The 57671-nt window shown below is 71.0% G+C and carries 48 protein-coding genes and 4 pseudogenes (1 of these 52 running past the window's edge); 27 read left to right on the top strand and 25 right to left on the bottom strand.

Annotated elements, in window-relative coordinates; translation table 11 throughout:
* The 5 genes and pseudogenes from J8M51_RS41770 to serC all read left to right on the top strand — a co-directional run.
* Positions 1-150, top strand: the end of a protein-coding gene (locus J8M51_RS41770) for an ATP-binding protein (RefSeq protein ID WP_317853011.1). It extends 2430 nt beyond the left edge of the window; the window shows 150 of its 2580 coding nt (coding positions 2431-2580); its start codon lies off the left edge, out of view; its stop codon occupies positions 148-150.
* A pseudogene (locus J8M51_RS41765) lies at positions 147-554 on the top strand (roadblock/LC7 domain-containing protein); the annotation flags it as partial. The gene J8M51_RS41770 and the pseudogene J8M51_RS41765, both read left to right, overlap by 4 nt.
* A 125-nt stretch (positions 555-679) precedes the next feature.
* A complete protein-coding gene (locus J8M51_RS41760) occupies positions 680-1027 on the top strand; it encodes a DUF742 domain-containing protein (RefSeq protein ID WP_086754294.1) in 348 nt (115 codons plus the stop codon).
* Positions 1028-1067: 40 nt separating this feature from the next.
* Positions 1068-2303 (top strand): cytochrome P450, encoded by a 1236-nt coding sequence (locus tag J8M51_RS41755; protein ID WP_086754300.1) that lies wholly within the window; start codon positions 1068-1070, stop codon positions 2301-2303.
* A 234-nt stretch (positions 2304-2537) separates the two neighbouring features.
* Entirely contained in the window at positions 2538-3656 is a 1119-nt protein-coding gene (gene serC / locus J8M51_RS41750; protein WP_086754298.1) for a phosphoserine transaminase, read from the top strand.
* A 102-nt stretch (positions 3657-3758) separates the two neighbouring features.
* Here serC and J8M51_RS41745 read toward each other — a convergent pair whose 3' ends face one another.
* Complete coding sequence (locus J8M51_RS41745; RefSeq protein ID WP_086754291.1) at positions 3759-5381, bottom strand: alpha/beta hydrolase; 1623 nt, start codon at positions 5379-5381, stop codon at positions 3759-3761.
* A gap of 258 nt (positions 5382-5639) precedes the next feature.
* On the opposite strand from J8M51_RS41745, the gene J8M51_RS41740 reads away from it, so the two are divergent.
* Positions 5640-6623, top strand: coding sequence for a BtrH N-terminal domain-containing protein (locus tag J8M51_RS41740; protein WP_086754289.1), 984 nt, complete (start codon positions 5640-5642; stop codon positions 6621-6623).
* On the opposite strand, the gene J8M51_RS41735 is transcribed toward J8M51_RS41740, so the two are convergent.
* From J8M51_RS41735 to J8M51_RS41720, 4 genes are all read right to left on the bottom strand, one after another.
* The gene (locus tag J8M51_RS41735; protein WP_086754287.1) at positions 6620-7426 is read right to left on the bottom strand and encodes a DeoR/GlpR family DNA-binding transcription regulator; all 807 of its coding nucleotides are present in this window, start codon (positions 7424-7426) and stop codon (positions 6620-6622) included. The two genes, J8M51_RS41740 and J8M51_RS41735, sit on opposite strands and share 4 nt — an antisense overlap.
* Positions 7427-7546: 120 nt before the next feature.
* A complete protein-coding gene (locus tag J8M51_RS41730) occupies positions 7547-9106 on the bottom strand; it encodes a cellulase family glycosylhydrolase (protein WP_086754285.1) in 1560 nt (519 codons plus the stop codon).
* Positions 9107-9263: 157 nt separating this feature from the next.
* A complete protein-coding gene (locus J8M51_RS41725) occupies positions 9264-10091 on the bottom strand; it encodes an ABC transporter permease (protein ID WP_086754283.1) in 828 nt (275 codons plus the stop codon).
* A complete protein-coding gene (locus J8M51_RS41720) occupies positions 10088-11191 on the bottom strand; it encodes an ATP-binding cassette domain-containing protein (RefSeq protein ID WP_256964153.1) in 1104 nt (367 codons plus the stop codon). The genes J8M51_RS41725 and J8M51_RS41720 overlap by 4 nt, the downstream gene beginning before the upstream one ends.
* Before the next feature lie 90 nt (positions 11192-11281).
* On the opposite strand from J8M51_RS41720, the gene J8M51_RS41715 reads away from it, so the two are divergent.
* The gene (locus J8M51_RS41715) at positions 11282-12088 is read left to right on the top strand and encodes a TetR/AcrR family transcriptional regulator (RefSeq protein WP_086754281.1); all 807 of its coding nucleotides are present in this window, start codon (positions 11282-11284) and stop codon (positions 12086-12088) included.
* Between the two features lie 38 nt (positions 12089-12126).
* Here the strand turns inward: J8M51_RS41715 and J8M51_RS41710 are convergent, their stop codons facing one another.
* The gene (locus J8M51_RS41710; protein ID WP_267299988.1) at positions 12127-13167 is read right to left on the bottom strand and encodes a TolB-like translocation protein; all 1041 of its coding nucleotides are present in this window, start codon (positions 13165-13167) and stop codon (positions 12127-12129) included.
* A 294-nt stretch (positions 13168-13461) separates the two neighbouring features.
* Here J8M51_RS41710 and J8M51_RS41705 point away from each other — a divergent pair, with 294 nt between their 5' ends.
* From J8M51_RS41705 to J8M51_RS41695, 3 genes are all read left to right on the top strand, one after another.
* Positions 13462-14148: a GDSL-type esterase/lipase family protein gene (locus J8M51_RS41705; RefSeq protein ID WP_267299987.1), complete on the top strand. Its 687-nt coding sequence runs from the start codon at positions 13462-13464 to the stop codon at positions 14146-14148.
* Between the two features lie 112 nt (positions 14149-14260).
* Entirely contained in the window at positions 14261-15598 is a 1338-nt protein-coding gene (locus J8M51_RS41700) for an MFS transporter (RefSeq protein WP_267299986.1), read from the top strand.
* Between the two features lie 30 nt (positions 15599-15628).
* Complete coding sequence (locus tag J8M51_RS41695) at positions 15629-16621, top strand: aldo/keto reductase (protein ID WP_086764897.1); 993 nt, start codon at positions 15629-15631, stop codon at positions 16619-16621.
* Between the two features lie 280 nt (positions 16622-16901).
* Here J8M51_RS41695 and thpR read toward each other — a convergent pair whose 3' ends face one another.
* The 3 genes from thpR to J8M51_RS41680 form a co-directional block, all read right to left on the bottom strand.
* On the bottom strand, positions 16902-17468 hold the full coding sequence (thpR, locus tag J8M51_RS41690; protein WP_267300039.1) for an RNA 2',3'-cyclic phosphodiesterase: 567 nt from the start codon (positions 17466-17468) through the stop codon (positions 16902-16904).
* Between the two features lie 58 nt (positions 17469-17526).
* On the bottom strand, positions 17527-18837 hold the full coding sequence (locus tag J8M51_RS41685; protein ID WP_179203086.1) for an MFS transporter: 1311 nt from the start codon (positions 18835-18837) through the stop codon (positions 17527-17529).
* A 400-nt stretch (positions 18838-19237) separates the two neighbouring features.
* Positions 19238-19675: a MarR family winged helix-turn-helix transcriptional regulator gene (locus J8M51_RS41680; RefSeq protein ID WP_216591233.1), complete on the bottom strand. Its 438-nt coding sequence runs from the start codon at positions 19673-19675 to the stop codon at positions 19238-19240.
* 175 nt (positions 19676-19850) lie between these two features.
* Between J8M51_RS41680 and J8M51_RS41675 the strand changes: the two genes are divergently transcribed.
* Positions 19851-20033 carry a ribbon-helix-helix protein, CopG family gene (locus tag J8M51_RS41675; protein WP_086764347.1) on the top strand — a complete coding sequence of 61 codons (183 nt, stop codon included), beginning with the start codon at positions 19851-19853 and terminating at the stop codon, positions 20031-20033.
* Positions 20034-20067: 34 nt separating this feature from the next.
* Here J8M51_RS41675 and J8M51_RS41670 read toward each other — a convergent pair whose 3' ends face one another.
* Positions 20068-21501, bottom strand: a complete 1434-nt coding sequence (locus tag J8M51_RS41670) for an NCS2 family permease (RefSeq protein WP_086764350.1) — start codon at positions 21499-21501, stop codon at positions 20068-20070.
* 169 nt (positions 21502-21670) lie between these two features.
* Between J8M51_RS41670 and J8M51_RS41665 the strand changes: the two genes are divergently transcribed.
* Together J8M51_RS41665 and J8M51_RS41660 are read left to right on the top strand one after the other, a co-directional pair.
* Positions 21671-22057 (top strand): DUF2530 domain-containing protein, encoded by a 387-nt coding sequence (locus tag J8M51_RS41665; RefSeq protein WP_267299985.1) that lies wholly within the window; start codon positions 21671-21673, stop codon positions 22055-22057.
* Between the two features lie 140 nt (positions 22058-22197).
* Complete coding sequence (locus tag J8M51_RS41660; RefSeq protein ID WP_267299984.1) at positions 22198-24606, top strand: cation-translocating P-type ATPase; 2409 nt, start codon at positions 22198-22200, stop codon at positions 24604-24606.
* A gap of 19 nt (positions 24607-24625) precedes the next feature.
* Here J8M51_RS41660 and J8M51_RS41655 read toward each other — a convergent pair whose 3' ends face one another.
* The 5 genes from J8M51_RS41655 to J8M51_RS41635 all read right to left on the bottom strand — a co-directional run bounded on the left by J8M51_RS41655 (position 24626) and on the right by J8M51_RS41635 (position 32147).
* The gene (locus J8M51_RS41655) at positions 24626-25474 is read right to left on the bottom strand and encodes a hypothetical protein (RefSeq protein ID WP_086756949.1); all 849 of its coding nucleotides are present in this window, start codon (positions 25472-25474) and stop codon (positions 24626-24628) included.
* A 195-nt stretch (positions 25475-25669) separates the two neighbouring features.
* A complete protein-coding gene (locus J8M51_RS41650; RefSeq protein ID WP_086756951.1) occupies positions 25670-26509 on the bottom strand; it encodes a DUF5707 domain-containing protein in 840 nt (279 codons plus the stop codon).
* A gap of 135 nt (positions 26510-26644) precedes the next feature.
* Positions 26645-27433, bottom strand: coding sequence for a DUF5707 domain-containing protein (locus J8M51_RS41645; RefSeq protein WP_086756952.1), 789 nt, complete (start codon positions 27431-27433; stop codon positions 26645-26647).
* A 154-nt stretch (positions 27434-27587) separates the two neighbouring features.
* The gene (locus J8M51_RS41640) at positions 27588-30926 is read right to left on the bottom strand and encodes a sacsin N-terminal ATP-binding-like domain-containing protein (RefSeq protein WP_267300037.1); all 3339 of its coding nucleotides are present in this window, start codon (positions 30924-30926) and stop codon (positions 27588-27590) included.
* A 288-nt stretch (positions 30927-31214) separates the two neighbouring features.
* Complete coding sequence (locus J8M51_RS41635; protein ID WP_086758546.1) at positions 31215-32147, bottom strand: DUF3027 domain-containing protein; 933 nt, start codon at positions 32145-32147, stop codon at positions 31215-31217.
* Between the two features lie 546 nt (positions 32148-32693).
* Here J8M51_RS41635 and J8M51_RS41630 point away from each other — a divergent pair.
* The 4 genes from J8M51_RS41630 to J8M51_RS41615 all read left to right on the top strand — a co-directional run bounded on the left by J8M51_RS41630 (position 32694) and on the right by J8M51_RS41615 (position 36263).
* Positions 32694-34082 (top strand): MFS transporter, encoded by a 1389-nt coding sequence (locus J8M51_RS41630; RefSeq protein ID WP_216591024.1) that lies wholly within the window; start codon positions 32694-32696, stop codon positions 34080-34082.
* Positions 34083-34167: 85 nt separating this feature from the next.
* A complete protein-coding gene (locus tag J8M51_RS41625) occupies positions 34168-34638 on the top strand; it encodes a hypothetical protein (protein WP_086764155.1) in 471 nt (156 codons plus the stop codon).
* Between the two features lie 16 nt (positions 34639-34654).
* Positions 34655-35410 (top strand): futalosine hydrolase, encoded by a 756-nt coding sequence (locus J8M51_RS41620; RefSeq protein ID WP_086764153.1) that lies wholly within the window; start codon positions 34655-34657, stop codon positions 35408-35410.
* Positions 35391-36263 carry a 1,4-dihydroxy-6-naphthoate synthase gene (locus J8M51_RS41615; protein ID WP_086764157.1) on the top strand — a complete coding sequence of 291 codons (873 nt, stop codon included), beginning with the start codon at positions 35391-35393 and terminating at the stop codon, positions 36261-36263. Before J8M51_RS41620 ends, J8M51_RS41615 begins: the two co-directional genes overlap by 20 nt.
* A 50-nt stretch (positions 36264-36313) precedes the next feature.
* Here J8M51_RS41615 and J8M51_RS46200 read toward each other — a convergent pair whose 3' ends face one another.
* Entirely contained in the window at positions 36314-36697 is a 384-nt protein-coding gene (locus J8M51_RS46200) for a cold-shock protein (RefSeq protein WP_086764151.1), read from the bottom strand.
* Positions 36698-36901: 204 nt separating this feature from the next.
* Between J8M51_RS46200 and J8M51_RS41605 the strand changes: the two genes are divergently transcribed.
* Entirely contained in the window at positions 36902-37153 is a 252-nt protein-coding gene (locus tag J8M51_RS41605; protein ID WP_086764149.1) for a hypothetical protein, read from the top strand.
* Here the strand turns inward: J8M51_RS41605 and J8M51_RS41600 are convergent.
* Together J8M51_RS41600 and J8M51_RS41595 are read right to left on the bottom strand one after the other, a co-directional pair.
* Positions 37150-37779 (bottom strand): HAD family hydrolase, encoded by a 630-nt coding sequence (locus tag J8M51_RS41600; protein WP_216591023.1) that lies wholly within the window; start codon positions 37777-37779, stop codon positions 37150-37152. The genes J8M51_RS41605 and J8M51_RS41600 overlap by 4 nt on opposite strands.
* A 242-nt stretch (positions 37780-38021) precedes the next feature.
* Positions 38022-39068 carry a hypothetical protein gene (locus J8M51_RS41595; protein ID WP_267299983.1) on the bottom strand — a complete coding sequence of 349 codons (1047 nt, stop codon included), beginning with the start codon at positions 39066-39068 and terminating at the stop codon, positions 38022-38024.
* A gap of 216 nt (positions 39069-39284) precedes the next feature.
* Here J8M51_RS41595 and J8M51_RS41590 point away from each other — a divergent pair, with 216 nt between their 5' ends.
* Complete coding sequence (locus J8M51_RS41590) at positions 39285-41915, top strand: helicase C-terminal domain-containing protein (RefSeq protein WP_267299982.1); 2631 nt, start codon at positions 39285-39287, stop codon at positions 41913-41915.
* 188 nt (positions 41916-42103) lie between these two features.
* Positions 42104-42310 carry a hypothetical protein gene (locus J8M51_RS41585; RefSeq protein WP_086764003.1) on the top strand — a complete coding sequence of 69 codons (207 nt, stop codon included), beginning with the start codon at positions 42104-42106 and terminating at the stop codon, positions 42308-42310.
* Here J8M51_RS41585 and istB read toward each other — a convergent pair.
* On the bottom strand, positions 42294-43640 hold the full coding sequence (gene istB / locus J8M51_RS46195; protein ID WP_398857939.1) for an IS21-like element helper ATPase IstB: 1347 nt from the start codon (positions 43638-43640) through the stop codon (positions 42294-42296). The two genes, J8M51_RS41585 and istB, sit on opposite strands and share 17 nt — an antisense overlap.
* A 167-nt stretch (positions 43641-43807) precedes the next feature.
* On the opposite strand from istB, the pseudogene J8M51_RS41570 reads away from it, so the two are divergent.
* The 3 genes and pseudogenes from J8M51_RS41570 to J8M51_RS41560 all read left to right on the top strand — a co-directional run bounded on the left by J8M51_RS41570 (position 43808) and on the right by J8M51_RS41560 (position 46095).
* A pseudogene (locus J8M51_RS41570) lies at positions 43808-44444 on the top strand (DUF2637 domain-containing protein).
* 165 nt (positions 44445-44609) lie between these two features.
* Positions 44610-45192: pseudogene (locus J8M51_RS41565) on the top strand (replication initiator); the annotation flags it as partial.
* Positions 45193-45660: 468 nt separating this feature from the next.
* Positions 45661-46095, top strand: a complete 435-nt coding sequence (locus J8M51_RS41560; protein ID WP_143673364.1) for a hypothetical protein — start codon at positions 45661-45663, stop codon at positions 46093-46095.
* Positions 46096-46152: 57 nt separating this feature from the next.
* On the opposite strand, the gene J8M51_RS41555 is transcribed toward J8M51_RS41560, so the two are convergent.
* Positions 46153-47148: a transposase gene (locus J8M51_RS41555; protein WP_256965965.1), complete on the bottom strand. Its 996-nt coding sequence runs from the start codon at positions 47146-47148 to the stop codon at positions 46153-46155.
* Between the two features lie 651 nt (positions 47149-47799).
* Between J8M51_RS41555 and J8M51_RS46400 the strand changes: the two are divergent.
* Positions 47800-48060: pseudogene (locus tag J8M51_RS46400) on the top strand (transposase family protein); the annotation flags it as partial.
* 144 nt (positions 48061-48204) lie between these two features.
* Here J8M51_RS46400 and J8M51_RS41545 read toward each other — a convergent pair.
* A complete protein-coding gene (locus J8M51_RS41545; RefSeq protein WP_256965967.1) occupies positions 48205-49755 on the bottom strand; it encodes a recombinase family protein in 1551 nt (516 codons plus the stop codon).
* Between the two features lie 108 nt (positions 49756-49863).
* Here J8M51_RS41545 and J8M51_RS41540 point away from each other — a divergent pair, with 108 nt between their 5' ends.
* Entirely contained in the window at positions 49864-51513 is a 1650-nt protein-coding gene (locus J8M51_RS41540) for a DNA repair helicase XPB (RefSeq protein WP_086760981.1), read from the top strand.
* 190 nt (positions 51514-51703) lie between these two features.
* Here the strand turns inward: J8M51_RS41540 and J8M51_RS41535 are convergent, their stop codons facing one another.
* Positions 51704-51901, bottom strand: coding sequence for a hypothetical protein (locus J8M51_RS41535; RefSeq protein ID WP_086765221.1), 198 nt, complete (start codon positions 51899-51901; stop codon positions 51704-51706).
* A 424-nt stretch (positions 51902-52325) separates the two neighbouring features.
* Here J8M51_RS41535 and J8M51_RS41530 point away from each other — a divergent pair, with 424 nt between their 5' ends.
* Complete coding sequence (locus tag J8M51_RS41530) at positions 52326-54290, top strand: HelD family protein (RefSeq protein WP_086759572.1); 1965 nt, start codon at positions 52326-52328, stop codon at positions 54288-54290.
* Here the strand turns inward: J8M51_RS41530 and J8M51_RS41525 are convergent.
* The 3 genes from J8M51_RS41525 to J8M51_RS41515 all read right to left on the bottom strand — a co-directional run bounded on the left by J8M51_RS41525 (position 54287) and on the right by J8M51_RS41515 (position 56498).
* Positions 54287-54610, bottom strand: coding sequence for a CPCC family cysteine-rich protein (locus J8M51_RS41525; protein WP_086759569.1), 324 nt, complete (start codon positions 54608-54610; stop codon positions 54287-54289). The genes J8M51_RS41530 and J8M51_RS41525 overlap by 4 nt on opposite strands.
* Positions 54607-55146, bottom strand: a complete 540-nt coding sequence (locus J8M51_RS41520; protein ID WP_086759574.1) for a hypothetical protein — start codon at positions 55144-55146, stop codon at positions 54607-54609. The genes J8M51_RS41525 and J8M51_RS41520 overlap by 4 nt, the downstream gene beginning before the upstream one ends.
* A 95-nt stretch (positions 55147-55241) precedes the next feature.
* Positions 55242-56498, bottom strand: a complete 1257-nt coding sequence (locus tag J8M51_RS41515; RefSeq protein WP_086759571.1) for a trypsin-like serine peptidase — start codon at positions 56496-56498, stop codon at positions 55242-55244.
* A gap of 395 nt (positions 56499-56893) precedes the next feature.
* Between J8M51_RS41515 and J8M51_RS41510 the strand changes: the two genes are divergently transcribed.
* Positions 56894-57664: an NPP1 family protein gene (locus tag J8M51_RS41510; protein ID WP_216591696.1), complete on the top strand. Its 771-nt coding sequence runs from the start codon at positions 56894-56896 to the stop codon at positions 57662-57664.
* The last annotated feature ends 7 nt before the right edge of the window (positions 57665-57671 follow it).

Below are 57671 nucleotides of genomic sequence, written 5' to 3'. Positions count from 1 at the left end.
CCCGCCCCGGACGACGCCACCGCTTCCTCCGCCCCCTCCCACCCGGCGCCGGGCCAGGACCCGGTCCCGGACCCCGACCCGGCCGGCGGGCGGCCCCCCGCACCGCACCCGCGCACGCACCCCCACCTGGAAGGCGACCCCACCCCATGACCGGCACCGGCTTCGGCACCAGCGCCGACGACAGGCTCACCTGGCTCATGGAAGGCCTGCTGGAACGCACTCCGGGCGCCCGGCACGCGCTCGTGCTCTCCCGGGACGGCCTGCGGCTGTGCCGTACGCCCGAGCTGCCCGTAGACCGGGCCGACCAGCTCGCCGCGATCGCCGCCGGCATCCAGTCGCTGTCCCACGGGGCGTCCCTGGAGTTCGGCGACGGCAGCGGAGGGGTGCGCTCGGCGATGGCGGAGTTCCACGGCGGGGTCCTGCTCATCGTGGAGGCGGGCGAGGGCGCGCATCTGGCCGTCGTGACGGACGAGGAGGCGGACGCCGGGCTCGTCGGCCACAACATGAGCGAGCTGGTCGAACAGCTGGGCGAGCACCTGAGCGCGAGGCCGCGCCGCCCGACGGACCTTACGGACCTGACGGACCCGGCGGCCGATACAACCACGGCCATGGCCACCGGTGCGAACACGGCCACGACCACGACCACCACCGCCGTTACGGCTCTGGCGCCCCGTACGTCATGAGCCGGCCCGGCAGGGACGACCTGCCCGACCGGCTGTACACGCTCACCGGGGGGCGCAGCCGTTCCGCGCCCGGAACACCGTTCGACCTGGTGACCCTGGTGGTCGCGGAGAGCCAGCCGGCACCGGGCATGCAGTCGGAGCATGTGGCGATCCTGCGGCTGACGGAGCGGCCCACGGCGGTGGTGGAGATCGCCGCCCAGCTGCGGCTGCCGGTGAGCATCACGAAGGTGCTGCTCTCCGACCTCCTCACGGCGGGCCGGGTCAGCGCCCGGCATCCGAACCAGGCCACGCTGGTCGATCTGGACATTCTGGAGCAGGTGCTCGTTGGACTACGCAATCTCTGAGACCGGCGACGGCGGCCACGCGGCCCCCGCGCACTTCGCCATGCCCGAATCCGCCCCCGAACCGGCCCCCGTGCCCCTCTTCGGCGCCCGCTTCCAGGGCGAACCCGCCTCCCTGTACCGGGGGTTGCGGCGGGAGCACGGCGAGGTGGTGCCCGTGCTGCTCGACGGGGACGTACCGGCGTGGCTGGTGCTCGGCTACCGGGAGCTGCACCAGGTGACGAGCGATCCGGAGCTGTTCAGCCGGGACTCCGCGCTGTGGAACCAGTGGCAGCGTGTTCCGGCCGACTGGCCGCTGCTTCCCGTGATCAGCCCGGAGCAGCCGTCGGTCCTCGGCACGGTCGGCGAGCGGCACCGGCAGCGGGCCGCGCTGATCGAGGAGGCGCTGGAGGCGGTCGAGCCGCTCGAACTGCGCGGTCATGTCGAGCGGTTCGCCGACGAGTTGATCGACGGCGTGTGCGGGATGGGCGCGGCCGATCTGGTGGGGCAGTTCGCGGCGCCGCTGCCCGCACGCGTCCTGGCCCATCTCTTCGGCTTCCGGGAGGAGCACGGGCCCGGGCTGGTGGCGGCGCTGAACGACATCCTCGACGGCCAGGACCGGGCGATGGCGGCCGAGGGGTATCTGCGGACGGCGATGGCCCGACTGGTGGCGGAGCGCCGGGAGCGGCCCGGGGACGACGTGGTGTCGCGGCTGCTGGCGGGGGCGCGGGCGTACGAGGTGACGGTCGAGGAGGTCACCCATGACGTGATGGTGATGCTGGCGGTGGGGCATCAGCCGACGGCGGACTGGATCGGCAACTCGCTGCGGCTGATGCTGACGGACGAGCGGTTCGCGGCGTCGCTGTTCGGGGGGCGCAGCAGTGTCGCGGAGGCCATGAACGAGGTGCTGTGGGAGGACGCCCCGATCCAGAACGTGGCGGGCCGCTGGGCGGCGCGGGACACACGGCTGGGTGGGCGGGTCCTTCGTGCGGGTGATCTGGTCCTGCTCGGGCTGCAGGGGGCGAACTCCGATCCCCGGGTACGGGCGCGGGGGGCCGCGCTGACCGGGGGGAACAACGCGCACTTCTCCTTCGGGCACGGGGAGCACCGGTGTCCCTTCCCCGCGCAGGAGACGGCCGAGGTCATCGCCCGAACGGGTATCGAGGTCGTCCTCGACCGCCTCCCGGACCTGGACCTCGCGGTCCCGGCCGGCTCCCTGGTCCGGCGCGCCTCCCCCTGGCTCCGGGGCCTGGTGGCACTGCCGGTCCGATTCACCCCGGGCCCGGTACGAGGGATCTGATTCCGGACCATTTCGCGCTCCGCGCGGGGCTGGAGGCGGGCCTGCGGCCCTTTCGGTGAAAAGCACGGGGCGCAGCCCCTGCTTTTCAGGGGCGCGGGGAACTGCGCGAGAAGCCCCACGCACCCGCACCCGCACCCGCCAAAGAACCCGCACCCCCGAGTCACAAGGCGCCCCCGTCTCATCCGACGGACGACGTTTCACCCACGTTTCGCGGAGCCGCTAGGCTCCATGCCCGTGGCTGATATCCAGATCCCCGCTGACATCAAGCCCGCCGACGGACGTTTCGGCGCGGGCCCCTCCAAGGTGCGGACGGAGGCGCTGGACGCGCTGGCCGCCACCGGTACCTCTCTGCTCGGCACGTCCCACCGCCAGGCCCCGGTGAAGAACCTGGTCGGCCAGGTCCGCGAGGGCGTCAGCGAGCTGTTCTCGCTGCCCGAGGGCTACGAGGTCGTCCTCGGCAACGGCGGCTCCACGGCGTTCTGGGACGTCGCGACGCACGGCCTGATCGAGAACAAGAGCCAGCACCTGACCTTCGGCGAGTTCAGCTCGAAGTTCGCCAAGGCCGCGAAGCTCGCCCCCTGGCTCGCCGAGCCCACGGTCGTCTCCTCCGACCCCGGCACGCACCCGGAGGCACAGGCCGAGGCGGGTGTCGACGTCTACGCGTTCACCCACAACGAGACCTCCACCGGTGTCGCGGCCCCGATCAGGCGCGTGGCCGGCGCCGACGAGGGCGCCCTCGTCCTGGTCGACGCCACCTCCGGCGCCGGCGGCCTGCCCGTCGACATCGCCGAGACCGACGTCTACTACTTCGCCCCGCAGAAGTCCTTCGCCTCCGACGGCGGCCTGTGGATCGGTGTCTTCTCCCCGGCCGCCATCGAGCGCGCCGAGCGGATCCACGCCTCCGGCCGCCACGTCCCGGAGTTCTTCAGCCTGCCCACGGCGATCGACAACTCCCGCAAGAACCAGACGTACAACACCCCGGCCCTCGCCACCCTCTTCCTGCTCGACCAGCAGCTGAAGTGGATCAACGGCCAGGGCGGTCTGAGCTGGTCCACGGCCCGTACGAAGGACTCCTCGACCCGGCTGTACACCTGGGCGGAGGAGAGCAAGTACGCGAGCCCGTTCGTCACGGACGCGGCCAAGCGCTCCCAGGTCATCGGCACGATCGACTTCTCGGACGAGATCGACGCCGCCGCCGTCGCCAAGGTCCTGCGCGCCAACGGCATCGTCGACACCGAGCCCTACCGCAAGCTCGGCCGCAACCAGCTGCGCGTCGCCATGTTCCCGGCGATCGACCCGGCGGACGTCGAGGCCCTCACCAAGTGCGTCGACTACGTGATCGAGAAGCTGTAACAGCTGTAACACGGGCCGCGTCCCGTCCCGTACGACACCGAAGGGCGCCCGGCGGCATGTGCTGCCGGGCGCCCTTCGCGTTCTTCACCGTGCGGGTGATGCTCAGCCGCGGAAGCCGAGTATCCCGTGCAGGGTGGCGCCGTCAGTCGCGGCCGGCCCCTGCGTGGCGCCCAGCGTCGACCGGGCCGAAGCGTCCTGCGGGGCCGCCGGCTTCGGGTCGGCCAGCTTCTTGCAGGTGGCGTCGGCCGTGCCCTTGCCCCGCGGCACCTTGCCGTTGGTCAGGTAGGTGGCCAGGTACTTGTCGAGGCAGCTGTTGCCGCTCAGCGAGATGCCGTGGTTGCCGCCGCCCTGCTCGACGACCAGGCTGGAGTTCTTGAGCAGCTTGTGGACGGTGACACCGCCCTGGTACGGGGTGGCCGCGTCGTCCGTCGCCTGGAACAGCAGCGCCGGCGGGAGCTTGGAGTTGGCGATGTTCACCGGCTTCAGGGACTTGGTCGGCCAGAACGCGCACGGCGCGTTGTACCAGGCGTTGTTCCAGGCCATGAACGGCGCCTTCTTGTAGACCGCCCAGTTGTCCTTGGTCCACGTCTTCCAGTCGCGCGGCCAGGACGCGTCACGGCACTGCACCGAGGCGTAGACGCTGTAGCCGTTGTCACCGGAGGAGTCGATGGCGGCGAAGTTCTGGTACGCCTCGACCAGCGGGTCGGAGTTCTTGTCCCCCACATAGGCGGCGAACGCCTCGGCGAGGAACGGCCAGTAGCCGTTGTAGTAGCCGCCGGGGATGAAGGTGTCCTCCAGCTCCGAGGCGCCCACCTTCACCTTGCCGCCCACCGGCTTCTTGGCGAGGGCGGCACGCATGGCGTACCACTTCGCCTCGATCTTCTTCGGGTCGGTGCCGAGCTTGTAGGTGCCGTTGTTCTTGGCGACCCACTTCATGAACGCCTTGTGGCGCTTGTCGAACGCGTAGTCCTGGTCGAGGTTGTCCCGGTACCAGACACCCGTCGGGTCGACGATCGAGTCGAGCACCAGACGCCGCACCCGCGAGGGGTAGAGCTTGGCGTAGACCGCGCCGAGGTAGGTGCCGTACGAGTAACCGAAGTAGTTGATCTTCTTGGCGCCGAGGGCCTTGCGGATCGACTCCAGGTCCTTCGCCGCGCTGATCGTGTTGATGTACGGCAGGACGTCCTTGTACTTCGTGCCGCAGGCCTTGGCGAAGGACTGGGCGCGCTTGACGTTGGCCTTCTCGATCGCGGCGGTGCTGGGCACCGAGTCCGGGCGCACCGGGTCGAAGTAGCCCGGCTTGCAGTTCAGGGCGGGCTTGCTCTCGCCCACGCCGCGCGGGTCGAAGCCGATGACGTCGTACTGCGCCGCCACCTTCTTCGGCAGCGAGGACGCGACGAACGAGGCCAGACCCGTACCGCTGCCGCCGGGGCCGCCCGGGTTGACCAGCAGCGGGCCCTGGAACGTCTTCGAGGTGTGCGGCACGCGGGTCAGCGCGAGCGTGATCTTCTTCCCGCTCGGCTTGGCGTAGTCGAGCGGCACCTTCACCGACGCGCACTGCAGCGTCGGGGAGTTGTCCGTGGCGCACTTCTTCCAGGCGACCTTCGCGGCGGCGGCCTGGACGGCGTTCGCGGCGGACGGGGCGCTGGCGTTGGCGGGCACGGCGGTGAGCGTCCCGGCCAGGACCACGACGGCACCGCTCAACACGGCTGCGCTTCTTCTCATATAGGTCTCTCGCAACGATGAGGGGGGTTCACGGGCCACGAGGTACGCGGCCCGTGCCGCATGGTTCCGGAAGAGCGCGCCACACACGCACTCATTAGACGAAGACTTGACCGAATTGAGTCATTGGATCCGCTCAAGAACCTCACAGAACGGGGCACTTGAATCCATCCGGGACACCGGATGCAGAAGCCGGGGGAAAGCCCGGGAAAAGCCGGAGAAAGGCAGGAGGAACAGGCCGGGCGAAGGAGAATGAGCCGCATGGTCATGGTGAGGGGCGTCGACGCCCGCGGCATGCGGCACTGCGAGACGACGGCGCTGGGTGTACTCCTGCGCCACGAGGGAGCGGACCTCTCCGAGCCCATGCTGTTCGGCCTCGGCTCCGGGCTGTCCTTCGTCCACTGGGACAGCAAGGCCATGGACTTCCCCTTCCTCGGCGGCCGGGTCAGGCCCTTCGAGCTGACCCGGAACCTGGCCGCCGCCCTCGGGCTCGAACTCGCGGTCGAGGAGACCACCTCCCCGCGCAAGGCCTGGCGGAACATCACGGCACCCCTCGACGCGGGCCGCCCCGTCGGTCTCCAGCTCGACAGCCACCACCTGGACTACTTCGGCACCAAGGTGCACTTCGGCGGGCACGTGGTGGCGATGTACGGCTACGACGACCAGGTCGCCCACCTGGTGGACACCGCCCAGCAGGGCGGAGCCGTCACCACGAGCCTCGCCTCCCTGGCCGCCGCCAGAGCCGCGCGCGGCCCCATGACCGCCCGGCACCGCTCCTTCACCGTCACGGCACCCGGCGGCCCGCCGTCAACCCAGGACCGGATCGTCCCCGCGATCAGGACGTGCGCCGCCGCCTTCCTGAACCCACCCATCGCGAACCTGGGCCACCGGGGCATCGAGAAGACCGCCCGGCAGCTCCCGAAGTGGCTGCGGCGCGACGGCGATCCACGGGCGGGCCTGCGCCGCACCGCCGTCCTCATGGAACAGGCCGGCACCGGCGGCGCCCTGTTCCGCAACCTCTACCGGGACTTCCTCGCCGAGTCCGCCGGGCTGATCGACAGCCCTCACCTGCGCACCGGCCACACCCTGTACGCCGAGGCCGCCGCCCTCTGGACCCAGGTGGCCGCCCTCATCGCCACGGCCGGCGACTCCGGCGACCCCCGCCCCCTCGACGAGGCCGCCACCGCCCTCCACGACCTGGCCCGTATCGAGCACGACGCGATGCGGGCCCTCAGCCGGCTCTAGACCGTGTCCGCGACCCTGTCCGCGGCCGTGTCCGCGGCCCTGTCGGGCTCCGTCCCCACCCCGATCACGTCCACGCCGGCCTCCCGCAGGGCCGCGCAGGTCGGGTCCCCCTCCGGGGCGGTGGTGACGAGCGCGTCCAGGTCCTCGGGGCCGCAGATCTTCACCATGCCGTCGCCGGGGAACTTGCTCCTGTCGGCCAGCAGGACGACCCGGTCACCGGCCGCGATCATGGCACGCCGGGCGGGCACCTCGGCCACGGTGGTGTCCATGACCTGGCCCCCGGGGCGGATGCCGCAGGCGCCCATGAACAGCCAGTCGGCATGGACCTGACGGAGGTTGTCCTCCGCCATGAACCCGTCCAGCATGCGTGACTCACGGATGACCATGCCCCCGAGCAGCATCAGGTCGACGGCCTCGTCGTCGACGAGTTCGTCGTACACGGCGAGGTTGTTGGTGATCACGGTGATCCGGCGGCCACGCAGCCGGAGGGCGAGCCGGTGGACCGTCGTGCCGCTGTCCAGGATGACCGACTGACCGTCCTCGATCAGGGCGGCGGCCCGGGCGGCGATGGCGTCCTTCTCCGTCACCAGCACCTCGGCGGCCTCGTCGAAGGGCGCCCGCCGGTCGTCGACGACCGCCCCGCCGTGGACCCGGGTGAGCAGCCCGTCCGCCTCCAGCTTGAGCAGATCCCGGCGGATCGTCGCCGCGCTGGACCCGAGCTGCTCGGCGAGACCGGTCACGGACGCCGTGCCGCCGGAACGCAGGGCCCGCAGAATGAGTCGGTGTCGTCGTTCAGCCAGCACGCGACAGGACACTACAGGCTGCCACCGGACCCAACCCGCCGCCTTCCGGCCGTAGTTGATGTACGGAGCCAGGGGCACCCGGCTGACCACCAGGCACCCCCTGCCCCACCGCCGCACCCCTCACGCGGCCGTGCAGCTCACACTCGGCACACCCCCGCCCCCGGGCGCGCCCCCGAAGCCGAGGGTTGCCGAACCGCCCGCCGCGAGCGCCCCGTTGTGGGCGGCGTTGACGGCGGTGACCGTGGCGCCGCTCTGGGTGTACGAGGCGTTCCACATGTTCGTGACCCGCTGGGAGCCCGGCCAGGTCCAGCTGACCTTCCACGAACTGATCGCGGTCGTACCGGAGTTGGTGACCTTCACATCGGCGTTGAAGCCGCCGCCCCAGTCGCTGGTGACGGTGTAGGCGGCGGTGCAGGAGGGCGTCCCGCCGCCGGGGTCACCGGGATCGCCCGGGTCGCCCGGATCACCGGGGCCGCCCCCGCCCGGCGGGAAGCCGGGCGCCTTGATGCTCGCCAGATAGCCGTCCTTGACCGTGTCGACCGTCTGCCAGTCGTCCTTCAGGATGCCGCCGGTGTCACCGGAGTTGGGGTTCCAGGACCAGAAGGTCCAGTGGAAGGAGTCGTTGCCGTACGCCGACGTGGAGCGCAGATACGTCACCAGGGCCGCCAGCCATCGCTGGTCCACCGTCGACTGGAGCGTCGTACCGAATTCGCCCACCCACACCGGCGCGATGTTCTGCTTGAAGATGTAACCCCAGTAACGGTCCCAGATCCCGGGCATGTTGGCCGGGAAGGACGGGTCGCTGAACCAGCTCTGCTGGGCGACGCTCGTGGCGTAGTCGTGGGCGGAGTACACCACCCGGTTCGCCACGTCCAGCTGTACGGGGTACTGGGCCACGCCCATCAGGTTGCCGCCCCACCAGCCCGAGACACCGTTGAACGTCTGGACGCCCTCGACCAGGATCAGCAGCTCGGGGTTGACGGACAGCACCGCGTTGCCGGCGCGCTGGGCGGCCAGCCGCCAGTCGCGGGCCGTGTCGCCGCAGCCCCAGCAGGCGGGATCGTGGGGCTCGTTGTGCAGGTCGATGCCGACGACCGTCGAGTTGCCCTTGTAACGGCTCGCCAGCGCCTTGAGGTTGGTGATCCACGTCGTCTCGGGGACGGCCGAGGTGTACCAGAGGGCCGACTGCCCCGCCGCGTCCGGACGGTGCCGGTCGAGGATGACCTTCAGACCGGTCTGACCGGCGTACGCGACGATCTTGTCCAGGACCTGGAGCGAGGTGAGGCCCTGGAGGTCGGCGTTCTTGCCGTCGGAGTGGTTGAGGCTGTCGGGCATGGTGCCGGGCTTGAGGATGTCGTCGCTGTAGGGCATCCGGATGGTGTTGTAGCCCAGTGACCTCATCTGGTCGATCATGCTCTTGTAGTCGCGGGACCAGAGGCCGTGGGTGACGTGGTTGGCGGTCTCGAAGCCGAACCAGTTGATCCCGGCGATCCGGACCGACTGGCCGTTCGCGTCCAGGATCTGCCGGCCGCTGGTGTGCCAGTAGCCGGCACCGGCCTCGGCCGCGCCGACCTCGTCGGCCGCGCCGACCGCCGCGTGCGCGCCGCCGGTCAGAGGCAGCGCGAGCACGGCGGCGGCCGCGCACAGGGTGCCCAGGGTTCTCCGTAAGCTGCGGAACATTTCGCTGCTTCCTCCTCGGGAGGCGCGGGCCCGGAACAGGATGGGAGCGCTCCCACCACCCGCACCTCCCATGGAAGACAGATCGCATGAACACGTCAAGGCGTCCGGCGGCACCTGATACACCGGACGCCCCGACGTGCGGCCGTGACGACCCGCGTCACCGGCTCAGCTTCTGGAACCTCCGCACCGCCAGCGGCAGGAACACCAGCGTGAGCACCACCGGCCACACCCCGGCCATCAGCAGCGCGTGCTGCTCGACCCAGGAGTCCCCGGCACCGGCCGACGTCCCGAACAGTTCACGGGTCGCGGCGGCCGTGGAGGAGATCGGGTTCCACGCGGCGATCCAGCCCAGCCAGTCGGGCATGAGCTGCGGGGCGACATAGATGCTGGAGATCATGGTCAGCGGGAAGGCGACCGCGAAGAGACCGCCCGCCGCCTCCGGGTTGGGGACCATGAGGCCCAGCCAGACCCCGATCCAGATCAGCGCGAAGCGGAGCCAGAGCAGCAGCCCGAAGGCGCCCAGGAAGCCGAGCCCCGCGTCCGGGCGCCAGCCCATCGCGAAGGCCGTCAGCATCATGATGGCCAACTCCGCGCAGGCCGCGAGGAGATCGGTCACGCCGCGCCCCGCGACCACCGCCGACGGCGCCATCGGCATGGAACGGAACCGGTCGATGACCCCCTTGGTGGAGTCGTAGACCACCAGCGTCGCCGTGTTGATGAACCCGAAGGCCATCGTCATCACGAACATGCCCGGCATCAGGAAGTCCCGGTAGTCCCCGCCGCCGGGCACCTTCATGGCACTGCCGAAGACATAGCCGTACAGCAGCACGGACAGGATGGGAAAGCCCAACTGCCAGGCGATGTTGATCGGTTGGCGCTGGTAGTGGGTGAGACCGCGGCGGACGACGTTCCAGACGTCGGCCAGCAGCCAGTACGTACGGCCGCGCGTGTCCAAGGCGTTCGGCTCGACGGTGCCGGTGCTCATACGGCGGCCCCCTTCGTGTTCGTCTTCACGTCCGTCTTCGCGTCCGTCTGGGTGCCCTTCCTCGCGCCCGACCTCGCGTCCTTCTGCGCGTCCTTGTCGGCCGTCTTCTCCGTGCGGTGGCCCGTCAGGCGCAGGAACACGTCGTCGAGGCTGGGCCGGCGCAGGCCGATGTCCTCGACCCGTACGCCCTCGTCCTGGAGGGTGCGGGCCACCTCGGTCAGGGCCGAGACACGGTCGGTCACGGACGCGTGGACACGCAACTCCGTGTCGTCCGACTCCGGTTCGCCGTCCGCGACCCGGGCGACGACCTTCACCGCGCGCGGGATGTCGGCGCGCTCGGCGACCACGACCTCGATACGGTCGCCGCCGACCGTGCTCTTCAGCCCGTCCGGGGTGTCGTCCGCGATGGCCCGGCCCTGGTCGATCACGGTGATGCGCGAGGCGAGCCGGTCGGCCTCCTCCAGATACTGCGTGGTGAGCAGCACGGTCGTGCCGTCCGCCACCAACGCCCGTACGGATTCCCAGACTTCGCCCCGGCTGCGCGGGTCGAGGCCGGTCGTCGGCTCGTCGAGGAAGAGGACGGCCGGGGCGAGGATCATCGACGCGGCGAGGTCGAGCCGGCGCCGCATGCCACCGCTGTACTTGCCGACGCCCTTGTCGGCGGCGTCGGTGAGATCGAACTGGTCGAGCAGCTCGACGGCCCGCAGCTTCGCCCGCTTCCCGCCCAGATGGAACAGCCGACCGAACATCTCCAGGTTCTGACGCCCCGTCAACACCTCGTCCACGGCCGCGTACTGTCCGGTGAGGCCGATCCTGGCCCGCACCTCGCGCGGCCGCGCGGCCACATCGAGACCGGCCACCCGCGCCCGGCCGCCGTCCAGGCGCAGCAGCGTGGAGAGGATGCGGACGGCGGTGGTCTTGCCCGCGCCGTTCGGGCCGAGCAGTCCGTGCACCGTGCCCTCGCGGACGGCGAGGTCGAAGCCGTCGAGCGCCCGCTTCTCCCCGTACCGCTTCTCCAGCCCCTCCGCCCGCACCGCGTAGCCGTCGCCGCCCCCGGCTCCGCCGCCGTGGCCCTGGCTTCCGCCGTTGCCGTTGCTCATGGGTCCCCCTTCCGTCGAGAACTGAGTACACCGTACCCGATTGCGCGTACGACGTACCCAGTTTTTCCGCGAGGACTTAAACTCGGGGCCATGACAAGGGGCAAGGGCGGCACCGGCGACGGTACGGACACCAGCGGCAGCGGCGACATCGTCCGCACGCTCCAACTGCTCTGGGACACCGGCCCGCGCCCCAGCCGCGGCCCCAAGCCGGGGCTCACACTGGACCGGATCGTGGAGGCGGCCGTGCGGATCGCCGACGCGGAGGGCCTGGACGCCGTCTCCATGCGCCGGGTCGCCACGGAACTCGGCACCGGCACCATGTCCCTGTACCGCTATGTGCCCGGCAAGGGCGAGCTGCTGGACCTGATGCTCGACCGCGTCCAGCGGCCCTCCGAGAACCCCGCCGACCTCGGCGACGGCGGCTGGCGCGCCGCCCTGGAGGCCATGGGCCGCGCGACCCTCGCCCTCTACCGCCGCCACCCCTGGCTGCTCCAGGTCAACCAGTCGCGCCCGGTCCTCGGCCCGAGCGCCCTGGACGGCACGGAGAAGATGCTCTCCCGCATCAAGTCGATGGGGCTGACCGACCCCGAGCTGATCTCCGTGATCGTCGCCGTGGACGGCTATGTCGTCGGCGCCGCCCGTACCCAGCTCTACCAGCGGGAGGCGGAGCACCGGTCGGGCCTGACCGACGCGGAGTTCTGGCAGGCCCAGGCCCCCATCCTCACCGAGCTGATGGCCTCCGGCCGTTACCCGCTGCTCGCCGGCCTCTCGGACGACGCGTTCGGCGCGGAGTTCGACCACTTCGAGTTCGGCCTGCAGCGCATCCTGGACGGGCTGGAGGTGTTCGTCGGAGGGCGGCGGCGGGACGAGGGCCCGGAGACGGGCACGGGGGCCTGACGCCCCTCGCCGGCCGGCTCAGGACGCCGGCTGTCGGCTCAGGACGCCGGCCGGCGCAGCAGCCGCTTGAACCCCCATACGACGACGACCGCGCCGGCCACGGCGAGCGCGCCGATCTTGAAGGTCGAGCCGGTGCCCTCGCCGTCGGCCTGGGCCGCGCCGGAGCCGTCCCCGCCCGAGGAGCCGGAGGACGAGCCGGAGCCGCCGCTCCCGGAACCGCCGCCGGGCACGTCCCGGGCGACGACCGAGCTGCCGGACCCCTCGCTGCCGTACATGATCTTCGAACCGTCGGTGCTGAAGGTGACCGACTCCCCCTGCCGCTGCAGGGGCACGCTCAGCCGCTCGACCTTCTTGATCCTGCCGCCGTTCCAGTCGTAGAGGATGCCGCCGAAGTAGGCGCGCAGGGCGAGCTGCTTGCCGTCCGGCGAGAACGCGCCGTCGGTGACCTCCAGATCGGGCACGGCGGCGACCTTCTTGAACACGTTCGTGCCGGAGGCGGACAGCTCGGCCGGTCCCTCGTACAGGGACCCGCCCGCCTCGTCCTTGTCGGCGATGTAGACCCGCCCGGTCTTCGGGTGCACCATCAGCGCCTCCGCGTCCCGCGCCCCGTCCTCGTACTTCACGACGTACTGGGTGGCCTTGACCGTCTGGTCCGTCAGCTCCTTGGGCTCGGGCAGTTCGTAGATCCACACATACGCCCAGGTGCCGCCGAGGTTGTCGCCGATGTCGCCCACGTAGAGCTTGTCGTCCGGGCCCATGGAGATCGCCTCGACGTCGCGCGGGGTGCCGACGCCCGACATGGTGACCGTGGCGACCGTCTCGCCCGTCTTGCTGTCGACGGCGTAGAGGAACGCGCCGTCGTCGCTGTCGTTGTGGGTCCAGTAGACCCCCGGGTGCTGACGCGACGCGGCGAGACCGCTCGACTCGGTGATCCGTGAGTCCTTCATCGTGAACCCGTCGTCATCGGCGGACGCGGGCGCGGCCGGGAGGGCGGCGAGCAGGACCGCGGCGAGACCGGCGAAGCCGGCGCGGAGCCGGCGGACGGGGCGGCGAAGGGGGTGGAGGGGGCGACGGCGCATGGGCCCAAGCCTGCCATCTCGCTCCGCTGGGTGGGGGTGGGGAGCGCCGTGGGAGTGGGGGTGAGTGGGTGGGTGCGGGTCCGGTGGGGCTTCTCGCGCAGTTCCCCGCGCCCCTGAAAGAGGCCTGCGGCCCTTTCATGGCGAAAAGCACGGGGCGCAGCCCCTGCTTTTCAGGGGCGCGGGGAACTGCGCGACCAGCCCCCACGCACCCGCACACGACAACGTGGCCAGGCTCACAGCACCCCGTGGGCGGGCGCCGCCTACCAGTCGGTAGCGATCGTTCATGATGAGCGGATGCTCAGGTTCATGCCCGTAGGCGACTCCATGACGATCGGGAGCGCGGGCGAACACACATGGCGCTTCCGGCTCTGGGAGCACCTGCGCACCACGTACGACGGCCCGTTCAGGATCGTCGGTCCGCGCGAGACGCTCTACGACAAGGCGACGGACACGCCGACGTCGTACGAGTACGCCGACACGGACCCGCGTTTCCCCCGCGCCCATCTCGCGGGCTGGGGCGAGGGCTGGCTGCACATGGCGCCGCTGATCGCCGACGCGGTCCGCCGCCACCGCGCCGACGTGCTCCTCGTCTCCCTCGGCCTCATCGACCTCGGCTTCTACACCGACGCCGAGCAGACCGCCGAGAACACCCGCCGCTTCGTCGAGTCCGCCCGCGAGGCGAACCAGCACATCCGCGTGGTGCTCCTCCCGGTCACCCCGAACGTCCGCGCCGAGACCGACGCCCCCTTCGCCGCCCAGGTCGCCCGCTTCAACGAACTCCTCGCCAAGACGGCCGCCGACCTCGACGAACCCCGCTCGCCGCTCCTCCTGGCGTCCCCTCCCCCGGCGTACGACATCCACTGGGACACCTACGACGGCACCCACCCCAACACCTCCGGCGAACACAAGATCGCGGCGACCTTCGCCAACGCGATGCACGAGGCGTGGGGGCTCGGCGGTCCGTACGAGCCCCGAGGCTGACGCCGCCGCCCGCGAACCCCGGCCCGGGCCCTACTCACTTGATCAGCCGCCTCCCACCCACTTGGATGTCCCGGTCGGACGGGGCCGGTGACGAACGCGGGGTGGGGCGGGGATGGCGCGAGCCGGGCGGGACCGTGGGCTGGGCCGGGAATTCCGGTGGCTGTGGGCGGCGTACGCGGTCAGCGCGTTCGGGACCCGGCTGTCGTTCGACGCGCTCCCCCTGATTGCCGTGCTGGTCCTGCACGTCGGCCCCGCGGAGGTCTCGGTGCTGGCGGCGACCGGTCTGGCGGTGGGCGCGGCGGTGGCCGTGCCGCTCGGCCCCTGGGTGGAGTTCCACCGCAAGCGCCCGGTGATGATCACCACGGACCTGGTCCGCTGCGCGGCCCTGCTGACCGTCCCCGTGGCCTACGTCCTCGACCTGCTCACCTTCCCCCAGCTCCTCCTGGTCTCCATGGCCGTCGCCGTGGCCGACATCACCTTCACCGCGGCGAGCGGTGCCTTCCTGAAGTCCCTGGTCCCCGCGGAGCACCTGGTGGCCGCCAACGGCCGTTTCGAGGCCACGACCTGGACCACGACCATGCTCGGCCCACCCCTCGGCGGCGCGGCGATGGGTCTCTTCGGCCCGGTCGTCACCGTGCTGATCGACGCCGGCAGCTACCTCCTCTCGGCGGCGGGCATCCGGGCGATCGGCGGAGAGGCCCCCCGCCCGGCCCGCCCCGGCCGACCCACCACCCGGCCGGCCACCCGGCCCGCCCCACCCGCCCCGCGCACGGAACCGGCTGCCGAGGACGCCCCGCGCCTGCGCGCCCGCGACCTCCTCGACGGCTGGCGGTACATCCTCCGCGATCCGGCCCTGCGCCCGCTCTTCCTCAACACCGTCCTGGTCAACGCCCTGATCATGGCGCCCGCGCCACTGCTGGTCATCCTGATGGTCGGCGAACTCGGCTTCGCCCCCTGGCAGTACGGCCTGGCCTTCGCCGTCCCCTGTGTCGGCGGCCTGATCGGCTCCCGGCTCTCCCCCCGTCTGGTCGCCCGGCACGGTCACCGCAGGGTCATCCGGACCGCGGGCACCCTGCGGGCGTGCTGGGGACTGGGGCTGGCGTTCATCGGGCCCGGCGTCGCCGGTCTCGTCCTCGTGATGGTCGTCGAACTGGGCCTGATCCTCTGCATCAGCGTCTTCAACCCCGTGATGGTCACCCAGCGCCTCACCCGGACCCCGTCGGACCGCGTCGCCCGTGTCCTGACCGCCTGGTCCGTCACCGGCAAGCTCTCCACCGCCGCCCTGACGGCCCTCTGGGGCCTCCTCGCCGCCCTCACCACCCCCCGCGCCGCCATCGCCGTCGGCGGGCTCCTGCTCCTCGCCACCCCCCTGCTCCTCCTCCCCTTCCGCCGCCCGCCCGGCCCGCCCCGCACACCGGACCCGGAGGACACCCGGCCCGCGCTTGCCTAGAGCGCACTCCACCGCCTTGGCTGGGGCGTCATGAAGTACACACAGCTCGGACGCACAGGACTCAAGGTCAGCCGACTGGTCCTCGGCACGATGAACTTCGGTCCGCAGACGGACGAAGCGGACAGCCACGCGATCATGGACGCGGCGCTGGACGCGGGCATCAACTTCTTCGACACGGCGAACGTGTACGGCTGGGGCGAGAACAAGGGCCGTACGGAATCGATCATCGGCAACTGGTTCGCCAAGGGCGGCGAGCGCCGCGACAAGGTCGTCCTCGCGACCAAGGTGTACGGGAACATGGCCGCCGACCGCGACGCCTGGCCCAACCACGACAAGCTCTCCGCCCTGAACATCCGGCGGGCCGTGGACGCGTCGCTCAAGCGGCTGCGGACCGACCACATCGACGTCTACCAGTTCCACCACATCGACCGGGCCACCCCGTTCGACGAGATCTGGCAGGCCGTCGACGTCCTGGTCCGGCAGGGCAAGATCCTGTACGCCGGCTCGTCGAACTTCCCCGGCTACAAGATCGCCCAGGCCAACGAGACCGCCGCGCGCCGGGGCGGCACCATCGGCCTCGTCAGCGAGCAGTGCCTCTACAACCTGGCCGAGCGCCGCGCCGAGATGGAGGTCGTCCCGGCCGCGCGGGAGTACGGCCTCGGGGTCATCCCCTGGTCACCGCTGCACGGCGGACTGCTCGGCGGGGTCATCGGGAAGGAGGTCAAGGAGGGCCGCCGTGCCTCGGGCCGGGCCGCCGACGCCCTCGCCGACAGCGCCGTACGCGCCCGGGTCCAGGCGTACGAGGACCTGGTCGACAAGCACGGCCTCGAACCCGGCGAGACCGCCCTCGCCTGGCTGCTGACCCGCCCCGGCGTCACCGGCCCGATCGTCGGCCCCCGCACGGGCGGGCAGCTCGACTCCGCGATCCGGGCGTCGGAGCTGGACCTGAGCGAGGAACTGCTGACGTCCCTGGACGAGATCTTCCCGGGGCCTGGCCCGTCCCCGGAGGCCTTCGCCTGGTAGCAGCGGATCCGGGGCGCCATCCGCTCCGAGGGGCACGGGGAACTGCGCGAGAAGCCCCACCGGGCCGCGGCCGGCCACGGCCCGCGGTTCCCCGGCCCACTCACCCAGTGATCACGCGGCGGTCACCTGCCAAGCGCCGCCGCGAGGGCAACGACCGCGAACATCAGCACAAGCACACCGGCCATGATCCGGTTACGGGTCTTCGGGTCCACACCACCGAGCCTAACCGGCCACCCCCGGCCCCCTTCGGACGGCCCCGGCGGTGGCAGCGGCCCGGCGGTCAGCGTCCCAGCGCCCAGCGGCCGACCGCCTCGTACCGCGGCTGCTCCCCCGCCACCCCCGACGTCGGCAGATCGCTGCGGACCAACGCCAGGTCGGACACCGTCCACGTCCGCCCGGCGAAGGTGTCGAGCACGGCGACGTACGGCCGTACGTCGAGGTCCGCCCGGCCGCGGGCCACGGTCAGATGGGGGGTGTACCGGCGGTGCTCCCCCATCGGCACCCCGGCCTTCCGGGCCGCCGCCTCCGCCCGGTCGGCCAGCAGCCGCAGCGCCCCGAGGTCCCCCTCGGCCCCCGCCCACAGCGCCCGCCCGCGCCCGAACTGCCCGCCGCCGCGCACCGCCAGCGAGAACGGCTCGCTCCGCCCCGCCGCCCGCTCCAGCCGCCGCGTCAGCTCCGGTACGGCGTCCCGCTCGACCTCTCCGTAGAAGGCGAGCGTGAAGTGCCAGCCGGGCGGCGCGGTCCACCGCAACCGGTCCGCCCCGGCCAGAGCCCTCAACCCACCGACCACCAGGCCGAGTTCCTCGACGACCTCATCGGGCGGCAGCACCGCCGCGAACAGCCGCACGGCACGCGTCTCACTCGTCGCACTCGTCGCACTCATGAGGCCACCCTCGCAGCCCTGGCTAGGCCGCGGTCGTCACCGGAACCGCCTGCCCGTCGGTCCGCCCGTCGGACTGCCCCTCGGCCGGGTCCTTGGGCACGAACCGCACCTTCGGATGGCCGTGGTTCCAGCCCACCGAGAGCCGCAGCCCGCCGGCCCGGACGAGGACCAGGCCCACGACGACCGCGGCGGCCGTGGCGACGACACCGCCCGCGACGAAGCCGATCCGGGCGCCGTACGCGTCGGTGGCCCAGCCGGCGATCGGCGCGCCCAGCGGCGTACCGCCGAGGAAGACCATCATGTAGAGGGCCATGACACGGCCGCGCATCACGGGATCGGTGTTCATCTGGATCGCCGTGTTGGTGGTGACGTTCACCGTCAGCCCGAACATCCCGATGGGGACCATGAGCAGGGCGAACATCCAGTACGACGGCGCCAGCGCGGCCACGATCTCCAGCAGGCCGAAGGCGAGCGCGCCCCCGATCAGCACCCGCAGCCGGGCCGTGCCGCGGCGGGCCGCGAGCAGCGCGCCGGCGACGGAGCCGACCGCCATGAGCGTGTTGAAGAAGCTGTACGAGCCGGCGCCCGAGTGGAACACGTCGTCCGCGTACGCCGACAGCCAGACGGGGAAGTTGAAGCCGAAGGTGCCGATGAAGCCGACGAGCACGATGGGCCACAGCAGTTCGGGGCGGCGGGCGACATAGCGCAGGCCCTCCCGGAGCTGGCCCTTGGCGCGGGGGGCGCGGCGGACGGGGTTCAGCTCACGGGTCCGCATCAGCAGCAGACCGGTGATGGGGGCGATGAAGGAGAGGCCGTTGTAGAGGAAGGCCCAGCCCGTGCCGACGGTGGTGATCAGCACACCGGCGACGGCGGGGCCGACGAGACGGGCCGACTGGAAGTTCGCCGAGTTCAGGCTGACCGCGTTCTGCAGCTGGTCCGGTCCGACCATCTCCGACACGAAGGACTGCCGGGCCGGGTTGTCGACCACGGTGGCCATGCCCACGGCGAAGGCGGCCACATACACGTGCCACACCTGGACATGACCGGAGATGGTGAGCGCGGCGAGGGCGAGCCCCGTCACGGCCATCGAGGTCTGTGTCACGAACAGCAGCCGCCGCTTGGGGAACCGGTCGACCAGGACTCCGCCGTACAGCCCGAACAGCAGCATCGGCAGGAACTGCAGCGCCATGGTCACCCCGACGGCCGTCGACGAGCCCGCCAGGCTCAGCACCAGCCAGTCCTGCGCGATCCGCTGCATCCAGGTGCCGATGTTCGACACGACCTGTCCGAGGAAGAACAGCCGGTAGTTCCGCACCCGCAGGGACCGGAACATGGAGACCCGCTCACGGGGGGCGGGGGCCTGGGCGGCGACCGCGGGGGCGCCGGGCGCCGGCACCGCGGGGGCGGTGGTGGCGCGGGGCGGCAGAACGCCGGTATCCGGGGGTGCCTCCGGCACCTCGGGCGTCGGCGGGGGCTCGTGGGTGGGCGGGGGAGCGGGGACGGAAGGTGTTCCGGGGCCCGAACTCAAAGGGGTTCGCCTCCTTGCGTGAAACGCGTGTACGTCATGCGGTTGCGTAAGCCTCACCGCTCCTGTTCTGCTCTGTTCTGTCTGCTGGTTTTCGGGCCGGGCCATGCCCACCCCCGGGCGGCGCACGGGCTGTCGGCAGGGGCGTACCGGCGGTTGGTCCGGCGTGCCCGGCCGGCTGCGGCGCACCCGGCGGCCGGGCACGGGATCACAGATGCGCGAGCTTCTCCAGGACCGGCGCGGCGGTCCGGAGCGCTGCCCACTCCTCCTCGTCGAGGCCTTCGACCAGGGTGGCGAGGAAGGCGTTGCGCTTGCGCCGGCTCTCCTCCAGCATCGCCTCGGCCCGCTCGGTCTGGGTGACCACCTTCTGCCGCCGGTCCTCGGGGTGCGGCTCCAGCTTCACCAGTCCCTTGCTCTCCAGCAGGGCGACGATCCGGGTCATCGACGGCGGCTGCACATGCTCCTTGCGGGCCAGCTCACCGGGGGTGGCGGTGCCGCAGCGGGCGAGCGTGCCGAGCACCGACATCTCGGTCGGGCTCAGCGACTCGTCGACCCGCTGGTGCTTGAGCCGGCGGGACAGGCGCATCACGGCGGAACGGAGGGCGTTCACAGCGGCCTCGTCGTCGCCATGGTTCAGGTCAGGCATGTTCTTTAGCTTAACTCATTACTCTCGCTAAAGACCACCGGAACTCCACACTCGCGCCCGTGAGGCCCGCCACTCACGCCCGGACACACCGTTTCAGGCCCTCTCGTCACTCATATGAGTGACTAGTACGCAGAACGTGACACGACAGAGCGGAGCACACCTGACCCTCGTACACATGGGGACCACTGTGCTCAGCCTGCGGATAGACGAGGAGCTGCTCGAACGGCTCCGGACCCATGCCGCGAAACGGGGAATGAGCGTCCAGGACTATGTCATCGGGACGCTCATTCGGGACGACTTCGACGAGCGGTTCCAGACCGCCGTCGAGGAGACGGAGAAGTTCTACGGGGTGACGTGAGGGGGCAGGGGGACCCCGGGGGCCCGGCGACCGCTCACGTCAGACCGAGCGCCGGCATCAGGTAGTAGAACCCGAAGACCGCCGACACCACGTACATCGCGACCGGGACCTCGCGTCCACGGCCCGCCGCCAGGCGCAGCACGACGAAGGTGATGAAGCCCATGCCGATGCCGTTGGTGATCGAGTAGGTGAACGGCATCATCACCATCGTCACGAACGCCGGAATCGCGATCGTATAGTCGGCCCAATCGATCTCACGGACGGAGTTCGCGAGGATCAGGAACCCGACCGCGAGCAGCGCCGGGGTCGCCGCCTGGGAGGGCACCATCGTGGCGACCGGCGTCAGGAACAGCGCGACCGCGAACAGCGCACCCGTCACCACGTTCGCGAAGCCGGTGCGTGCCCCCTCGCCCACTCCCGCCGTCGACTCCACGAAGCAGGTCGTCGCGGACGAGGAGCTGGCACCACCGGCCGCGACGGCGATGCCGTCGACGAACAGCACCTTGTTGATCCCCGGCAGCTGACCTTCCGCGTCCGTCAGCTTCGCCTCGTCGCCGACGCCCATGATCGTGCCCATCGCGTCGAAGAAGCACGACAGCAGGACCGTGAAGACGAAGAGGACACCGGTCAGCACACCCACCTTCGCGAAGCCGCCGAAGAGACTGACCTCACCGATCAGCCCGAAGTCGGGCGTCGCGACCGGGTTGCCGGGCCACTTGGGCGTCGTCAGCCCCCAGGAACCGGCCGGCAGCTTGGCGACGGCCTCGACGATCACCGCGAGCAGCGTCATCGCGACGATCGAGATCAGGATCGCCCCCGGCACCTTGCGCACGATCAGCGCGAGCGTCAGCAGCGCGCCGAGCACGAAGACCAGCACCGGCCAGCCGTTCAGATGCCCGGTCGCGCCCAGTTGCAGCGGCACGGTGGTGTGCGCGGCGTCCGGGATACGGGTGACGAAACCGGAGTCCACCAGCCCGATCAGCATGATGAACAGACCGATACCGATGGAGATGCCCTTGCGCAGCCCCAGCGGCACGGCGTTCATGACCCGCTCCCGCAGCCCCGTCGCCACCAGCAGCATCACGATGAACCCGGCCAGTACGACCATACCCATCGCGTCCGGCCACGACATCCGCGGCGCGAGCTGCAACGCGACGACCGTGTTCACCCCGAGCCCCGCCGCCAGCGCGATCGGCACATTGCCGATGACACCCATGAGGAGCGTGGTGAAGGCGGCGGTGATCGCGGTCGCGGTGACCAGCTGGCCGTAGTCCAGCTGATGCCCGTACATGTCCTTCGCGCTGCTCAGGATGATCGGGTTCAGCACGATGATGTACGCCATCGCGAAGAAGGTGGCGAGACCGCCCCGGATCTCACGCGAGAGCGTGCTGCCGCGCTCGGTGATCCGGAAGTAGCGGTCGAGGGAGCCGACGGCGCCAGGGGTGCCCTGCGGGGACTGCGGGGACATACGAGACCTCAATCCCCAACGGAAAGGGCGGACACCCACCGGTCACCCGCACGCCATTGGAGTTTTCTACGAACAGAAGTAGCCAATCAGAAACCGTTTCAGTATGAACATACATTGCGGGGAACACCATCTCCGCGCGTAGACCCGCGCGCCTCGTAAGCTGTGCCCCATGGCGAAGTGGACCCCCAAGCACGAGGCACCGGAGCCCCTTGAGGGCCCCGTGGTGCCGGTCATCATCGGCGGCACGATCCTGTGGCTCCTCCTCTTCGTCGTCCAGCTGCCCTTCTACGGCTGGTTCGAGGACCACGGACACACCTGGTGGGTGTGGACCTGCCTCGCGGGCGGCGGCCTCGGCTTCATCGGCATCTACTACGTCCGCCGCCGCGACACGGCGATCAAGCGGGACGCGGCGATCAGGGCCGCGGCCGGGACGGAGGCCGCCGAGGCCGTCGAGGCGGAGGCGAGGACGAAGGCCGCCGAAGCCGACCGCATCGCGACCGAGGCCACCGAGTCCACCGACCCCGACGACGTGACAGCGCGGCCCGCCACCAACTGAGCCCGTCCGACCGACGGCACCCGCCCCACCCCGGACCCGTACGACCCCGGCATCACGCGGCAGCGCCTCCCTCCTCCCCAGGTCGGATCTTTCGCCCACTCGGCGGGTGAACCCCTAAATCCGCACGTACCGTCGAATCCATGACGCACATCGACGCGGGTACCGAGCTCGATCCTGTGCACCCCACCCCCGCCCCGACCCCCGGACCACCGGGGCGCGCCCGTGGTCTGACGGCCGCCGAGGTGGCCGAACGCACGGCCCGCGGCGAGGTGAACGACGTACCCGTGCGGAGCAGCCGCTCCATGGTGGACATCGTCCGGGCGAACGTCTTCACCCGGTTCAACGCGATCATCGGCGTCCTCTGGGTGATCATGCTGGGCGTCGCCCCGATCCAGGACAGCCTGTTCGGCTTCGTGATCCTGGCCAACACGGGCATCGGCATCATCCAGGAGTGGCGGGCCAAGAAGACCCTCGACTCCCTCGCGGTGATCGGCGAGGCGAAACCCACGGTCCGCCGCGACGGCGTCGCCGCACCCGTCGCCACCTCCGCCATCGTCCTCGGCGACCTGATCGAGATCGGCCCCGGCGACAAGATCGTCGTCGATGGCGAGTGCGTCGAGACCGACGGCCTGGAGATCGACGAGTCGCTGCTCACCGGCGAGGCCGACCCGGTCGTCAAGCAGCCCGGCGACCAGGTGATGTCGGGCAGTTTCGTGGTCGCGGGCGGCGGCGCGTTCACCGCCACCAAGGTCGGCCGGGAGGCCTACGCCGCCCAGCTGGCGGAGGAGGCCAGCCGCTTCACCCTGGTCCACTCGGAGCTGCGCTCCGGCATCTCCACCATCCTCAAGTACGTCACCTGGATGATGGTCCCGACCGCGATCGGCCTGATCATCAGCCAGCTGATCGTGAAGGAGCACGACTTCAAGGACTCCGTCGCCCGCACGGTCGGCGGCATCGTCCCGATGGTCCCCGAGGGCCTCGTCCTGCTCACCTCCGTCGCCTTCGCGATCGGCGTGATCCGCCTCGGCCGCAAACAGTGCCTGGTGCAGGAACTCCCGGCCATCGAGGGCCTCGCCCGCGTCGACACCGTCTGCCTCGACAAGACGGGCACCCTCACCGAGGGCGGCATGGACGTCACCGAGCTGCGTCCTCTCAACGGGACGGACGAGGCGTACGTACGCAAGGTCCTCGGCGCACTCGGCGAATCGGACCCGCGCCCCAACGCCTCCCTCCAGGCCGTCATCGACGCCTACCCGGACAGCGAGGACTGGCGGTGCACCGAGTCGCTGCCGTTCTCCTCCGCCCGCAAGTACAGCGGCGCGACCTTCGGCGAGGGCGGCGGCGAGTCCAGCACCTGGCTGCTCGGCGCCCCCGACGTCCTGCTCGCCGAGGACGACCCGGCCCTCACCGAGACCGAACGCCTGAACGAAGAGGGACTACGGGTGCTGCTGCTGGCCCGGGTCACCCGCGAGCTGGACGACCCCGAGCTCGCCACCGGCGCCCGACCCACCGCCCTCGTCGTCCTCGAACAGCGGCTGCGCCCCGACGCCGCCGACACCCTGCGCTACTTCGAGGAGCAGAACGTCCGCGCGAAGGTCATCTCCGGCGACAACGCGGTGTCGGTGGGCGCGGTGGCCGGAAAGCTCGGCCTCAGCGGCGAGGTCGTCGACGCCCGCCGACTGCCCGCCGAGCGGGAGGAGATGGCGACGGCCCTCGACTCCGGCACGGTCTTCGGCCGGGTCACCCCCCAGCAGAAGCGGGACATGGTCGGCGCGCTGCAGTCCCACGGCCACACGGTCGCGATGACCGGCGACGGCGTGAACGACGTGCTCGCCCTCAAGGACGCCGACATCGGGGTCTCGATGGGCTCGGGCTCGGAGGCGACCAGGGCGGTGGCCCAGATCGTGCTCCTCAACAACAGCTTCGCGACGCTGCCCTCGGTGGTCGCGGAGGGCCGCCGGGTCATCGGCAACATCACGCGGGTGGCGACCCTCTTCCTGGTGAAGACGGTCTACTCGGTGCTGCTGGCCGTCCTGGTGGTCTGCTGGCAGGTGGAGTACCCCTTCCTCCCCCGCCACCTCACCCTGCTCTCCACCCTCACGATCGGCGTCCCGGCCTTCTTCCTCGCCCTGGCCCCCAACAAGGAACGGGCGAAACCGCACTTCGTCCGGCGGGTGATGCGCTACTCGATCCCGGGCGGCGTCCTCGCGGCCGTGGCCACCTTCGCCACCTATCTGATCGCCCGCCACTACTACACGGGCGCGGGCGCGCTGGAGGCGGAGACCAGCGCCGCCACGCTCACCCTGTTCCTGATCTCCATGTGGGTGCTGGCCATCATCGCCCGCCCCTACACCTGGTGGCGCCTCGGCCTGGTCGCCGCGATGGCCGGCTGCTTCGTCGTGGTCCTCGTCGTCCCCTGGCTCCAGGACTTCTTCGCCCTGCGCCTGGTCGGTACGACGATGCCGTGGATCGCGGTCGCCGTCGCGGCCGGGGCCGCGGCGGCCCTGGAGTTCCTGTGGAGGTGGGTGGACCGCCGCTTCCCCGCGTGACCGGGCCGCTCCTCGCGCCCTACTTCACGTCGACGTAGTCGGCCGTGGCAGTGACCGGGGCCGTCGTGGTGACACCGGCGTAGCTGAAGCGCCAGTAGCCGTCGTACGTGGCGGTGCCGGTGGCCTTCACCTTGCCGGAGGCGTCCGAGTAGACCGTCTTCACCGTGGTGTACGTGCTGGTGCCCGCCTTGCGGAACTGCAGCTTCACCGGCTGCTTGGCGAAGGGCTTGTAGGCGTGGCTCTGCCAGTCGGCGCGGGTGAGCCTGCCCGTCGCGGTGACGGTCCTGCCCTTGGTGACCGGCTCCGGCCCGGCGTCGACGGTCAGCTTCGACAGGCGCTGGACGAGGGTGGAGCCGAGGCCGCCCTGCTCCTTGTAACCGAGTTTGCTGTAGTCGATCTTGTCGCCCGTGGGGTCCTGGCCGTTGAAGGCGATGGCGTCGGCGCCCGCCTTCCACGCCCCGGCCTGCGAGTTGAGCAGATCGCCCGCACCCGGCCGGATGTCGATGGTGCCCTTGCAGCTCTCCGTGGTCGAGTTGACGACCGTGCAGGTGGCGAAGTCGTCGCCGAAGAGCTGCGGGGTGTCGTCGTCCCCGAAGGTGCCGCGGTAGAGGAAGGGTTCGACGAAGAAGTCCTTCGCGGTCACCTTGACCGTGCTGCCGTGGGTCAGCGTGAACGAGACGGCCGTCGTGACCTTCCCGCCGATGCCGACCTTGACGGACTTGGCGACCTTGAAGTTCGAGAAGCCGACGTTCAGCGTGTACGGCTTACCGCTCGCCGGGGCCGAACCGGCGGCCTGCGCGGACGGCACGGCGAGGGCGGAGAGGGCCAGGGCGCCGAGGACGGCGGCCGCGGTGGCTCTTGTGCGCATGCGTTCCCCAAGTGGAGAAAGAGTGATCGTGGGACCTTTTGGCCCGGATGATCAGAACACGCGTTCTTCATACTCTTCGATCCCTTGAGTCACCTCTTACGAAAGTCCGACTTCCGCCTTACGCATGACGAAAAGGGCGCCGCCCCCGGGAACCCCCGGAGCCGACGCCCTGTCTCACCTACCGCTGCCCGCGATCTACTTCACGTCGATGGCGTCGCCCGCGGAGGTCACGGCCGGCGTGGTGGAGGTGCCCGCGAACACGTAGCGGAACGTACCGTCGGCGGCGGCCTTGACGGTGGTCTTCAGCGCCCCGCCGGAGCCGGACTTGACCGTCTTGACGTCCTTGTAGACGGACGTGCCCTTCTTCTTGAACTGCAGCTTCACCGACTGGCTGGTGTAGCCCGCGTACTTGAGGGTGTCCCAGTTGGCGCGCGTCAGCTTGCCGGTGACCGTGATGGTCTTGCCCTTCTTGACCGGCTCCGGAGAGGCGTTGACGGTCAGCGCGGAGGCACGCTTGACGCCGGCCGTGGAGTGCTTCTCCTTGATGATGTAGTCGCCGTCGTTGGCCTGGGCACCGGCGAAGACGTGCCACTTGCCGGCCAGGATGTTGCTGTAGATGTTGTCCTTCGGGTCGGCGACGACGGTCACCTTGCAGGTCGAGGTGGTCGCGTCGACGGCGGTGCAGGTGCCGAACTCGGCGTCCGGGACCATCGCGCCGACGACGTCGCCGGAGTCGATGTCGTTGCCCTTCCACAGGAACGCGTAGCCGTCCGCGATGCCCGACGGGTCGGTCGCGGTGACCGAGAGGGTGACGCTCTTCTTCTTGGAGGTGCCGACGACGATGTCCTTGCCACCGTTGACGGTGACCTTCTTGATGACGGTGTCGCCGACGACCTCGTCCGCGAGGGCCCCGAACGGGGTGGCCGCCGCGAGGCTGCCGGGCACCGGCGCCCCATCGGCCTGCGCGGCCGGAACGGCGAAGGCGGACAGGGCGAGGGCGCCGGAGACGGCGATGACAGTGGCACGCATACGCATGTATTCCCCCGGTGGAGAAGTGGGCCCGACGGTCGTCCTCACGTGGGCCGGGTGATCGCGGGTCGGTCGACCCGCGGGCTCTGCGGGTGGGGGCACCCCGGTGCGCCCGGCGCGCCCCCCAGCGGCTGGGCCGCCTTACTTCACGTCGATGGCGTCGGCCGCGGAGGTCGCGGCCGCCGTGCCCGAGCTGCCGGCGAAGACGTAGCGGTACGCACCGTCGGCGGACGCCTTGACCGTGGTCTTCAGGGCGCCCGTGGAGGACGACTTGACCGACTTGACGTCCTTGTAGACGGACGTGCCCGCCTTCTTGAACTGCAGCTTCACCGACTGGCCGCCGTACGCCGGGAACTTCTCGGTGTCCCAGTTGGCGCGGGTCAGCTTGCTGGTGACCGTGATGGTCTTGCCCTTCTTGACCGGCTCCGGAGAGGCGTTGGCGCCGGTGAGCTTCGTCTGGCGCTGGATCTTGAAGGTCTTGGCCGGGTCCTTCTTGACGAAGTCGGCGTCCTTGGCCACGGCGAGCGCCCAGACCTTCCAGGTGCCGGCGACCGAGTTGATCAGGTTCTTCTGCGTCTCGACAGTGAAGCTCGCCTTGCAGGACGCCGTCGTCGCGTTCACCTTCTTGCAGGTGGCGAGGGAGTCGTCGTTGCCATTGGCGACGGCGCCGCTGTCGGAGGTCTCCAGAGTCGCGCCGTGGTACAGGACCACGGTGACGTGCTTGAGGTCGATGCCCGAATCGTCCGAGGCGTTGAAGGAGACCGTGAAGGTCTTCTTGCCGGAGCCCACGACGACCGACTTCCCGCCGTTGACCACGACGTCGGAGATCTTCGTGTCCCCTGCGGTCGGAGCGGCCTGTGCGGCCGGCGCGACGAAAGCGGTCAGGGCCAGGGCACCGGTGAGGGCGCCCACGATGGCACGCTTGCGCAATGTTTTCCCCGTTTTTCCCACGTTGGTAACTGGTGAGCCGGACGGCTCACCAGACCAGACATGGGGCGCGTGGGAATGGTTGTACGAGTTGTGAAAAAGCTTTGCGAATGTTGCGCAGATCACATCTCGGAGGTTTGCCGAAGGTCCGGCCGGGTCAGTCGAACCAGCGGTCCCGGGCCAACTCCGGTGTCCTGGAGGGGTCTTCGAGCAGAGCGGCGACCTCGAAGCGGCGGGGCCACTGGCCCGCGGCCCAGGCGAGGCCGGCCGCGACGCCCTCCAGGGTGGCGGCGTGCACCACACCGTCCCGGGTACGGCGCCAGTCCAGCTCGACGCCGTCGACGACCAGTTCCTCGTGCTCGACGTACGACGCGGGGGTCGCCGGGCCCAGCAGGACGCGCACCGGCTCCGGTACGGCGTGCTCCGTGCCCTCGGAGTCCACCTCGCCCGTCACCGACTCGCTCAGCCGCCGCACCTGGAACAGTTCGGCCAACTCCGCGGCCCGGGACGGCCGTACGGGGAGCAGCGGCACCCCCGAGGTGAACGGCAGCAGGTCGGGCGAGTCGACGACCACGGCGTCGGCCGCGTCCACGACGGTGACCTCACCGTCGACCACCGCCCGCAACTCATCCGGAAGAGTGACCTGTTCGGGGTCGAGGTCGGCCAACGCCCCGTACAGCCCGTGCAGTTGCGCGGTGCCCACCGGCAGGTCCGGGTCGGCCAGCCGGTCCAGCAGTTCGGCGGCACCGCCCGGCTCGTCGAGCAGCGCGGCCACCGAGGTACGGACGCCGAGGGCCCGCAGGACCTGCTCGTCGTCGAAGCCGGTGGCGTCGGCCTCGTCGTACAGGCCGCGCAGCAGCGGGTCGCCGCCGGCCGCGAGGAGGCCCGCCGGGCGGCGGCCGTCGAGGACGGGGTGCCCGCGCAGCCACCAGGCGGTGTAGGGGCGGACGACCTCGTGCGTGCCGTCCGGGAGCAGGACACGCACCGGCTGTACGAGGGCGTCGCGCAGCGGCGGCTTCGCGAGCAGCGCGAGCGCCTCCGGCCAGCGGTCCTCGTCGACGAGGTCCAGGTCGCGCACGGCCACGATCTCGGTCGCGACGGGCGGCACCGGGCTGTCCGGGAACCGGTCGAGGATGTCCTCGGACCACACGTCCACCGCGTCCAGCAGCCCGGCGTCGTCGGGTTCGGCGAAGTCCCCGTCGCGCGGCTCCAGTTCGTCGGGGTCGAGGACCACGTCGGTGGCGCGGACGAGGGCGAAGTTCGCCAGGACACCGCAGGCGGCCAGCGGCTGTTCGCCCCAGCGGTCGGCCAGTTCGGCGTCCACGAAGGCGAGTTCGTCCTCGCGCATGACACGGGCGAAGGGGCTGCCGGGGAGGACGAGTTCACCGGCGGGCGCCAGTTCGCCGTCCTCGTCGGCCAGGGCGAGGGCGCCGAGCCAGGGCTCGTCACCGGGGTCGAGGGCCGCGTCGCGGACCAGCGCGAGGACCAGATCGGCCAGTTCGTCGGCGTCCGGGCGCCCGTCCTCCTCGTCCCACACCCCGCCGTCGTCGTCCAGGGAGGCGGCCACCGCGGCCCGCACCTGCGGGGTGGTGAGCACGGCGCGCGGGGTCGCGGGCAGGGCGCCCAGCTTCTCCAGGAGCGGGTGCGCGGCGTCCGGGTGCGCGACCTTCAGCCCCAGCCGGGCGAGGGTCCGTGCCGGAAGTGGCGTCGTCTGCCCGTAGGGCAGGCCGGGCGGCGTCTGGTGCGTGCTCTCGGCGTGCCGGGCGGAAACCCTCGTACTGGATGTACTTGGGCTTTCGCCCGGTGCGTCGAGAGTGCGTGCCAGGCGTCGCCCGGCAGGCGCCACTTCCGGCACGGACCCTCGGGTCTCGGGGGCCGTCCGCGGGCCGTCGGGGGTGGGGAGCAGCACCTGCCGGGGGCCGATGGTCGTGCGCCCGTCCGCGAGCGGGACGGGAAGGCCGGAGAGCCGGTCCGGGTCGACGCCGGCGAGGCTGTCGTAGAGCCGCCGCCACCAGTCGGGAGCCTTCTCCAGGCCCGCGAGCCGGTCGATCGCGTCGCCCAGCGGCAGGCGCGCGACACCCAGCGTGCGCAGTTCCGCGCGCCGTTCGAGCCCGGCGGGCAGCAGGCTGGGGAGCACATCGGCGAGGACCCGTACGGTCTCCGCTCCGGCGCCCTCGACGACCTCGGCGTCCCGGGGCCGGAGGGCCTCGGACATCTCGGACAGCTCGTCCGGCTCGTCGTCGGGTTCGGGGGTCACCGCGCGCGGCAGGAAGGCGGTACGCGGCAGCCGCTCCAGGATCGCCTGGCGCAGCGCACCGTCCAGCTCCCCCTTGCCCAGCGGACCGGGCACGAGGTCGATGATCCCCTCGCCCACCGGCTCCCAGGCGGCGAGCAGCCCGGCGTACGCGTCCGCCGCGCGCTGCACCAGGAAGTCGGTGAGCGGGCCGGGGGCGGCGTGCCGCCGGGTGGTGTCCAGCGGGAACGAGGCGATGAGCAGCGCGGGCACACCGAGCGCCTCGTCGCTGGGTGTGGGCGCGTGCACCACGGGGCTGGTGCGCGGCCGGACCGGCGCGCCGTCGGGCCCGGTCGGTACGGCCCAGGTGACGGACCAGTACGGGCGCAGCCGCTCCTCGACGGGCCGGTCGGCGAGCAGCGCGGCCTCGATCGGCCCGTGCTCGGCGGCGGTGCGCCAGCGTGTGACCCCGTCCCGCGAGTCCTCGACGACGACGTGCGCGCCCTCCACACTGCGGCGCACGGTCCGGACGTCATCGGTGCCGATCTCGATGACGACCTCGTCGAGGCCGGGCAGGGCGAGCAGCAGCGCGTCGTCGACCGCGTGCAGCAGCCGCTCGGCGAGATCGGCGGCGGCCGCGTCGCGCAGCGGCAGGATGACGACGGTGTCGTACGACTCCGGAGCGGACCCCTCGGCGGCGAACGGCAGCCGCAGCAGCGGCACATGGCCGTCCCGGCGGCGGATCTCGTCCCCCAGGCCGGGGCTGTGCCGGGCGGTGTCGGCGGCGAGCAGCCGGGCCTCGGCGAGCGACCAGCGGATACCGCCGTGCCGCCCGACCACGGCGGGCTCGTCGGTGACGGCGAGCACGGCGGCGAAGCCGACACCGAACCGGCCCACGGCGCCGACGGCACCGTCGGCGCCGCTGACGGGTTCCCGCTTCGCGGACGCGCGGAGCGTGGACAGCGACTCGACACCGCCCGCGTCCAGCGGGGCGCCGGTGTTGGCGGCGACGAGGACGCCGTCGCGCAGGGTCAGCCGCAGCCGCCCCGGAACCTTGGCACGGGCCGCCGCGTCGGCGGCGTTCTGCGCCAGCTCCACGACGAGCCGGTCGCGGTAGCCGCCGAGGACGAGGTCCTCCTCGGCGTTGGCGTCCTCACGGAACCGGGCCGGGCTGGTGGCCCAGGCGTCGAGCACGCCCCGCCGCAGCCGAGCCGTCCCGAACGGGTCCGCGCCCTCGGCCGCCGGCCGCACGAACTTGCTCACGCTCACGGTTCACTCTTCCCTGTCGCCTGGTGGCCACGAAGGTACCGCGTCGCTGCGCTGGCTAAGCCGTCCGCCCAAGGGGGTGGGGGGTAGCCGGTATGTCGGCGGGTGCGGGTGGGTGGGGGCTGGTCGCGCAGTTCCCCGCGCCCCTGAAAGAGGCCTGCGGCCCTTTCGGGGGAAAAGCACGGGGCGCAGCCCCTGCTTCTCAGGGGCGCGGGGAACTGCGCGAGAAGCCCCCACGCACCCGCACCCGCCGACGAAACCCACACCCCCGAGCTATGAGGCGCCCTACGAATGCCCCAGATCCGCCTCGGACTCGGTCTCCTCCGACCCCACCGACACCGACCCGGAATCGGGCGACGGCCGCAGCGGGAAGGGGTCCACCCGGGTCTCGTCGAGCCGGGGCGGGGCCGGCCGCGGCGGGGCGGGCATGACCGCCGCCTCGGAGTGCCCACCGCACCCGTACGTCAGGGCCACCATCCGCCCGTCCGCCGGGGCGAACTCGTTCGCGCACACCCCGAAGGCCTGCCCCAGAGACCCACCGATCGGCACCAGGAATCCACAGCTCACACACGCCGCCGGCGCGGCCTGCGCCATCGCGGTCTTCGCCCCGAACCCCTCCTCCCACCGGTCCGCGGCCGTGTGCAGCCCGTACCGGGACAGGACGCGGGCCCGCCGCATGCCCAGTTCCTCGGCGACCGAGGCGATCGAGCCACGGGTCGGCGCGAACGGCAGGTTCGCCGGCGCCCCACCGGTGACCTCGGCGTCCTCCGCCTCCACTAGCTCGGCCATGTCGTGCGAGACCGGGGAGTTCGGCAGCGGCTCGTCCTCGCCGGAGTACCCGGGCTCCAGCCGCAGGTCCTCGGCGTCCGTGGGCAGCAGGTCACCGGGGCCCATGTCACCGGGCCGGAGCCGCTCGCTCCACGGCACCCACTCCGGCGCGAGCAGCGCGTCGGGGCCGGGCAGCAGCACGACCTCGTCCAGCGTCACGAACTTCGCGCGGGAGGCACGGGCGACGGTGACGGCCCAGCGCCAGCCCCGGTAGCCCATCTCCTTGCATTCGAAGAAGTGCGTCACGACCCGGTCGCCCTCGGAGACGAGCCCCGCGTGCTCGCCGACCACGCCTGGCGCGGCGGCCTCCTCTGCGGCGGAGCGGGCGAGGTCGACGGCCTCGGCGCACAGACGGTCGGGGGTGCGGCTTCGCGTTGTCGCTGCGCTCACAGGTATCGCTTCTCTCCTACGCCGTCTCACGAGTGCGCCTCCCTCGGCGGGGGGTGCGGACGGAGCGGACCAGGGGGCCGCGTCGACGTCCGCGCCCGATCGCACTCGGGCGCACCTATGTCATCCATTCTGCGGGATGAACGAGAGGCGCGCGGCCGAGAACAACCGCCGCAGGCGCGCTATGCACGCTACCTTCTCCCGGGCTCCACGCCCACACCGACGTACGGTTCCGCTCCGCTGGGGTTGAGCGGGGGTTGGCTTGAACGGGGCTCCTGTCAGCTCGGGGGTGCGGTTTCGTCGGCGGGTGCGGGTCCGGTGGGGCTTCTCGCGCAGTTCCCCGCGCCCCTGAAAAGCAGGGCTGCGCCCCGTGCTTTTCAGGCCCGCAGGGCCTGTGTCTTTTAGGGGCGCGGGGAACTGCGCGACCAGCCCCCACCGGACCCGCACCCGCCGACGAAACCGCACCCCCCACCCCCCTAGGCACCCTCCCCCACAGCCATCCGCGCGGCAAACGCACTACGCCCGCCGTTCTCGGGGCACTATGACGGAGTGACCGGCGCCGAGCGGAGCGGAGCGCGCGGAGCGGGCCGGGTGACCGGCGCGGTCCGCTCGATGGGCCGCGCCCTGCACCTCCCGGTCACCGGCCCCGCCCGCGGCATCCGCAGGGCCACACACGCCCACGGCGCCGGCGAGTCCGGCCTCGGCAAACTCATCGAACTGCACGGAGTGAACGGCGCCGGCGACGTGATGATCACCGTCTCCCTCGCCTCCACCGTCTTCTTCTCCGTCCCCACCGACGAGGCCCGCGGCCGCGTCGCCCTCTACCTCGCGATCACCCTCGCCCCCTTCGCCCTCCTCGCCCCCGTCGTCGGCCCCCTCCTGGACCGGCTCCCGCACGGCCGCCGCGCCGCGATGGCCGGCGCGATGCTGGCCAGGGCGTTCCTCGCGCTGATCCTCGTCGGCGCCGTGGAGAGCGGCGGCATCGAGCTGTACCCGGCCGCCCTGGGCGTCCTGGTCGCGTCGAAGGCGTACGGGGTGGTCCGCAGCGCGGTCGTCCCCCGGCTGCTGCCGCCCCGGTTCTCCCTGGTGAAGGCCAACTCCCGGGTCACCCTCTGCGGACTGCTCGCCACCGGCGTCGCCGCGCCCATCGGCGCCGGACTCCAGGCGCTCGGCCCGCGCTGGCCGCTCTACGGCGCCTTCGTGATCTTCGTCGCGGGTACCGTCCTGTCCTTCACGCTCCCCGCGAAGGTGGACTCGGCGAAGGGCGAGGACCGGGCGCTGCTCGCGGCGGACCCCGAGCATCTGCACGGCCCGCACCGCAGCAGCACCCTCAAGCGGCCGGGTCTGCGGACGGTCGGCCCGGCGGTCACGCACGCGCTCGCCGCGAACGCCGCCCTGCGCGGGCTCTCCGGCTTCCTGATCTTCTATCTGGCGTTCCTGCTGCGTATCCATCCGCTGCAGGGGCAGAGCGCGGCCGTCTCCCTGGGCATGGTGGCCGTCGCCGCCGGGGTGGGGAACGCGCTGGGCACGGCCGTGGGGGCGTGGGCCAAACAGCGCTCGCCGGAGCTGATCATCGTGACCGTCGTCGGCGTCGAACTCGGGGTGGCGATCACGGCGGCCCTGTTCTTCGGCTGGTTCTTCGTCGCCTTCCTCGCCGCGGTCGCCGGCTTCTCGCAGGCCCTGTCGAAGCTGTCCCTGGACGCCCTGATCCAGCGGGACGTCCCCGAACTCGTCCGGACCTCCGCGTTCGCCCGCTCCGAGACCCTGCTCCAGATGTCCTGGGTCGTCGGCGGCGCCGTCGGTATCGCCCTCCCCCTCAACGGCACCCTCGGCATGGCCGTGGCCGCCGCGATCGTCGCCGCCGGCTGGCTCACCACGGTCCGCGGCCTCCTCTCCTCCGCCCGCCACGGCGGCGCCCCCCGCGCCCGCGTGGCCTGACCGAGCCCCCCGCGTGGCCCCGGCCGACCCGGCACGCCGTACCCCACGTAGGGGCACCCCTCGACATGCCAGATAGCCTTCGCCCATGACCTTCCCGCGTTCCCGTCGCGCCGCAGCCACTCTCGGCGCCGTTTCCGCCGGACTTCTCGTCCTGTCGGCCTGCGATGAGCCGACGCCGATGGCCACCGTCACGATCGGCACCGACTCGATCAGCGCCGAGGCCGCGTGCTACCGGACCCTCGACGCCGCCGAGGCCGGGGAGTGCGCGCAGAAGAAGCCCTCCAAGTCGATCGAGCTGCCGGAGGGCAAGGCCCTGCGCATCGGCGTCGACCCGGAGGTGGCGGACACGGGCTGGGCCCTGTGGATCAACGGGCAGCAGGCCACCAGCGAGATCTTCGACAAGACCTACTGGTCGTTCGACAACCCCGGTCTCTTCGCCGCGCAGCCCGGCCAGACCGCCCAGAAGTCGCTGACGATCAGCATCGTCGAGCAGAACGAGGCGGGTTCGGAGATCAAGGGCGTGTGGAACTTCGAGCTGAAGAACCCGGACGCCTGATCCGCTGCCCCCGCCCATGCGCATCCTCGTGGCCACCGCCGTCCCCGCCGAACGGGACGCGGTGGCACGAGCGTTTCCGGGTCCCGCCACCGAGATCCACCTCCCGGCGGCGACCCTCCACCGCTTCGGCACACCCCCGCACGACCACACCTACGACCTCCTCGCCGCCGGGGTCGGCCCCGCCCTCGCCGCCGCCTCCACCGCCGGGGCGCTGACCGCCGCGGTCCTCGCGGGGCGGCCGTACGGGCTGGTCGTGTCCGCCGGGATCGCGGGCGGCTTCGCACCCGGGGCGCCCCTCGGCTCCCTCGTCCTCGCCGACGAGATCACCGCCGCCGATCTGGGCGCGGAGACGCCGGACGGCTTCCTCCCGGTCACCGACCTGGGCTTCGGCACCGTCACCCACCGCCCGCCGCCCGCCCTCGTACGCGCCGCCGCGACCGCCACCGGGGCCCGTACCGGGACCGTGCTCACGGTCTCCACGGTCACCGGCGGCGCGGAGCGCGCGTCGGCCCTGCGCACCCGCCACCCGCGCGCGCTGGCCGAGGCGATGGAGGGCTTCGGCGTCGCCGAGGCCGCCGCCGCGCACACCACGCCCGTCCTCGAACTGCGCGCCGTCTCCAACCCCGTGGGCCCGCGCGACCGCGCCGCCTGGCGCATCGGCGACGCGCTGACCGCACTCACCGACGCCTTCGGGAAGCTCACGCCCGTACTGGAGAGTTGGAACCCACATGACGCCCCACATGACCCCCGACATGACCCCCGAGAGCCCTGAGCCGGCCGGGGCCGGCACGCTGCGGACGGCGTACTCCCCCTGCCCCAACGACACCTTCGTCTTCGACGCCTGGGCCCACGGCCGTATCCCGGGCGCGCCCGCGCCGGACGTGACGTTCGCGGACATCGACATCACCAACGGCATGGCCGAACGCGGTGACCTCGACGTACTGAAGGTGTCGTACGCCGTCCTGCCGTACGTCCTCGACACCTACGCGCTGCTGCCCTGCGGCGGTGCGCTCGGCCGGGGCTGCGGCCCGCTGGTGCTGACCCGGGAGCCGGGCACGGACCTCACCGGCCGTACGGTGGCGGTGCCGAGCGAGCGCTCGACCGCGTATCTGCTCTTCCGCCTCTGGGCGGCGGACACCCTGCCCGGCGGCGTCGGTGAGATCGTCGTGATGCCGTTCCACGAGATCATGCCGGCCGTACGGGACGGGAAGGTCGACGCCGGTCTCGTCATCCACGAGGCCCGCTTCACGTACCGGAACTACGGCCTCCACAAGCTCGCCGACATGGGCGAGCACTGGGAGGACACCACGGGCCTGCCGATCCCGCTGGGCGCGATCATCGCGAAGCGCTCACTGGGACGGGAGACCCTGACGGCACTCGCCGAGACGATCCGCGCCTCCGTCCGCGCGGCCTGGGACGACCCCGAGGCCTCCCGCCCGTACGTCCTCGCACACGCCCAGGAGATGGACCCGGCCGTCGCCGACCAGCACATCGGCCTGTACGTCAACGAGTTCACGGCCGACCTCGGCGAGGACGGCTACGCGGCGGTCAGGGGCCTGCTCACCCGCGCGGCGGCCGAGGGACTGGTACCGCCCCTCGGCCCCGACGCACTCGAATTCCCGTAGCACCACCGGAAGTCACCGGAAGTAGCCGGAAGTAGCCGGAACTGACCGTCCTAGACGTCCAACTGGTCGGCGACGGCGCGCAGCAGACCCGCGATCTTCTTGCCGGCGGTGCGCTCGGGATAGCGGCCCCGCTCCAGCATCGGCGTGATGTTCTCCAGCAGCGTCGTCAGATCCTGGACGATCGAGGCCAGTTCGTCGGGCTTCTTGCGCTGCGCGGCGGCGACCGAGGGGGCCGGCTCCAGGATCGTCACGGAGAGCGCCTGGTCACCGCGCTGACCCGCGACGACTCCGAACTCGACCTTCTGGCCCGGCTTCAAGGTGTCGACACCGGCGGGCAGTACGGAGGAGTGGACGAAGACGTCACCGCCGTCGTCGCGGGAGAGAAAGCCGAAGCCCTTCTCACTGTTGAACCATTTGACCTTGCCGGTAGGCACGTCTGTCCTCGTCCTCGTACTCGTCGGAAACTGCGTCTGAAAGGTGTTCTGAACGTGTTCCGGGTGTGTTCCGGATGTGCGCAAACTGCTCTGGACAGCACTACAGCGGGTCGTCGGACCCGCCGGTCCCCAGCCTATTGGTCCGGAGGCGGGTGACAAGACGTCGGCCGACTGTTCCCTCGCGCTGGGAACTACCCTGGTCGGGTGCGTGACAAAACCCAACCGAATTCCGCCGAACCCGGTGACCGGCTGATCCGTGCCGGTGCCATCGTCTTCATCGTCGGCGCCGTGGCCACACTCGTCACCGTGGCCCCGCTGTTCCTCGGAACGAATCCGTTCCCCACCTACATGTTCGTCCTGAGCATGCTGATGGGCGTCGGATTCCTCATCGCGGGCGCGGGAGTCCTCCAGTCCGTCGCGGCGGGCCGCAGGAGGGCGCGCGAGGCGCGTTTCTAGGGCCTGTGCCCGTGGGTGCCGAGCCATTCCGGGAACGCGGTCAGATCCGTGAGCACGACATCGGCGCCCGCCTCGCGCAGCTCCCGTTCGTCGCAGGGGCCGGTGGCGACGGCGACCGCGTACGCCTGGGCGGTGTGCGCGCCGCGTACGTCGCCGGTGTGGTCGCCGACGTACACGCTCGCGCCGTGCTCGCGCAGCGCGTCCGCCTTGGCCTCCGCCCACAGGTCGCCGACGACCACGTCGGGCTCGATGCCGAGGTGCGCCAGGTGCAGCTTGGCGTTGGGCTCGTACTTGGCGGTGACCACGATCGCCCGGCCACCGGCGGCCCGGACCGCCGCGATCGCCTCCGGCGCGCCCGGCATCGCGGGGGTCGCGGCGATCGCGATCGCCGGGTACATCTCCCGGTAGAGATCCGCCATCGCCGGGATCTCCGCCACCGGGAACCAGTTGGCCAACTCCTCCACGAGCGGCGGCCCCAGCCGTGTGATCGCCAGATCGGCGTCGATGTACACCCCCGTCCGCGCCGCCAACGCGACATAACAGGCATGAATCCCCGGCCGCGAGTCGATCAACGTCATATCGAGGTCAAACCCGACGGTCAGCACGCGAGAGTCCATACCGACCATTGTGGGGTGACGGGGTTGGCCGTTCGGCTGCAGGCCCGGTGGGGGCTGGTCGCGCAGTTCCCGCGCCCCTGAAAGCAGGGCTGCGCCCCGTGCTTTTCGTCCCGAAAGGGCCGCAGGCCTCTTTCAGGGGCGCGGGGAACTGCGCGAGAACCCCCACCGGACGGACGCCTGGGGGTCAAAGGGGCGCAGCCCCTTGAGGGGATGGGACGGGTAGGGGCGGCGGGGGCGAGAAAAACGCCAGGTCACCGACTCCGCTGGGAACGCCACAGCAAGAACAGCGCAGAGGCCACGGCGGCAACCCGAAGCACCCAGGGCCACGTCTCAGCCACCGCGTCGTTCATCTGCCCCTGCACCAGCGGCTCCCCCCACCGCCCATCACTACGCCCCCACAGCCACACGACCCCACCCGCGGCCACCACCCCGGGCACCCCCATCACCGCCCACTTGGCCTCCACAGGAGTCAACCGCCGCGACAGATAGGCGATCAGCCACCCCAACCCCAGCGGCACCAGACTCCCCATCACCGCCCCCGCGACCAACAACCCGGCCGCCAGCAGCAACAACGGATTGCTCCACCCGGCACCCCCGCCCCCGCCCCCACTCCCGCTCCCACCCCGCAACCGAGGCAACGACAACCGACGCCGCCGAGGCCCCGCCTCCTCCACGACAGCCGCGGGAGCGACCTCCTTCTCGACCACCGCCTCGTCAGCGGCGACGTCCCTCTTCACCGGCGGCGGCTTCAGCAACTCGGGAATCTCCACGCCCCCGACGAACCCCGGCACGGAGTCCCCGAGCCCGAACCCGATGTCCCCGCCCCCGGGCCCCCCGACCCGCCACCAGTCGGGCTGCGCGTCCCCGTCCCCCAGCTCATGCAGCGGAGCGAGATGCGGCGGAGCGGCACCCCCCGCCACCGGAGGCGGCGCCACGTCGTCGGCGGGCCGGGGCCGGGGCACGACCCGCCGCAGCCCGCGCCGCTCCCCGCCGTCCCGCGCGTCGTCCCCGTCCCCGCCGGACGCCCGCTGTACGGGCACGGCCGCGGCCGGGGGCTCCGGTACGTCACCGGGAGCGCCCGCCGCCTCGACGACCTCGTCCGGCGTACCCAGGCGGGCGATGATGCGGCGCACCGCGGCCGGGCTGTCCACCGGTGCCTTCGCCCGCCGCCGGTCGATCTCGTCCCGCAGCCCCGACACCAGCCGCATCCGCGTCCCCGACGGCAACTGCCGCTGCTGAGCCAGGTCACCGACCCGGCTCAGATACTCGTAGACGACCTGGTCGCTCTCAATCCCCACGAAGCCCCTCCGGGGTTGGCGCGCATCTGTCCTCCGACGGTATCGCCTCCGCACAGGACCCTCGCCGCCCCTGAGAGGCACGGGGGCGCGGCCCCTGCTTCCCGAACCGCGCCGCCGGCCCCCACCGGCCCCACCGGCCCACGCCCGCCGAAGAACCCCCGCACCCTCGGGCGACTGGGCGCCCCCGCTCAACCCACAGCCGCTAACGTTGGCCGGATGAGCCCCGAGGAGCACACCCCCGCGGAGACGGCGTCCGCCGGCGGAACCCCCCGTTCCCTGGCGGAGGCCCTGCGCGGACGGGACGACGGTTCGCTCGCCGTGCTGCTCCGGGCCCGGCCGGATCTCATCACGCCCGTGCCGACGGACCTGACCCAGCTGGCGACCCGCGCCGGGACCCGCGCGTCGGTCGTGCGGGCCCTGGAGCGCCTGGACCGGTTCGCCCTCCAGACGGCCCAGGCGCTGGCCGTGGCGCCCGACCCGGCGCCGTACGACGCTCTCGCGGGCCTGCTGGCCGGTGACGACGCGGACCCGGTCGTGACCGCCGCGCTGCCCCGCGCCCTCGGCACCCTGCGCGACCAGGCCCTCGTCTGGGGCCCCGACGACCGGCTCCGCCTCGTCCGCACGGCCCGCGAACTGCTGGCGCCCTCGCCGCAGCACCCCTCCCCCACCGGTCTGGGCCCGACCGTCGCGGAGGCCACGGCGGGTATGTCGCCAGGGCGGGTGCAGGAGATCGTCGGCGCGGCGGGGCTGCCGAGCACGCACGACTCGGTCTCGGCGGTCACCTCGCTCGCCGCGCTCTTCGCCGACCGGACCCGGATGGCCGCGCTGCTCGCCGAGGCGCCCGCCGAGTCGCTGGACGTCCTGACCCGGCTGGTGTGGGGGCCGCCGTACGGCCAGGTCACCGCCAGTCCGGCGCCCCATCTGCGCTGGCTGCTGGACCGGGGCCTGCTGCTGCCGACCGCCCCGGGCACGGTCGTCATCCCGCGCGAGGTCGCCCTGCGGCTGCGGTCGGGCCGGGCGCACCGGGAGGTCCGTCCGGTGCCGCCGCCGGTGGAGGCGTCGGCCACGCACCGTCCACAGGTTGTGGACGCGACGGCGGCCGGGCAGGCGTACACCGCGCTGGCCACCGCGGAGGAGCTCCTGAAGGACTGGGACGAGGGCGGGCCGGCCGTTCTGCGGGCCGGCGGGCTCAGCGTGCGGGACCTGAAACGCACGGCGGTGGCCCTCGACATGCCCGAGCCGGTCGCCGCCTTCTGGGTCGAACTCGCCTACGCCGCCGGCCTGCTGGCCTCGGACGGCGAGGCCGACGAACGGTACGCCGCGACCCCCGCCTACGACGAGTGGCTGGAACTGCCCGCCGCCGAGCGCTGGGCGCGGCTGGCCACGGCCTGGCTGGGCGCGACCCGTACACCGGGTGTGATCGGTGAACGGGACGCCAAGGACCGTACGTTGTCGGCGCTGGGCCCGGGGCTGGACCGGTCGGCCGCGCCCGAGGTGCGGCACCGGGTCCTGACGCTGCTGGCCGGGCTGCCCGAGGGCGCCTCGGCCGGCCCGGATTCGGTACTGGCCCGCCTCCACTGGGAGCGCCCCACGCGCGGCGGGCAGCCGCAGTCCCAGCCCCAGCAGCAGGGCGCGCAACCGTCGCGGCAGGTCGAGGATCTGCGGGCCCGGATCGCCCGGTGGGCGCTCTCCGAGGCCGAGTCGCTCGGGGTCACCGGGCGCGGCGCGCTGTCCTCGCACGGCCGCGCGCTCCTCGGGCTCCCCCAGGAGGCCCCGGCCGGCGCCGAGCTGCCGGAGACCCCCGGCGACAAGCTCCCCGCCCACCACGTCCCGCTGCCGGACCGCCCGGCTCCGGCCTCCTCTCCCTCCCCCTCCCCCGACCCCGTCGCCGAGCGGGCCGCCGCCGCCTCCCGAGCCGCCCGGCTGCTCGCGCCCCTGCTCCCCGAACCACTGGACCACGTCCTGCTCCAGGCGGATCTGACGGCCGTCGCGCCCGGCCCGCTGAAACGGCCGCTGGCCGACGCGCTGGGCGTACTGGCGGACGTGGAGTCGAAGGGTGGTGCGACGGTGTACCGGTTCACGCCCGGGTCCGTGCGCCGGGCGCTGGACGCGGGGCGCAGCGCCTCCGACCTGCATGACTTCCTGACCGCGCACTCCCGGACGCCGGTCCCGCAGCCGCTCGCGTATCTGATCGACGACGTGGCCCGGCGCCACGGCCATCTGCGGATCGGCGCGGCCTCGGCGTATGTGCGCTGCGACGACGACACCATGCTCAGCGAGATCCTCGCCGACAAGCGGTCGCAGGGGCTCGGGCTGCGGCGCTTGGCGCCGACCGTGCTCGCCGCGCAGACGGACCCCGGGACCCTGCTCGACGGGCTGCGGGCGATGGGGTACGCGCCGGCCGCCGAGTCGGCGGAGGGCGATGTCCTGATCACCCGGGCGCACGCCCACCGGACCCCGCCCCGCACGGCCCCCGAGCCCGTCCCGGACGGTCCTCCGGTGCCGGACGACACCCTGCTGGGCGCCGCGATCCGCGCCGTCCGCGCCGGTGACCTCGCCTCCACCGCGCCCCGCAGGACGAACGGCGATCCGGCGGCCCCGTCCGGCGCGCTGCCCCGCACCGGTTCCGCCGAGACCCTCGCGACCATGCAGGCCGCCGTCCTCACCGGCGAGGCCCTGTGGATCGGTTACGTCAACGCCGAGGGCTCCGCCAGCCAGCGCGTCATCGCCCCGGTCCGGGTCGAGGGCGGCTTCGTGACGGCGTACGACCACACGGCGGACGAGGTCCGTACGTTCCCGCTGCACCGGATCACGGGTGTCGCGGAACTGGCGGACGACGCGCCCTGAGCGAGTTGATCAAGCGGCTTCCCCGCCCTCACCCGTTCGGGTGCATACGGGCGTTCATGCAGGCCATCCCCACTTTTCCCTCGCACGAGCGAGAGCGCCCCGCCCGGCGCATCGCGTCCCGGGGCGCGGGGCAGCCACCCTGTGTCCGATCGAGCCCGACTCCCGCACTCGAAAGGCCACACCCACGCATGCGCCCTCTCACCAAGCTCGCCACGTCCGCCACCGCGATCGTCACCGCCACCTTCACCGCCGCTGCGGCCGTCGTCCTGCTGGGCCTGCTCGCCACCCCGGCGGCGGCGAACCCGCCCCTGCCCCTCCCCGAACTCGGCACACTGGTGGGCGAGGGCCTGAGCGTGGAGGGGCCGCTGATCCAGAACGTCAGCCTGCTGAAGTAGCGCACCGCAGCCGGTAGCTGTCCCCTTCGAGGCGGACGATCTCGGCGTGGTGCGCGAGGCGGTCGGCCATCGCCGGGGCCGCTCCGCCGAAGATCTCCTCCCAGCGGGCGAGCGGGCGGTCGCTGGTGACGATCAGCGAGGCCTTCTCGTAGCGGTGGGCGATCAGCTGGAAGAGGAGGCGGGCGGCGTCCGGGTCGAAGGGGAGGTAGCCGGCCTCGTCGACGATCAGCAGGGGGCAGGCGTCGAGCGCGGACAGCTCCCCGGCGAGCCTGCCCTCGGCCCGTGCGCCGGCCAGCCGCACGGCCCACTCCTCGGCGGTCGCGAACAGCACACGGTGCCCCGCCTGGCAGGCCCGTACGCCGAGCCCGATCGCGAGGTGGGTCTTGCCGGTGCCGGGGGCGCCGACGAGCACCACGTTCCGTCCGGTGGCCAGGAAGTCGAGCGTCCCGAGCCGGGCCAGCAACCGCCGGTCGAAGGAGCGCGGGTGCCCCTCGTCGAACTCCTCCAGCAGCTTCCGCGACGGGAACCCGGCCGCCCGCACCCGTCCCTCCACACCGGCCTCGACGCCGTACGTGCCCCGGCCCTCGTGCCGCACGAGCCGCGTGGCGCCCCGCGCGAAGCGGGTCTCGTGGTTCTCCTCCGAGGTGGCCTGGGCCGGGATCGGCAGCGGTGCCCGGATCAGGGCGGGGGCGGCGGGCTCCGGCGTCCGGGCCGGTGGCGGCTTCCGCTCGTCGAGCGTCCCGTGGTGGGGGCCGGGGTGGGGGCCGTGGCCCTTGTCCTCGCGGAGCATCGGCCCCGACATGTATGCCAGGAGCACCGCCGAGGCGATGAAGGCCATGTGGATCACCGTGCCCCACAGCAGCGCGTGGTGGGAGGTGTGGTGGACGTCCACGAACATCTGCAGCAGATGGACGGAGGAGATGCCCACGATGGCGGTGGCGAGCTTGACCTTCAGCACGTTGGAATTGACGTGCGAGAGCCATTCCGGCTGGTCGCGGTGGCCCTGGAGACCGATGCGCGAGACGAAGGTCTCATAGCCGCCGACGATGGTCATGATCAGCAGATTGGCGATCATGACGACGTCGACCAGCTTGAGCACCGCGAGCATCACATAGGTCTCGGTGGCGCTTCCGCTCACGCAGCGGACGATTAACGTCCACAGCTCGTTGAAGAACTTGTAGACGTACACCCCCTGTGCCGCGACGAGTCCGAAGTACAGCGGTGCCTGGAGCCAGCGGGTGGCGAACAGGGCGTAGCCGAGCGTGGTGCCCTGCGGGGAGACGGACGGGGTGACCGGGTCTGGCGGGGTGGTTGGCTGCACGCTCCGCATTCTTCGTAACCATGGGCGCAAATCTGAATTCCAGCCACTCATCGGAATGAATAGACATCCAATAGGACTGGGACGCTGCCAGGGGCGACGATCAGGCACACTGGACGTTTGGCCGAATCGAGCAGAATCGAGCGGAATCGAAAGGTGCCGCGCTAAATGGTCCCCTCATCGCCTATACGATCAGGTGCGATGCACACATTAGTGTGGACATCATCGCCCTCCTGGCGTACGTCTTCTCCTTCGGCAACGTCTGGGTCCTGGCTCTGCGCCTGGGCGTCCCCACCCCCATCGCGCCCCTGATCGCCCCCATGGTCGACCTGTCCGTGGTCGGGCTCCTGGTGGCCCTCCGCTACCCCTCCCTGCACGGCGTCCCTCCCGAGCAGATGAAAGCGGCCACCCAACTCATGCACGTCTCCGGCTTGCTCACCCTGGCCCTCAACATCGCCGAACCCGTTACCGCCGCACACTACGGCCGTGCTGCCGTGGACGCCGAGGCCCCGCTGCTGCTCCTCGGCTGGGGAGCGGTCGGCCCAGCTCCTGCGTTCCTTTCACTCGGTCGCCACCGAAGCAACCGCCGCGACCCCGCATGCCGAGAAGGAACCGGCACAAGAGCCGGCCCCGGCCCCGAGCGCTCCGACCCCCGCCGCGCCTGCGGTCAAGGTCCCCGAGCCGCTGCTGACCGAGGCACGCTCCATCGCCGCGTCCCACCATGCCGAGCACGGAGAAACGATTACTCCGGCTCAGCTCAAGAGGCGACTCGGCATCGGCCTGCCCATGGCCACAGCCCTTCACACCGCTCTGTAGAGCCGCGCTCTCCCTGCCGGGCTTCCGGCACCACCCACCTCGCCCGCCCCTGGGCCCGACTCGCCATGCCTGTGGGCAGCAGCCGAGCGCACTGAATCGCTGCTGCCCGCAGGTCCCACCCTCGCGCCGAAAGGAGACCCCGCCACCCATGCGCCGTCCCTCGACCTGCGCCACGTGATCAGCCCCGGCCTGCGGGATCTGATCGAACTGGCCAACACCCACGACTTCGACCGCGTACAACAGCGGCCGCGAGACCTGCGCGGCTGCACCAACCCCGTCAATCTCCATGGCTTCACCATCAGCACCGACCGGACCACCAAGGAAGCAGTCCGCTCCTACCGCTCCGAAGACGAACCCTCCGAACGCCTGCTGACCGCCCGCTGACCGCCTGCTGACCGCCTGCTGACCGCCTGCTGACCGCCTGCTGACCGCCTGCTGACCGCCTGCTGACCGCCTGCTGACCGCCTGCGGCAACCGTCGCTCCTCCTGCTCCCGCGCCTACGCTGCCGACACCTACCACCTCATCAAGGCCGGACTGTCCGGCGGCAAGAACGTGGGCGAAACCGTCCGCTACCACCCCCGCGCATTCGTCACTCTCACCGCCCCCTCCTTCGACCCCGTCCACAACCGGCCCACCACCGGTGCGGGCAAGCCCCACCCCTGCGCCTGCCGCGACATCCACGCCGGACAGCTCTGGGCGCGTTTCACCACCTACCTGCGCCGTGCCAGCGCCCACCGCCGAGGGATCAACACGCCGCCCTGATGGTCGTACTCGGCCATCGGGTGCAACTGGACGGCCGCCCAGTCGTACTCGCGCTGCCATTCTGCGCCCGCGCCGCAAGAACGGCGTTCCCATGCCTGGTCTAGGGCTCGGGCGAAGACCCCTGACACAACATCCCGTGAAATCTCACTGAAAAATCCACACCAATCCGGTGGATCAAAACGAGCACCCCCTGCCCCATATAGCAAAAAACACCCAAAACGTTCATCGAGTGATCTTTAGTAGCCGATGCCGACTTATAATTTTCGACGATGATTCACGCAAAAAAGTAAGCAATCACGACAACTCAAATCAAGCTCAAATATCGACTCGGGTGTTGCATGCACAGAATCCCTTGCTTATCTTTTTAATGTCCCATCACCTTCCCTCCACAGGGAAGGTGGCGATCTAACCATTTAGACAACACCCCAGAATCAATTCCAGACAGGGAAACTCGTGAATAATCTCAAGAGGATTGGCGCTGTCGCTGGCGTAGCGCTCTCGGCAACACTACTTGCCACCACCAGCGCTTTCGCGACCTGGTCCAGCTCGCTCACCCGCGTCCACGTCAACTTCAACTCTCGCGAATGGGCCGATTCGAGCTACACGCAGATACACTTCAAAAATTGCTCGGCATCGGACGGAGCGAGGGATTATTACAGCGTCACCGTGGAGCTCATGCGCGTGGACGGATTCAACAAGAGCTTCGGAAGTAAGACTTTCTCCGAGTGCTTCTCCAGGGGTGACGGAGACGTAACAAGCACGGGAGTGTGGAATAATCTGCCGTCCGGCGACTATGTATTCATAATCAGGGCCATCGGCAATCAGACGTCAAACTACCCCAGCCTAAGTGTTGCAGATGTAATCGTCGACACAACCAAAGCCGACTAGATAAGAAATTCGACTCAAGCCCTGCAGGACGGTTCGCCAAGAATTCTGGCGAACCGTTTATATTTGCGTGACGTCAGCAGAAGCGCCGCCGAGTCCATCGCCCGGCTCCTGCACAAACTGAGGCAGAAGGCTGGCACCCGCAAGGACACCTTGAGTGGCCCGGCGGTTCGCCCGTAATGTGCCCTCGCCGTGTGAGGGTGGGCCGTCGCGTGTCGCTGCGGGGTGCGCCGGGTTCCACGGGCCCGGAGGGTGCTGGCCTTCTTCCTCTGGGTGTGCGTTGAGGTGGAGGCTGGCTGTCAGGTGGCGACGGTCAGGTTGTTGCCCCGCTTCCAGCTGCTTGCGAACGCCGTCGCCCAGGGCCAGGTCCGTTCGATGCGCAGGTGGTAGAGGCGGAAGCCATCGTGTCCGGCTCGGCGTCGACGAGGTCTTCTTGGTTGTGGAGGGTCGCAGCCGCAGCCAGGCGTCGAGATCGGCGGCGAGGTTCGCGGTGAGCATCCAGCTCGCGTTCGTTTCCCAGGACTTGGGCGGCAGGTTCGCCAGTCCCATCGCCTTGTTGGTGCGCACGCGGTCTTCGACCCCAGCGTGATCGCGGTGCAGGACGTTGAGGAACTGCACCTGGTGGGTCCCGGCGATGTGGCCCATGTGGCGGATGTTCGTTGCGGTGATCGAGTGGCGCCAGCCGGTCTTCTGCTCGAACGCGGTCAGCTTCCCCAGGTGTCGGCGGGAGTGCTTGACGCCGCGGACGATCAGCCGCATGCCCTTGGACCAGCCCTCACGCGTGTTCAGCCCGGTCAGCTCGACGACGAAATAGCCCTCCTGGACCTCGCCGTCCTGTCGCAGGGAGGTTTCCCAAGCGGCTTCGGGGAGGCAGGCGATGGCGCGTTCGTCCTCGGGAGTGATCGTCCAGCCGACGGTGTAACGGACCATGCGCCGCGTGGTGTTCAGCGCCTGGAGGCGCTTGAGCAGGCCGTGCGTGGCACCGGCGCCGTCGACCCGTACCAGGATCTTGGCTCGGGAGGAGCGGGGTATCTGCGCGAGCGCGGCATCCAGCACCCGCAGGTGATCGGTGACGGTGTTCGCGTCTGCGTTGTCTTCCCTCAGTCAGTTCCATCGCCAGGCACCCGTCGGTGTTGGCAGGCCACGCGGCCAGCGGGTGGAAGCCGAAGGCGCCCTTGAGCGTGCCGGCGACACCCTGTTTGCTGGAGGCTGCGGTGATGATCATGTCGAGCACGATCCAGTCCTTCAGATGCCGCCTCGCGACGGTCAGATACGGGAAGCCGCCGGGCCGCAGGTGCAGCAGCGTCCAGACCTGGCGCCGCACTCGCTGTCGTACCTTCGCGATCTGTGCGCGCCACGCCCCGTCCGTCGTGGGCAGAAAGCGGTGCAGCATGGAGTCCGGCACAGCCCCTCCGACAGGGGGCCGTGGTGGAGCTGGAGCTGTTCGGCCTCCAGCACATTCGCGGCGCCGAGCGCAATCGCGACAACGAGGCCGACGAGAGCGGAGGCCCGGTCCCGCCACGACGAGGTCGTGCCCGATGGCAGCATTCCCGCCAGTGCGTCGGTGAGGCCGACGCGGTCGGCGAGCCGGCGCAGCAGCACCGCCCCGGCATGCCCAACCAGCCCTTTCCCGTCGGCCGTCACAGACAGACTGCGGTCCCACTCTGTACGCTCGCTCACCAGAAGGTGCTCTGACTCCTGCGCCAGATTCGATCTAGACATTCGCATCCATGCAGGTCGGCGGCACCTTTCTGCTGCCAGGGCGTCAGATCTGCCACTTCCGCTGAAGAGCCAGGGTCAGTGCGGCGTCGCGGCGGTGACGTTCAGCGTGGCCAGCCGTGGCGGTTGCCGCTGGAGGTCCGAGTGTTGCTGGTAGCGACGTACTGGCGCACGAGCCTGACGCTACGGCAGGTGGCGCCGCTGTTCGGGAACTCGAAGTCTGCAGCTGACCGAATCCTCGATCACCTGACGCTCTATCCCACCTGAAGAACTGGAAGATCCTGCGGGGCCTGCCGCCTGAGGGGCAATGGTGTTCACCAGGCCATGCTCGGCGTCGCCCAACTCCACAACCTGGCCCTCACCGGATAACTCACACCCCATACGGGACAACCCCTAGCTGTCAGCCGCCTCGGTCTCCTGTTCGCTCCCCTTCCCCGCCGCCCGCAGCATGTGCCCCTCCTCGCCGAAGTGCACCGACAGACGTGACGTGTCCAGCTTCTTGCCGCCACGCCGTGCGGGTGCCACCTCCACGTAGCCGCCCGCGTTCAACAGCAGATCTCGCTTACCGGCCACGTCCGAGCGCTTCCACTGCTCGGCGTGCGTCTCTCCGGTCGGCTCCACCTTCACGCCACCCGGCTTCGCCGTGCGCTGCCTCTCCTTCAGGGTCGCCAGTCGCTCTTCCAGCTTGGAGTACTGCTCCGCGTACCGGATCGCTCCGTCATCGCCCCTGAACAGGCCCCGGTCGTAGCGATCCTTCTGCAGGTCGGCCAACGCTTCCTCGGCCTGCCTGATCTGCGGGTGGAAGTCCTCGCCCACCTCCTGGACCATCCGCATCACGGAGAGGTGCCCGTACTTCGCGAGGAACTGCTCGGTGACGTGCTCCTCGGTGCTCACCCCCGCCACGGTCGGCCCGTAGCACTTCACGCCCTGCTTCTCCTCCCCCTTGGCTGCCCGCTGGCGGTACTTCAGAGGCCCGATGCACCGATACCGAAGCTGACCGTTGCGCCCGCTGAAGGTGTACATGCGCTCGCCGCAGACCGCGCAGTGCAGGATGCCGCGCAGTAGCGACGTCCCCTCCCGTCGCTTCTCACCGGGATTGGCCCGGCGCTCCAACTCCTCCTGGAGCACCTGCCAGGTGTCCGCGTCGAGAATCGGCGGGCGGTTGACCAGGGGCAGCCCGTCCGTCCGCAGGATCGGCTTTCCGTCCTCGATGACCTGGCCGAGCAACTGCGGATTGCCCAGCAGGCTGCGCAGCGTCGTCGTGTACCACTGCTTGGAGTCGCTGCGCTTGCCCGTGGTCCGGCGTGAGGAGTGGCCGGGCGACGGGACCGCCTCCTTGTTGAGGTCGTTGATGATCCGCATGAGGGAGTCCTTGGCCAGGACCCGTTCCACGATCTTCCTGATCGTCTTGGCCTCGTCCTCGTTGACCGCCAGGACCTTGCCCTCCCCGTTGGGATTGGGGACGACCATGTACCCGTACGGGACCCGACCGCCGGTGTACCGACCCTCGCGGCGCAGGTGCTCGTGCGCGCTGGACACCCGCATCCCGATGGTGTCGGACTCCAGCTCGGCGAAGACCGCGATCACCTTCGCCATGGCCCGGCCCATCGACGATGTGAGGTCGAGCGGCTCCGTCGCCGACGCGAGCGCGACGCTCTGGTGCTCGGCGAGTCGCATGATCTCCGCGAAGTCGACCGTCGAGCGCGCAAGCCGGTCGATCTTGAAGAACACGATCACGTCCAGCTCGGCGAGCCTGGTCAGGATGCGTTGCAGTCCCGGCCGGTCGAGCCCGCGCGAGAAGCCCGAGACATCGATGTCTTCCTCGGCGGCTACGACCTCCCAGCCGCGTGCCTCGCACAACGCCGCACAGGCCGCCCGCTGGCGTTCAGGCGAAGTCGTCTCGTCGGTTTCGCGCGATAGGCGAATATAGATAGCGGCGCGCATCCCCGGCGCGCCGGCCGGGACGCCCTTCCGGCGTCGGGCACGGGGCATAGCCCGTGCTGTGACAGACGTTGTTGCTGTCATGAGACGACCTTATCTCCGGAGGTATGTGTGTCCTGCCTAATCGTCCAGTCGGACAAGACACTGCTCCTGGAAGTCGATCACGAGCAGGCGGACGAGTGCCGTCGGGCCATCGCGCCGTTCGCCGAGCTGGAGCGGGCCCCCGAGCACATCCACACCTACCGGGTGACCCCGCTCGGCCTGTGGAACGCGCGGGCCGCCGGGCACGACGCCGAGCAGGTCGTCGACGCGCTGGTGCAGTACAGCCGCTACCCGGTGCCGCACGCGCTGCTCGTGGACGTCGCCGAGACGATGGACCGCTACGGCCGCCTGACCCTCTCCAAGCACCCCACCCACGGCCTGGTGCTCACCACCACCGACCGGCCGGTGCTGGAGGAGATCCTGCGGTCGAAGCGGATCGCCCCGCTCGTCGGTGCCCGGATCGACCCGGACACCGTCGCCGTGCATCCCTCCGAGCGCGGCCAGATCAAGCAGACCCTGCTGAAGCTGGGCTGGCCCGCCGAGGATCTCGCCGGGTACGTGGACGGCGAGGCGCACCCGATCGAGCTGGCCGAGGACGGCTGGGCGCTGCGTCCCTACCAGAAGCAGGCCGTGGAGAACTTCTGGCACGGCGGCAGCGGCGTCGTCGTACTGCCCTGTGGCGCGGGCAAGACCCTGGTCGGCGCCGGGTCGATGGCCCAGGCGAAGTCGACCACCCTGATCCTCGTCACCAACACGGTCTCCGCGCGGCAGTGGAAGCACGAACTGGTGAAGCGGACCTCGCTGACCGAGGAGGAGATCGGAGAGTACAGCGGGACCCGGAAGGAGATCCGGCCGGTCACCATCGCCACGTACCAGGTGCTGACCACCCGCCGGAAGGGTGTGTATCCGCATCTGGAGCTGTTCGACTCCCGTGACTGGGGTCTCATCGTCTACGACGAGGTGCATCTCCTTCCCGCTCCGGTCTTCAAGTTCACCGCCGATCTCCAGGCGCGGCGGCGGCTCGGTCTGACGGCGACGCTCGTCCGGGAGGACGGGCGTGAGTCGGACGTCTTCTCCCTCATCGGGCCCAAGCGGTTCGACGCGCCCTGGAAGGAGATCGAGGCGCAGGGCTATATCGCGCCCGCCGACTGTGTCGAGGTCCGGGTGAACCTGACCGACTCCGAGCGGCTCGCCTATGCCACGGCCGAGCAGGAGGAGAAGTACCGCTTCTGTTCCACCACCGCGACCAAGCGGAAGGTGGCCGAGGCGATCGTCCGCCGCTTCGCGGGGCAGCAGATCCTCGTCATCGGGCAGTACATCGACCAGCTCGACGAACTGGGCGCCCACCTCGACGCGCCGGTGATCAAGGGCGAGACCAGCAACGCGCAGCGGGAGAAGCTCTTCGACGCGTTCCGGCAGGGCGAGATCAACGTCCTGGTGGTGTCGAAGGTCGCGAACTTCTCCATCGACCTCCCGGAGGCGACCGTCGCCATCCAGGTCTCCGGCACCTTCGGCTCTCGCCAGGAGGAGGCCCAGCGCCTCGGACGTGTCCTGCGCCCGAAGTCCGACGGTCACCAGGCGCACTTCTACTCGGTCGTCGCCCGCGACACCATCGACCAGGACTTCGCCGCCCACCGACAGCGCTTCCTCGCCGAACAGGGCTACGCCTACCGGATCATGGACGCGGACGAGCTGCTGACGGATGGCCCGGAGGAATGACAGAGGGCACGCAGGGGTGACGGAGGGCTGAGAACGGCCGGGCCTGGCCGTGTCCCCGAGGACCGAGGCCGCCTTGAGTGCGGGCAGCGGGTGCCGGGTCGTCGGGGACGAACAGCCGCAGGGGTGACCACCCCGTGGGCGGGTGGCGGGACTCGGTGGAGGGGGCGGGGTACGCGCGGTGAGCCGGGGCTCACCGGCGGCGTATGCCCGCCTCCTCCGCGTACTCGCCGAGGATGACGACGCCGAACGCGGCGCTCGCGAAGACCTTGACGGCGCGCAGGGCGTCGGCGAGGCGGTGGCGGTTGTGGTGGTCGTCGAGGCCGGTCGCGCCGGGCGGCGGACCGGGTCGGCCGGAGGCCGAGGCTGGGATGAAGGTCGCTGCACTCATGTCTCCATGGTGGAACGTCCGGCTTTGCATCACATCGGTCTGCGGAGTGAACCCGCTGAGTGCCGGGCTCACCCTCAGGTCTCCCCGACCCCTAGTACCCCCGACGTACGGGCCCCCTAGGGGTACGGCGGCCGACCACACCCCCGGTCGGGAAAACCCGTTGGCCTCCGCCCCGTCCCCTCACCTACACTCTCCGCTCTTGCCCGCCTCCCGTCCGTGGAGCGCCGCCGTCCGGACGGAAACCGGTCGGCCACCGCCGTCAGGCGTACCCCCAGCTCCCCCAGCTCCCGCAGCTCCCGCAGGCCCCGGAGGCACCCCCTTGTCCGCGCACCCCACCGCCGGCCCCGCCGATCTCACCGACCCCGCCGACCCCCTCTCCCGCGAGCGCTCCCATCTCACCGCCTCCCGTTCCGCCCTGCGGGCCATGCGGGAGGACGTGGAGGCGCTGGACATCAAGGACGTCACCGCGAACTGGGTGAACGCGGAGGTCCTGGCCCGCCAGATCGGGGACCGGATCAAGGCGCTGGCCGATCTGAGCCACACCCCGCTCTTCTTCGGCCGCCTCGACTACCTCCACGCGCCCGGCGCGGACCGGGCCGAGGGAGCGGAGGGGGAGCGGTTCTACATCGGGCGGCGGCATGTCCACGACGCGGACGGCGACCCGATGGTGATCGACTGGCGTGCCCCCGTCTCGCAGCCCTTCTACCGGGCCTCCAAGACCGACCCGATGGACGTCGGTCTGCGGCGGCGCTTCGGGTACACCGGCGGTGACCTGACCGCGTACGAGGACGAGCACCTCTCCGACCCCGCCGAGCAGGCCGCCACCAGCAAGCTGCTCCAGCGGGAGATCGAGCGTCCGCGTGTGGGCCCGATGCGGGACATCGTGGCGACGATCCAGCCGGAGCAGGACGAGATCGTCCGCTCCGACCTCGCCGGTTCGCTCTGTGTGCAGGGCGGGCCCGGCACCGGGAAGACCGCCGTCGGCCTGCACCGCGTCGCCTATCTCCTCTACGCCCACCGCGAGCGGCTCTCCCGCACCGGCACGCTCGTCATCGGCCCGAACCGCTCCTTCCTGCACTACATCGAGCAGGTCCTCCCGGCGCTGGGCGAGCTGGAGGTCAGGCAGGCGACCGTCGACGACCTCGTGGCCCATGTCGAGGTGCGGGGCGCGGACGAGGCACCGGCCGCCGTCGTCAAGGGCGACGCCCGCATGGCCGAGGTGCTGCGCCGGGCCGTACGGTCGCACGTCACCCTCCCCACCGAGCCCGTGATGGTGGTCCGGGGTTCGCGGCGCTGGCGCGTACCGGCGTACGAACTCGAAGCGATCGTGCGGGAGTTGCTGGAGCGGGACATCCGCTACGGGGCCGCCCGTGACGCGCTGCCGCAGCGGATCGCGCACGCGGTGCTGGTGCAGATGGAGCGGTCCGGGGAGGCGCCCGACGACCGGGTGCAGGACGCGGTGGCCCGCAACACGGCCGTGAAGGCGGCCGTCAAGGCGATCTGGCCGCCGGTCGACCCCGCGAAGCTCGTCATGCGCCTCCTCGCCGACGCGGAGTTCCTCGCCTCGCACGCGGACGGGATCCTCACGGACGACGAGCAGAAGACGATCCTGTGGGCGAAACCGGCGCGGAGCGTGAAGTCGGTGAAGTGGTCGGCCGCCGACGCCGTACTCGTGGACGAGACCACCGACCTCGTCCAGCGCACGCACTCCCTCGGGCATGTCGTCCTCGACGAGGCGCAGGATCTCTCCCCGATGCAGTACCGGGCGGTGGGCCGCCGCTGCACGACCGGTTCCGCGACCGTCCTCGGTGACCTCGCGCAGGGTACGACGCCCTGGGCGACGCGGAGTTGGGAGGAGGCGCTGACGCATCTGGGCAAGGCGGAGGCCCATGTGGAGGAGCTGACGGCCGGTTTCCGCGTCCCCACCGACGTGATCACGTACGCCTCCCGCCTCCTGCCCCACATCGCGCCCGGTCTGACCCCGGTGGCGTCCGTCCGGGAGAACCCGGGCTTCTTCGACGTACGGCGGACGACCGACGACACCCGGACGATCGCCGCGTGCGAGGAGTTGCTGCGCAACGAGGGGTCCGTGGGTCTCATCGCCGCCGACGCGCGGGTCCCCGCGCTCGCCGAGGCGCTGGCGGCGGCGGGCATCGGCCATCTGGCCCCCGGCGAGGAGACGACGTACGAGACCCGTCTCACCCTCGTCCCGGCCTCGCTGGCGAAGGGTCTGGAGTACGACTACGTGGTCCTGGACGAACCCCAGGCGGTCGTCGACGGCGAACCGGACGAGCGAACGGGCCTGCGCCGCCTGTACGTCGCCCTCACCCGAGCGGTCTCGGGCCTGATCGTGACCCACACGGCACCCCTGCCGCCGCAGCTGGCCTAGACCGGGTCGTCCGGTCCACCGGGCAGGGCTCCCAGCTGACGTCGTGCTGCCGCCAGCCACAGTCCCCCGCCGCCGCGTGCCTTGGAGTCGTCGTCCTCCTCGGACAGTGACGCCACGTACTCCGCGTACTCCGACCGGGCCCGGGCCAGACTCAGTGAGCCATTGGGGCCGCCCCGGACCACATGCGCGTCGGAGTCGTCCTGCCCGTCGTCCTCCCAGCCGCACTCCGGGCAGATCTCGAAATTGGCGCGCTCCTCCAGTGTGGGCTGGAAGCAGCAGGGGCACGGCAGCGGCACCGGCCCGAGGCCGGCGCCCGTCATCCCTCCCACCTCGCCTCGTCGTCCGGGGTGTCGGGGCTGGCGAAGTGGAAGGGGACGGAGAGGTGGGCGGCCAGGGCCTGGCCGGCGTGGGTGGCGGCTGCGGCGGACGGGTGGCCCGGGGTGTGGGCCGTCCGCTCCTCGCCGAGGTAGCGCTCGGCCGTCCCCCAGTAGACCGTGGCCAGCGGATGCTCGCCCTCGGGTTCGGCGGTGTGGGCCAGCAGGATCACGAACCAGTCGTGGACCGTGTCGCCGTCCCAGATCGCCTCGATGGCGACGAGGCGGCCGGGGAGGCCGGTGGCGAGGGCGGTCAGGGAGTCCTGGTCCAGGGGGCTGTCGGGGGTGCGGGCGACGCGGTCGCCGTGGTGGAGGTAGCGGTCGTTGACGATGTGCTGGGCGTCGTGCAGGCCGAGGCCGTGGACGCGGCCGGCGGCGAAGACGGCGCGGATCGCCGGGAGCGGGGCGTCCTGGAGGACGTAGCCGTCGACCTGCGCGCGGATGCCGGCGGGCAGTCGTTCCCACCACTCGGACGTGTTCATGACGTCGAAGGTACGGGAACGCGCGTACGGGAACACGCGGCGGCCCCCGGTGACCAGGAGGTCGCCGGGGGCCGGTCGGGGCGAGCGTCTGTCGCCTACTTGAACTTGTTGCTGGTCGCCAGGTAGACCTGCTTGGCGTTCTTGCCGAGGCGTGGCCCGGTGATGAACGTGGAGCGGTCGCTCAGGGAGTTGTTGGAGACCAGGTAGGTGCGGCCCTTGTAGGTGGTGAACCAGGGGCCGCCGGAGGCGCCGCCGTTCATGGTGCAGCCGACCATGTACTGGGCCGGGTAGTCGCTGGGGTAGCTGTAGCCGAGGACGAAGCGCTTGGTGGCGCCCTGGCAGTGGTACATCTTCGAGCCGTCGTACTGGGCCTCGGCCGGGTAGCCGCGGACCTTCATGTTCTTGACCTTGTTGGCGGCGGGCGCGTTGAACCACACCGGGAGCGCCGAACCGGTGCGCTCCTCGAGGGACTTGGAGCCCTTCTCCGGCTTCACGTGCAGCACCGCGTAGTCGTACGCGGCGGCCACGGTGCCCTCGCTGGCGGCGCCGCCCTTGATCCAGGTGCCGGAGGTGGTGGCCCAGTCGGCCCAGGCGATGCCGTACGGGGAGACGTTGCCCGCCCGGTAGTCGGCCGACGCCTGGCCGATGTTCAGCTTGCCCGTGTTGTTGAAGGACGGGACGAAGGCGATGTTGCGGTACCAGCCGCCGCCCTTGCCCGCGTGCACGCAGTGCCCGGCGGTCCACACGAGGTTGGACTTGCCGGGGTGCGCCGGGTCCTTCACGACCGCGGCGGAGCAGACGCTCGACCCCTGGGGCGTGGTGAAGAAGAGCTTGCCGACCGGGGCGGCGTTCTTGTGGTAGGTCGACTTGACCTTGGTGGCCTGCTGCTTCTTGACCTTGCCGTCGGGCAGCCAGACCTGGGTGGTCTTGCCGCCGCCGGTGGCGGTGTTGCCCGCCTCGGCGACCGCCGGCAGGTCGGGCAGGTTCGCCTCGGCCTCGGCGATGCGCTCCGGTGTCCAGAAGTCCTCGATGTACGGGTTGGCGAAGTCCTCCGCCTTGGAGGCCCAGTCGCCGTCGAAGTCCTGCCAGCCACCGTCCTTCCACTTCTGCAGCGCGTCACCGCTCAGTTCGGTCGGCACACCCTTCGGGAGCTTGAAGCCGCCGATGGTGGTGTCACCGCCGCTCTCGTTCTCGCCGGTGTCGACGCCGTCGCCCGCGTCCGCCTGGGCGGTCGTGGAGTCCGAGGCCTTGGCCCCGCTCTCGTCGCTCTTGCCGCAGGCGGTGGTGGTGACCATGATCGCGGCGATCACGGCTGCCGCGGCCGTGAGGCCGCGGCGGCGTATGAATGGCATGGAGCCGTCCCCCGTGTGACTGAAACCTTGTCATGCCCTCGCTTAGCGGGGCGGAGACAACTATGCACGCGCGCGGGCGCGGAACGATCACCGAGAGGGTCTGCGCGGCGACTTCGCACACAACAACTACGAGGCGGATATCTGCCCGTGATGTGACGCCGGACCACGGCGCCCGACCGGGCCCCCGACCTGGCCCCCGACCCGACTCCGGACCCGGCCCCCGACCCGGCCCCCGGCGCTCAGGGCCAACTCACAGGATCTGCACATTGATTGATTCTTCATCACTCCGACACCTCCCGACCCTTGTGCACTACCCACGAGTAGCGCGAATCTGACCTGCGCATGCCATCCCCCGTATCGGCACCCCCGGGCCGTGGTCCATCCAGGAGGACGCAGTGAAGACAAGCTCCCGCATCGGCAGATCCCTGCTCACCGTCGGCGGCGCCCTCGCGCTGGTCGTCGGCATCGCCGGCAGCGCGTACGCGGCGCCGCCCGGCGCGCTGCCCGCCAACGCGGAGGCCCTGGAGACGACCTGGCAGCCGGCGTACGACTACGACACGGACGGCTGTTACCCGACCCCGGCGATCGGCCCCACGGGCACGGTCAACGGCGGGCTGAAGCCCACCGGTTCACTGAGCGGCGACTGCCACGACCAGTCGGACCTGGACAACACCAACGGCTACTCGCGCTACAAGTGCAACAACGGCTGGTGCGCGATCATGTACGACCTCTACTTCGAGAAGGACCAGGCGCTCTCGGGCAGCAGCATCGGCGGCCACCGGCACGACTGGGAGCACGTGGTGGTCTGGGTGCAGGACGGCTCGGCGAAGTACGTCTCCACGTCCAACCACGGCGGGTTCACCGTGCACGCGGCGTCCTCGGTGATCTGGACCGGGACCCACCCCAAGATCGTCTACCACAAGGACGGCATCCGCACGCACTGCTTCCGGCTGGCGGGCTCGAACGACGAGCCGCCGGAGAACCACGAGGGGACGTGGCAGTACCCGCCGCTCGTCGGCTGGAACGGCTACCCGTCGACGGCGATCCGCGACACGCTCGTCGCGTACGACTTCGGCAGCGCGAACTTCGGTCTCAAGAACGGCAGTTTCGAGTCGAACCTGACGGCCGCGATGCCGTCGGGGATCTCGTTCAACCCGAACGCGTAGCCCTGCG

Origin of the sequence: Streptomyces griseiscabiei, from assembly GCF_020010925.1 — a bacterium.
Taxonomy (GTDB): domain Bacteria; phylum Actinomycetota; class Actinomycetes; order Streptomycetales; family Streptomycetaceae; genus Streptomyces; species Streptomyces griseiscabiei.
Note: the sequence above shows the minus strand (reverse complement) of the source record. Positions and strands in the feature narration are given on the sequence as shown.

Bases quoted from the DNA above. Each gene is read 5' to 3' on its own strand.
- J8M51_RS41590 (WP_267299982.1), top strand. From the start codon at position 39,285: ATGAGCCCCGAGGAGCACACCCCCGCGGAGACGGCGTCCGCCGGCGGA.
- J8M51_RS41675 (WP_086764347.1), top strand. From the start codon at position 19,851: ATGGGGACCACTGTGCTCAGCCTGCGGATAGACGAGGAGCTGCTCGAA.
- J8M51_RS41745 (WP_086754291.1), bottom strand. From the start codon at position 5,381: ATGAGAAGAAGCGCAGCCGTGTTGAGCGGTGCCGTCGTGGTCCTGGCC.
- J8M51_RS41680 (WP_216591233.1), bottom strand. From the start codon at position 19,675: ATGCCTGACCTGAACCATGGCGACGACGAGGCCGCTGTGAACGCCCTC.
- J8M51_RS41655 (WP_086756949.1), bottom strand. From the start codon at position 25,474: ATGCGCACAAGAGCCACCGCGGCCGCCGTCCTCGGCGCCCTGGCCCTC.
- J8M51_RS41715 (WP_086754281.1), top strand. From the start codon at position 11,282: ATGACAAGGGGCAAGGGCGGCACCGGCGACGGTACGGACACCAGCGGC.
- J8M51_RS41670 (WP_086764350.1), bottom strand. From the start codon at position 21,501: ATGTCCCCGCAGTCCCCGCAGGGCACCCCTGGCGCCGTCGGCTCCCTC.
- J8M51_RS41755 (WP_086754300.1), top strand. From the start codon at position 1,068: ATGCCCGAATCCGCCCCCGAACCGGCCCCCGTGCCCCTCTTCGGCGCC.
- J8M51_RS41520 (WP_086759574.1), bottom strand. From the start codon at position 55,146: ATGAACACGTCCGAGTGGTGGGAACGACTGCCCGCCGGCATCCGCGCG.
- J8M51_RS41705 (WP_267299987.1), top strand. From the start codon at position 13,462: ATGCTCAGGTTCATGCCCGTAGGCGACTCCATGACGATCGGGAGCGCG.
- J8M51_RS41525 (WP_086759569.1), bottom strand. From the start codon at position 54,610: ATGACGGGCGCCGGCCTCGGGCCGGTGCCGCTGCCGTGCCCCTGCTGC.
- J8M51_RS41740 (WP_086754289.1), top strand. From the start codon at position 5,640: ATGGTCATGGTGAGGGGCGTCGACGCCCGCGGCATGCGGCACTGCGAG.
- J8M51_RS41665 (WP_267299985.1), top strand. From the start codon at position 21,671: ATGGCGAAGTGGACCCCCAAGCACGAGGCACCGGAGCCCCTTGAGGGC.
- J8M51_RS41725 (WP_086754283.1), bottom strand. From the start codon at position 10,091: ATGAGCACCGGCACCGTCGAGCCGAACGCCTTGGACACGCGCGGCCGT.
- J8M51_RS41620 (WP_086764153.1), top strand. From the start codon at position 34,655: ATGCGCATCCTCGTGGCCACCGCCGTCCCCGCCGAACGGGACGCGGTG.
- J8M51_RS41625 (WP_086764155.1), top strand. From the start codon at position 34,168: ATGACCTTCCCGCGTTCCCGTCGCGCCGCAGCCACTCTCGGCGCCGTT.
- J8M51_RS41585 (WP_086764003.1), top strand. From the start codon at position 42,104: ATGCGCCCTCTCACCAAGCTCGCCACGTCCGCCACCGCGATCGTCACC.
- J8M51_RS41530 (WP_086759572.1), top strand. From the start codon at position 52,326: ATGCGGGAGGACGTGGAGGCGCTGGACATCAAGGACGTCACCGCGAAC.
- J8M51_RS41660 (WP_267299984.1), top strand. From the start codon at position 22,198: ATGACGCACATCGACGCGGGTACCGAGCTCGATCCTGTGCACCCCACC.
- J8M51_RS41615 (WP_086764157.1), top strand. From the start codon at position 35,391: ATGACCCCCGAGAGCCCTGAGCCGGCCGGGGCCGGCACGCTGCGGACG.
- J8M51_RS41700 (WP_267299986.1), top strand. From the start codon at position 14,261: ATGGCGCGAGCCGGGCGGGACCGTGGGCTGGGCCGGGAATTCCGGTGG.
- J8M51_RS41685 (WP_179203086.1), bottom strand. From the start codon at position 18,837: ATGTTCCGGTCCCTGCGGGTGCGGAACTACCGGCTGTTCTTCCTCGGA.
- J8M51_RS41695 (WP_086764897.1), top strand. From the start codon at position 15,629: ATGAAGTACACACAGCTCGGACGCACAGGACTCAAGGTCAGCCGACTG.
- J8M51_RS41650 (WP_086756951.1), bottom strand. From the start codon at position 26,509: ATGCGTATGCGTGCCACTGTCATCGCCGTCTCCGGCGCCCTCGCCCTG.
- J8M51_RS41515 (WP_086759571.1), bottom strand. From the start codon at position 56,498: ATGCCATTCATACGCCGCCGCGGCCTCACGGCCGCGGCAGCCGTGATC.
- J8M51_RS41720 (WP_256964153.1), bottom strand. From the start codon at position 11,191: ATGAGCAACGGCAACGGCGGAAGCCAGGGCCACGGCGGCGGAGCCGGG.
- istB (WP_398857939.1), bottom strand. From the start codon at position 43,640: ATGCGGAGCGTGCAGCCAACCACCCCGCCAGACCCGGTCACCCCGTCC.
- J8M51_RS41535 (WP_086765221.1), bottom strand. From the start codon at position 51,901: ATGAGTGCAGCGACCTTCATCCCAGCCTCGGCCTCCGGCCGACCCGGT.
- J8M51_RS41545 (WP_256965967.1), bottom strand. From the start codon at position 49,755: ATGCGCGCCGCTATCTATATTCGCCTATCGCGCGAAACCGACGAGACG.
- J8M51_RS41710 (WP_267299988.1), bottom strand. From the start codon at position 13,167: ATGCGCCGTCGCCCCCTCCACCCCCTTCGCCGCCCCGTCCGCCGGCTC.
- J8M51_RS41760 (WP_086754294.1), top strand. From the start codon at position 680: ATGAGCCGGCCCGGCAGGGACGACCTGCCCGACCGGCTGTACACGCTC.
- J8M51_RS41600 (WP_216591023.1), bottom strand. From the start codon at position 37,779: ATGGTCGGTATGGACTCTCGCGTGCTGACCGTCGGGTTTGACCTCGAT.
- J8M51_RS41730 (WP_086754285.1), bottom strand. From the start codon at position 9,106: ATGTTCCGCAGCTTACGGAGAACCCTGGGCACCCTGTGCGCGGCCGCC.